Source organism: Xanthobacter sp. AM11 (assembly GCF_047444035.1).
In the GTDB taxonomy this organism is placed as follows: Bacteria; Pseudomonadota; Alphaproteobacteria; order Rhizobiales; family Xanthobacteraceae; genus Xanthobacter.
Map to the genome: position 1 here is coordinate 3488767 of NZ_JBLAOA010000001.1, position 56174 is coordinate 3544940.

A 56174-nucleotide genomic window follows, 5' to 3' on the forward strand; every position below is an offset into this window, starting at 1 on the left:
CAGCGTAAGGTGGACTAGGTGCGCCAACACCGCCCAGGCGAAAATACGCCGGGCTACCACCCTGGGAGGAAAACGTGAGCGAAACTTCGAGCAAGACCGATTCCGCGCGTCCGACCCGTCGCGCCCTTCTCGCCGGCGCCGGTGTGGCGGCTGCGGGTGCCGCCATGGTGGCGGCCCCCGCCGTCCATGCCCAGGCGCCCATCAAGCTGAAGTTCCAGTCCACCTGGCCCAACAAGGACATCTTCCACGAATTTGCCGCCGATTTCGTGCGCTATGTGAATTCCATGACCGGCGGGCGCGTGGAGCTGGAGCTTCTGGCGTCCGGCGCCGTGGTGCCGGCCTTCCAGGTGCTCGACGCGGTATCCAGCGGCATCATCGACGGCGGCCATGGCGTTTCGGCCTATTGGTACGGCAAGAACAAGGCCTTCTCGCTGTTCGGCACCGCCCCCGCCTTCGGCTGGGACGCCGACGAACTCCTGGGCTGGGTGCGGTATGGCGGCGGCCAGCAGCTCTATGACGAGCTGGTGCAGAACGTGCTCAAGCTGAACGTGGTGGGCCTGCTCACCGGCCCCATGCCGGGCCAGCCGCTGGGCTGGTTCAAGGGCGAGATCACCAGCGCCGACCAGCTCAAGGGCCTGAAATACCGCACCGTCGGCCTCGCCGCCGACCTCAACAAGGAGCTGGGCGTCGCCGTCACCATCCTGCCCGGCGGTGAAATCGTGCCGGCCATGGACCGCGGCCTCATCGACGGCGCCGAGTTCAACAATCCCTCCTCCGACACGGTGCTGGGCTTCCCCGACGTCTCCAAGGTCTACATGGTGAAGAGCTATCACCAGGCCCTGGAGAGCTTCGAGGTGCTCTTCAACAAGACCAAGTTCGACGGGCTGCCGAAGGACGTGCAGGCCATCATCCGCGGCGCCGCCGACGCCGCCTCCTCGGACATGATGTGGAAGGCGCAGGACCGCTATTCCAAGGACCTGGAAGCCCTGAAGGCCCGCGGCGTCAAGGTCATCCAGACCCCCGCCGCCGTGCTTCAGGCCCAGCTCAACGCCTGGGACAAGGTGATCGCCAATCTCTCCGCCGACCCCTTCTTCAAGAAGGTGGTGGACAGCCAGATGGCGTGGGCCAAGCGGGTGGTGGGCTTCCGCCTCGAATACGAGCCGGACAGCGCCATGGCCTACAACCACTTCTTCAAGAAGGCCTGAGGCGGCCTAGCCAGCCCCGCGGCGCTGCATGAGGGATGCCCGGCCCTGCGCCGGGCATCCGCGTGCGGTCGCCGGCCGCCGCGCACCCAGGTCCTCCGCACGCGCGATCCGTGGAACGCGCGTGCGGAGGACCTGGATCACACAGAAAAACGCGCCCTTCCCGAGGAAGCCACGTGCATGCAACGGTTCCTTCTGGCCGTGGACACGGTCAACACCTTCATCGGCAAGCTGTTCGCCTGGACCATCGTGGTGCTGACGGCGGCCATCTGCTACGAGGTCTTCTCGCGCTACGTCATGCGCGCGCCCACCTCCTGGGCCTATGACGTCTCCTACATGCTCTATGGCACGCTGTTCATGATGGCGGGGGCCTACACCCTGTCGCGCAACGGCCATGTGCGCGGCGACTTCCTCTATCGCAACTGGCCGGTGAAGCGGCAGGCGGCGGTGGATCTCACGCTCTACTTCCTGTTCTTCTTCCCCGGCATTCTCGCGCTCATCTATTCCGGCTGGGGCTATTTCCGTCTCTCCTGGCTGCTGAACGAGCATTCGTCCTTCTCCCCGGACGGACCCATCATCTGGCCGTTCAAGGGGCTCATCCCCCTCACCGGCGTGCTCATGCTCCTGCAGGGCATCGTCGAGGTCATCCGCTGCACCATCGCCGTTCGGACCGGCGCCTGGCCCGATCGCCTCCACGACGTGGAGGAAATGGAGAAGCTCATTCTGGAAAAGGCGGCCACCGAGGCCGAATCCGAAGCCATCGGCCGGGGTGCACTGTGATGGGGGGGTCTGCAATGTTCCTGTCGGATCCCGCCCTGGGCATCCTGATGCTGGTGTTGTTCCTGGTGTTCCTGATGCTCGGCTTCCCCATCGCCTTCACGCTGATGGCGCTGGGCGTGGGCTTCGGCTACTTCACCCGGGGCGACACCGTGTTCCAGCTGTTCGTGCAGCGCACCTATTCGGTGATGGCGAACGACGTGCTCATCTCCATCCCGCTGTTCCTGTTCATGGGCTATGTGGTGGAGCGGGCCAATATCCTCGACCGGCTGTTCCGCGCCATCCAGCTGGCGGCGGGCTGGGTGCCCGGATCGCTGGCGGTGGCGACGCTGATCACCTGCGCCATGTTCGCCACCGCCACCGGCATCGTCGGCGCGGTGGTGACGCTCATGGGCCTGCTCGCCTTCCCGGCCATGCTGCGCGCCGGCTACGACACCAAGATCGCGGCCGGCGTGGTGTGCGCCGGCGGCTGCCTCGGCATTCTCATTCCGCCGAGCGTGATGCTCATTCTTTATGGCGCCACGGCCGGCGTGTCGGTGGTGAAGCTCTATGCGGCGGCGTTCCTGCCGGGGCTCATGCTCACCACCCTCTACATCGCCTATGTGGTGATCCGGGCCATGCTGAACCCGGCCCTCGCCCCCAAGCTGCCGCCGGAGCAGCGGGCAAGCTCCACCTGGGAAATCGCCTGGGCCCTGGCGTCGTCCTTCTTCCCTTTGGCGGTGCTCATCTCCGGCGTGCTCGGAGCCATCGTGTTCGGCCTTGCCACCCCGTCGGAGGCGGCGGCGGTGGGCGCGGCGGGCGCGGTGATCCTGGCCCTGGTCTACCGCAGCTTCTCCTTCTCCAAGCTGAAGGAGAGCGTGTTCCTCACCGCCCGCGCCTCGGCCATGGTGTGCTGGCTGTTCGTGGGCTCGGCGGTGTTCTCGGCCGTGTTCGCCCTGCTCGGCGGGCAGCAGGTGGTGGAGAATTTCGTTCTCTCCCTCAACCTCGGGCCCATCGGCTTCCTGCTGCTCACCCAGGCCATCATCTTCGTGCTCGGCTGGCCTTTGGAATGGACCGAGATCATCGTCATCTTCCTTCCCATCTTCCTGCCGCTGCTCGACAATTTCGGCGTGGACCCGATCTTCTTCGGGGTGCTGGTGGCGCTGAACCTGCAAACCTCCTTCCTCTCGCCGCCGGTGGCCATGGCGCCGTTCTACCTGAAGGGCGTGGCACCCAAGAACGTCTCCATCGACCAGATCTTCTCGGGAGTGATGCCGTTCCTGTGGATCGTCATTCTCTCCATGGCGCTGCTCTACATCTTCCCCGGCATCGCCCTGTGGCTGCCGAAGGCGCTGTACGGATGACGCGGACGCGCGGCCGGGGCATGATCGCGCCATGACCCCGGCGGCTTCCCTCTTCACCATCGGCTACGAGCAGAGCACCCCGGCCGCCTTCCAGGCCGCGCTGGAGGCGGCGGGGGTGGATCTGGTGGTGGACGTGCGGGCCGTGGCCGCCTCCCGCCGGCCGGGCTTCTCCAAGAGCGCCCTCGCGGCGGGAATTGCCGGGCACGGCATCGGCTATGTCCATCTGCGGGCGCTGGGCACGCCCAAGGAAGGCCGGCTCGCCGCCCGCAGCGGCGACCATGGCGCCCTGATGCGCATCTATGCGGCCCACCTGGCCACCGCGCCGGCCCAGGCCGCACTGGAGGAACTGGCGGGGCTGGCGAAGGGCCGGCGCCTGTGCCTGCTGTGCTACGAGCGGCACGTGGAAGGCTGCCACCGGCTGATGCTGGCGCAATGGATGTGCGAGCGGCTGGATGCCGGCGTCACCCACCTTATGCCGGCGCCGTTCTGACCTCTTCCCCCGCCTGCCCCCCGGCCACCGCCGCCTGCGCCTCGGCAAGCAGGTGGGGCGTGTCCACATCCAGAAAGGCGCCCTCCCCGGTCACCGGCACTTCGGCCACCACCTCCGCATTGGCAGCCAGCAGGTGGCGCGCGCCCACGTCCCCCTCCAAAGCGCACAGATCGGCGAAATAGCGCCGCGACCACAGCACCGGATGCCCCCGCGCCGCGCCCGCCACGGGCACCGCGATGAAGCGTCCGTCCTGCGGCGCATAGGCCGCCATCAGCCGGTCCAGCAGGGCGGGGCTGAGAAGGGGCATGTCGCCCAGCACCACCAGCGCCCCCGCCGCGGTTTCCGGCACCGCGCCGATGCCCGCGCGCAGCGAGGAGGCCATGCCGGTGGCGTGTGCGCCATTATGCACCAGCACCACGTCGAGGCCGGCGAGCGCGGCGGCGATGCGCTCGCTCTCATGGCCGGTGACCACGATCACCGGCTGCGCCCGCGAGGCCAGCGCCGCCTGCGCCACCCGGCGGATGACGGGCACGCCGCCCACCTCGGCGAGCAGCTTGTTGACGCCGCCGCCCATGCGGGCGGAGCGCCCCGCCGCGAGAATCACCGCCGCAAAGGCGCCGGCCTCCCCGCTCTCCGGCTCGGCCCGTGGATGGGGCCGGGCGGCGATGTCGGTGAGCAGGCCGCCGGCGCCGAGCCGCGCGATGTCCCGCGCGGTCACCTCAAGCCCGGCCAAAAGGCGCATGAGAATGAAATCGAAGCCGTTCTCCTTGGGGCTGCGGGCGCAGCCCGGCGCGCCCAGCACCGGCACCGGCCCGAGCCGGCCGAGCATGAGCAGGTTGCCCGGGTCCACCGGCATGCCCAGCCGCACCACCTCGCCGCCGGCGGCCACCAGGGCGGCGGGCACCACGTCGTTGCGGTCGGCGATGGCCGAGGCGCCGAAGACGATGACGAGTTCCGCCCCCTCCGCCACCGCCCGGCGCAGGGCCTGCGCCAGCGGCGCGGTGGCATGGGGCGCGGCGAGGGTGGAGGTGACGGCGGCCCCCGCCGGGGCAAGGCGCGCGCGGGTGACCGCAAGGGTCTTCGCCACCACCTTGTCGGCCAGGCCCGGCAGCAGGGTGGACACCACCGCCACCCGCCTGAGCCGGAACGGCACCACCTGAAGCAGCGCCCGCGCGGCATCTGCCGCTTCCGCCACCATGGCCGCGGGCACGCCATAGGGAATGATCTTCACCGTTCCCACCATGGCGCCTTCGGCCACGGCGGTGAAATCCGGCAGGGTGGCGAGGGTGATGGCCTCGTCCACGCCGTTGAAGGCGTCGAGGGCGTCGCCCGCCACCCGCAGCACGCCGGCAGCGGCGGCCTGCAGGTTGGCGCGCCCGGTGAAGGGCGTGTCGGCCCGCACGTTCGCCCCGGCGACGGCGGCGGCGAGGGCGGCGGCGGCGGCATCCTCGGCCATGTCCCCGGCATCGAGGCGCGCGGCCACCACCTCGCGATGGCCTGCGGCGGCCAGCCGCGCGATCTCGCCCGCGCCCAGCCGCGTGCCCTTGCGGATGGTGCCGTCGTCGAGGCGCACCGAATGGGCGGCGATGGCGCCAAGCGCCGCGTCCAACGGGAGAGAGCCGAACTTCACGCCGCGGCTCCCTTCGCCGGCGCATCGCCGCGGCGCAGGGCGCCGATCACCTGCGCCAGTACCGCCACGGCAATCTCCGCCGGGCTGGCCGCGCCGAGGTCGAGGCCGATGGGGGCGTGGATGCGGGCGATGTCGGTTGGCGAAAGCCCCTGCGCCGCAAGCCGCTCCACCCGCCGGGCATGGGTGCGGCGCGAGCCCAGCGCCCCCACATAGAAGCACCCGGCCTTCAGCCCGGCGGCGATGGCGGGCTCGTCCACCTTGGGGTCGTGGGTCAGCGCCACCAGCGCGGTGAAGGGATCGAGCCCATAGGCGGGCAAGGCCTCCTGCGGCCATTCGGCGATGACGGGCACGTCCGGGAAGCGCTCGGGCGTAGCGAAGGCGGTGCGCGGGTCCACGATGGTCATGTCGAAGCCGGCAATGCGCGCCATGGGCGCCAGCGCCTGGGAGATGTGCACCGCGCCCACCACCAGCATCCGCGGCGGCGGGATCTCCACGCCGATGAAGGCGCGCTGGCCGCCCTCGCCGGCCATGCGGCTGCGCCGTTCGGCCAGCGCCGCACTGATCGCCCCGGCCAGCGGTTCCCCGCCCGGGTCGGCCTTCAGCGCGGGACCGGTGACAAGGCGCTGCGCCCCGCCGTCCAGCGGCGTCACCAGCACGCAGGCCCGGCGGGCGGCGCGCTCGGTGTTCAGGGCGGCGAGCAGATCGAGGCGCATGGCGGTCTTCCTCCCTCCGAATGCGGGCGGCGGGTCCCGGAAACATCATCTTCCCGCGTGACTATAACGCACGCGCGGCGCGGGCCCATGGCGATGGGGCTCAGTCCACCGGCTCCACATAGACCGCGATCCGGCCGCCGCAGGAGAGGCCGACCTTCCAGGCGGCCTCGTCGGCGACGCCGAATTCCAGGAGCCGCGGCCGGCCCGAGGCGATCACCTCCGCCGCCTCGGCCACCACCGCCCCTTCCACGCAGCCGCCGGACACCGAGCCAAGGAAGCTGCCGTCCGCATCGATGACCAGCCGGGAGCCCACCGGCCGAGGCGCCGAGCCCCAGGTTTCCAGCACCGTGGCCAGCGCCACCTGCCGCCCTTCCCGCCGCCAGCGCTCGGCGGCGGCGAGAACGTCGCCCTCGGTCACATCCATGGCCTCTCTCCTCGCGCCGGCCGAATCCGGCTCTGGCCGCGTCCGGCACGTTTCTATATAGGTGCGCATCCGCCGCGGCGCCGCCAGTGGCCCGTGCCGTTCGCACGGTCCTCCGCCGCGCCCCCCGCTGCGCCGCCTGTGGCGCCTTCTGCCTGGCCATGCCCAACCGCCCGATGCCGAACCCGCTGCCCCTGCCCGCCCGCGACACCACGACCCTGCGCACCCCCGACGACCTGGCGCGCGCCGGACTGGTGGATGCGGGCGCGCGGGCGGCGCTGGAGCAGGTGGCGGCGCGCTACGCTGTGGCCGTCACCCCGGCGCTGGTGGCGGCCATGGCACCCGGCGACCCGGATGATCCCATCGCCCGCCAGTTCGTGCCGCAGCCGGCCGAGCTGGACACCAGCCCGCAGGAACTGGCCGACCCCATCGGCGACGACGCCCACAGCCCCGTTCCCGGCATCGTGCACCGCTACCCGGACCGGGCGCTGTTGAAGATCGTCGGCGTCTGCGCCGTCTACTGCCGCTTCTGCTTCCGCCGCGAGATGGTGGGGCCGGGGGCGCAGGCCGCCTTGTCGCCGCAGGAGCTGGAAGCGGCCTATGCCTATCTTGGGGCGCAGCCGCAGATCTGGGAAGTCATCCTCACCGGCGGTGACCCGTTCATGCTCTCCGCCCGGCGCACGGCGGAGGTGGTGGCCCGGCTTGCCGCCATCCCCCATGTGAAGGTGGTGCGCTTCCACACCCGCGTGCCAATCGCCGCCCCGGAGCGGGTGAGCGAGGCCTTCGTCCGCGCCCTTTGCGCCCCCGGCCTCACCACCTATGTGGCGGTGCACGTGAACCATGCGCGCGAGCTGACGCCCGCCGCCCGCGCCGCCCTCGCCCGGCTCGCCGATGCCGGCATTCCGCTCTTGTCCCAGTCGGTGCTGCTGCGCGGCGTGAACGATGAGGCGGACACCCTTGCCGACTTGTTTCGCGCCCTGGTGGAATGCCGGGTGAAGCCCTATTACCTGCACCATCCCGACCTTGCCCCCGGCACCGCCCATTTCCGCCTCGGCGTGGCGCAGGGCCAGGCGCTCATGCGGGCGCTGCGGGGCCGGCTTTCGGGCCTTGCGCTGCCCACCTATGTGCTCGACATTCCCGGCGGCGCCGGCAAAGTGCCCCTGACGCCGGGATATGTGCAGCCGGACGGCGCGCGCCTGCGCATTACCGACAATTGCGGCGGCGTGCATCTCTACCCGCCGGAGGGCTGAACGGGAGGGAGCGGGGACATGGAAGCGTCGCGCCGGGTGGAGCAGCCGGGCCCGGAGGCGCCGGAGCGGCTGGAAAGCGCGGTCGGCCGCCTCGTGCGGCTGGACTTCACCCTTGAGCCGGGCCTCACCCTCAACGCTGCCGTCGCCGGCCCCCTGCTGCGCGCCGGACTGGCGGGGGCGCAGGTGGAGATTTCCGGCGGCGCCCTTTCCCCCTTCACCTATGTGATGCCCGCCGCCGCACCCGACGCCACCCATGCCGCCTGGTACAGCGCCCCCTTCGCCCCCGCCGGCGCGGCGCGCGTGGTCCGCGGCAACGTCACCTTCGGCCACAAGGGCGGCGCCCCCTTCATCCACTGCCATGCCGACTGGATCACCGCCGATGGCCGCCGGGGCGTGGGCCATGTGATGCCCCATGAAACCGTGGTGGCTGCCCCCATCCACGCCAGCGCCTATGGCACCGCGGACGTGGCCCTGACGGCGGATTTCGACCCGGAGACCAATTTCACCCTGTTCACGCCCCACGCCCTCGCCGCGCCCCGGGGCGAGGGGGCGCGCCTCGCCCTGGCCCGGGTGCGGCCCAATGTGGACCTTGCAGCCGCGCTGGCGGCCCTGTGCCGGCGCCACGGCTTTGCCGGCGGCATCCTGCGCGGCGGGGTGGGCAGCCTCGCAGGCGCCCGCTTCGACCCGCTTGCGCCGGGTGGTGTCCTGCCCCAGGTGACGGACTATGCCACCGAGGTCTTCGTGGGTGCCGGCAGCGTGGCGGCGGCCGGCGGAACCCTGGCGGCGGCGCTGGACATCACCCTCGTGGGCATGAGCGGCATCATCGCCGAAGGCCCGCTGGCGCGCGGCGGCAATCCGGTGCTGATCACCTTCGAACTGGCGGTGGAGGAGAGCGGCTGACGCCGGCCGCGAGCGCCGCCGCGAGGGCCTCCAGGCTTTTCAGGTCATGCACCGGGCGGAAATCGTCCACATGGGGCAGCATGGCGGCGACGCCGCGCGCCTTCGGCTCGAACGCGGCGAAGCGCAACAGCGGATTGAGCCAGACGAGGCGGCGGCAGGAGCGGTGGAGCCGGTCCATCTCGGCGGAGAGCTGCGCATCCGCGTCCCGCTCCAGCCCATCGGTGAACAGGAGCACCACCGGGTCCTGCGCCAGCACCCGGCGCGACCACGCCTTGTTGAAAGCATGGAGCGAGGGGCCGATGCGGGTTCCCCCCGCCCAGTCCTGCGCCGCCCCGGCCACCGCCGCCAGCGCCGCATCGGGGTCGCGCCGCTTCAGGGCGCGCGTCACATTGGTGAGGCGCGTGCCGAACAGGAAGGTGGAAACCTGCCGCCGCTCCCCCAGCGCATGGAGGAAGGACAGGATGGGCCGCGAATAATCGGCCATGGAGCCGGAGATATCCACCAGCGCCACCACCGGCGGCGGGCGGTGGACCACGCCGCGCCGCTTCAGGGGCAGGAGATCGCCGCCGGAGGCGAGGCCGGCGCGCAGGGAGGCGCGGAAATCCGCCAGCCGGCCCCGCGGGTCGGGGCGCAGGCGGCGGGTGCGGGCGCGATCGTCGGGCATCCGCAGGGCGGCGATGCGGGCGCAGGCTTGGCGCAGCTCGGCCGCGCTCATCTGGGCGAAATCGCGGGTGCGCAACACATCCTCGGCGGAAGCGGCAAGCCGCGCCTCCACCTCCAGCCGCGCCTTTTCCTGCGGCCGCGGCGTGCCGATGCCGGCGAACAGCGCCTCCTCCACCCGCTTCAGGATGCTCTCGCGCTTTTGCGCGCGCGCGGGCACCGCCACCGGCGAGAGCAGGGCCATGAGCTTTTCCTGATGCGCCCTCCGGCGCCAGAACAGGCGGAAGGCCTGGTCGAACACCGCGCTGTCCTCGTGGCGGGAGACGAAGAGCGCGTGCAGGGTCCAGTAGACATCCGCCCGCCCGCCGATGCCCCCAGCCTCCAGCGCCGCCACCGCATCGAGGATGCGGCCGGGGCCTACCGGCAGGCCGGCAGCACGCAGGGCGCGGCCGAAATAGGCGATGTTCTCGGGGAGATGAGACAACTCAGCTCCCTGAAATGTCACGGCAAATTACTAAAAAGCTCAACAATCCACTCTCCGGCTTCTTTTTTTGCGACTGATTTACCAATGTCCAACGACAAATCTTTCAGTCTTTCACCGAGACTTCGTTTTTCAGACATGGCCGATGGAACTTTTTTTAAGGCCGCAAGAGCACGCTCTGTCAGCACTGCTTCAGCCAAAAACACCTCGTCGCTATATGGAGTCCCAGAACGAATATATTTTTCTTCAATTAGCCAGCTTGCGAGATCGGCAGCGAAAACATTGACCGAGCCAAATGGCGGCCCACCAATTTCATTCTGGATCTCTTCAACAGAAATATCAACTCTTACAGGGAATGATTCGTAAAGTCTTGCAAATGTGAATATAATCCATTTATCTGCTATTTCTGCATTGCTTGGCATCGTTATCACCCCGCCGCCCGCGCCGCCTGCCGCGCCTCCTCGATGAGGCGCTCCACCCGCGGGGCGTCGGTGCGGGCGATGTCGTCCTGATACTTCAGCAGCACTCCCAGCGTGTCGCCCGCCAGCGCCGGGTCCAGCGCCACCGCATCCAGCTCCACCAGCGCCGAGGCCCAGTCCAGCGTCTCGGCCACGCCCGGCACCTTGAACAGGTCTTCCCTGCGCAGGGCCTGCACGAAGGCCACCACCTCGGCGGTGAGGCGCGCCGGGGCGTCGGGCAGCCGCGTGCGCAGGATGGTCAGCTCGCGCGCCGCGTCGGGATAATCCACCCAATGATAGAGGCAGCGCCGCTTCAGCGCGTCGTGGATCTCGCGGGTGCGGTTGGAGGTGAGCAGGATGATGGGCGGGGCCGGCGCCTTCACCGTGCCCAGCTCCGGTATGGTGACCTGGTGGTCTGCCAGCACTTCCAGCAGGAAGGCCTCGAACGCGGCGTCGGTGCGGTCCAGTTCGTCCACCAGCAGCACCGGCGGGCCGTCCGCCTGGGGCTCCAGCGCCTCCAGCAGCGGCCGGCGCAGCAAATAGCGCTCGGAGAACACATCCGCCGCGATGGCCGCCTTGTCGCTCTCCCCCGCCGCCTCGGCGAGGCGGATGGCGATCATCTGGGCCGCATAGTTCCATTCATAGACGGCGGCGGAAAGGTCGAGCCCCTCGTAGCATTGCAGGCGGATGAGGCGCCGCCCCAGCGCCGCCGCCAGCGTCTTGGCCACCTCGGTCTTGCCCACCCCCGCCTCGCCCTCCAGAAGCAGCGGCCGGCCCATGCGCAGGGCGAGGAACACCACCGTCGCCAGCGCGCGGTCGGCCACATAGCCCGAGCGCAGCAGCAAAGCGGCGGTGGCGTCGATGGAAGCGGGAAGCGGCGAAGTCGTCATGGACGAAATAGAGCACTTTCCCCGCCGCCGATCCACGCCGCTCACCCGCGATCGGCATAGCTGCGCGACGGCCAGCCGGGCGTGTGGCTGAGGAGGTTGAGCAGATAGGCCAGCATGGCGTAGCGCGGGGCCACGAAGCTTACCAGCACCGACAAAAGGGCGCTGGCGATGAACAGGGGCATGTGGCCGCCGGCGGCGGCGGCAAGGGAGCGCTTGTCGGCCGGAACGTCCAGGTGGCGCAGGGCGATGGCGCAGGCGGCCAGCGCCGCCATGTTCACCGCATAGACCAGCACGGCGGGGGTGAAATCACCGTAGCGCCCCACCAGCCCCGACGAGAACGGCACCATGGTGACGAAGAACAGGAACAGGAGCGCGATCCGCACCACCCCGCCCGTCACCTCCTCGGCGCTGGGGCGCACCTCGATGCCGCCGCGCCAGAAGGCGCCCAGCACGAAGAAGCTGATGAGATAAGTCAGCGTCTGGTGCGACAGGCTGACGAGATGGGCGGCAAGTTCCGCAGCGGAGGCGATGGCGAGGTCGTCCGGCAGGCGGATGTCCAGCACCAGGAGGGTCATGGCGAAAGCGAACACGCCATCGCTCAGGGCGTCCACCCGGCCTTTTGCATAGCGGCTTGCAGATCGGCTCATGGACAAAGGTTCGAACAGGAGGAGGCGCGGGGCGCCGCCCCGGGTGAGACGGAGCGTTCCATCCCTAGCCCAACCGCCTGCACTGCGCGAGCCGGCGGCAGATCATGGGGACGGCGCGCCGTCCGCGCGTCAGGCCAGGGCCTTCTCCACCGCCCGCTTGGCCATGACCTTCACCAGCTGAGCCCGGTATTCGGCGCTGCCGTGCAGGTCGCTCATGAGGTCGGACGGATCGAGGCTGAGGGCCGCCACCGCCGCCGGGGAGAAATCGGAGGTGAGCACGTCCCCCGCCTCCTCCCACAGGAACACGCCGGATTGCCCCGCCCCGGTCACCGCCACCCGCACTTCCGCTGCCGTCTTGGCCACGAACACGCCGGCCATGGCATAGCGCGAGGCGGGATTGCGGAACTTGGCATAGGCCGCGCGCTCCACCTGCGGGAACAGCACGCGGGTGATGATCTCCCCCTCCGCCAGCGCCGTCTCGAACAGGCCGCGGAAGAAATCCGCGGCCGCGATCCCGCGCCGGTCGGTGACCACAATGGCGTTGAGCGCCAGCACTGCGGCGGGATAATCGGCGGTGGGGTCGTCATTGGCCAGCGACCCGCCCAAGGTGCCGCGGTTGCGCACCGCGACGTCGCCGATCTGGCCGGCGAGGTCGGCCAGCGCCGGGATGGCGGCCCGCACGATCGCCGAGGCCGCCACGTCCGCATGGCGCGCCATGGCGCCGATGGCCACCCCTTCGGCCGTGGCCTCGATGGCGCAAAGCCCCGGGATGCGGGACAGGTCCACCAGCACCGAGGGCTGGGCCAGGCGCTGCTTCAATGTGGGCAGCAGGGTCTGCCCGCCGGCCAGCAGCTTGGCCTCGCTGTCGGCGGCCAAAGCGGCTGCGGCATCGGCAAGGGCGGCGGGGCGCTGATAGTCGAAGGCGTACATGGTGTCCTCCTTCTTCCGGCGCTATTGCGCAGCCTGCCGCGCCGCGCGCGCCTGGGCGATGGCCCAGACCTTCGCCGGCGTGGCGGGCATGGAAACGTCTTCGGTGCCCAGCGCATCGGTGAGCGCATTGATGACGGCGGCCGGCGCCGCGATCGCCCCAGCCTCGCCGCAACCCTTGATGCCGAGCGGGTTGGAGGGGCAGCGCGTCTGCGTCATCCCCACCTGGAAGGAGGGCAGGTCGCCGGCCCGCGGCATGGTGTAATCCATGTAGGAGCCGGTCACGAGCTGGCCGTCCGCGTCGTAGGTGACGCCCTCCAGCAGCGCCTGCCCCACCCCCTGGGCGATGCCGCCATGCACCTGCCCTTCCACGATCATGGGGTTGATGATGACGCCGAAATCATCCACCGCGGTGAATTGCACGATCTGCGTCACCCCCGTTTCCGGGTCCACCTCCACCTCGCAGATGTGGCAGCCGGCGGGGAAGGTGAAGTTGGTGGGGTCGTAGAACGCCCCCTCCTTCAGCCCCGGCTCGATCTCCGACGTTGGGAACTTGTGCGCCACATAGGCGTTCAGGGCCACTTCGGCGAAGGCCAGCGCGCGGTCGGTGCCGGCCACGGTGAACTTGCCGTCCTTGAACTCGATGTCGCCTTCCGAGGCCTCCAGCATGTGGGCGGCGATCTTCTTCGCCTTGGCCTCCACCTTGTCGAGGGCCTTGGAGATGGCCGACATGCCCACCGCCCCGGAGCGCGAGCCGTAGGTCCCCATGCCGAACTGCACCTTGTCGGTGTCGCCATGCACCACGCTCACCTGGTCGATGGGGATACCGAGGCGGGCGGAAACCAGTTGGGCGAAGGTGGTCTCGTGCCCCTGCCCGTGGCTGTGGGAGCCGGTGAGCACCTCCACATTGCCGGTGGGGTTCACCCGCACCTCCGCGCTCTCCCACAGGCCGACCCCGGCCCCGAGCGAGCCCACCGCCGCCGAAGGGGCGATGCCGCAGGCCTCGATATAGGCCGAGAAGCCGATGCCGCGCAGCCGCCCGCGCCGTTCCGCCTCGGCCCGGCGAGCGGGGAAGCCGGCGTAATCGGCAAGGGCCATGGCCTTGTCGAGGGAGGCGCCATAATCGCCGGCGTCATAGCTCATGATCACCGGCGTCTGGTGCGGGAAGGCGGTGATGAAATTGCGCCGGCGGAAGGCGGCCGGGTCTTCCCCCCGCTCCCGCGCCGCCTTCTCCACGATGCGCTCCAGCAGGAAGGTCGCCTCCGGCCGCCCGGCGCCGCGATAGGCGTCCACCGGGGCGGTGTTGGTGTAGACCGCATCCACCTCGCAATAGATGGCGGGGATGGCGTACTGCCCCGACAAGAGGGTGGCGTAGAGATAGGTGGGGATGGCGGAGGCGAAGGTGGAAAGGTAGGCGCCCATGTTGGCCCGGGTGCGGACCCTGAGGGCGATGATCTTTCCCGCTTCGTCCAGGGCCAGCTCGGCATGGCTGATATGGTCCCGGCCGTGGGCGTCGGAGAGGAAGGCCTCGGAGCGGTCCGCCGTCCACTTCACCGGCCGGCCCACCTTCTTCGCCGCCCAGGTGCAGACGGTTTCCTCGGCATAGATGAAGATCTTGGAGCCGAAGCCGCCGCCCACGTCCGGCGCGATGACGCGCAGCTTGTGCTCCGGGGCGATGCCGATGAAGGCGGAGAGGACGAGGCGCGCCACATGCGGGTTCTGGCTGGTGGTCCAGAGCGTATAGGCCTCGTCGCCGGAATCATATTCGCCGATGGCGGCGCGCGGCTCGATGGCGTTGGGGGCGACGCGGTTGTTCACCAGGTCCAGGGAGGTGACGCGGGCGGCGCGGGCGAAGGCGGCCTCGGTGGCGGCCTTGTCGCCCAGTTCCCAGGCGAAGGCGGTGTTGCCCGGGGCGCACTCATGGATCTGCCCGGCGGCCGAGTCCTGCGCGGTGGCAAGGTCGGCGGCGGCGGGCAGAAGCTCATACTCCACCTCCACCGCCATGGCGGCGTCCTTGGCGGCGTGCAGCGTCTCGGCGATCACCACCGCCACCGCGTCGCCCACATAGCGCACCTTCTCCTTCGCCAGCGCCGGGTGGGAGCCCATCTTCATGGGGCTGCCGTCCTTGGAATGGATCATCCAGCCGCAGATGAGGTCGCCGATGCCGTCGGCGGCGAGGTCCGCGCCGGTCAGGATGTCCACCACCCCCGGCAGCTTCCGGGCGGCGGCGACGTCCAGGTGGCGGATGCGGGCGTGGGCATAAGGCGAGCGCAGGAAATAGGCGAAGGCCTGGCCGGGGCGGTCCAGGTCGTCGGTGTAGCGGCCCTTGCCGGTGATGAAGCGGTGGTCTTCCTTGCGGCGCACGGCGGCACCGATGGGCGTGACGGCACTGGAAGCGCTGGCGTTCATGGGCGTCCTCCCACGGGGCGTGGTGAAGTGCGTTTCTGGCGGAACCGTGCGGCCCGGGCGGCGCCGGGCCGGCGGGCGGGCTATTCGGCCGCCCGGGCGCCGGGCTGGGCCGCCATGGCGCGGGCGCCGGCCGCGATGGCCTTGACGATGTTGTGATAGCCCGTGCAGCGGCACAGATTGCCGTCGAGATTCTCGCGGATGGTGCCCTCGTCGAGGTCGGGACCGAAGCGGGACACCAGATCCACCGCGCTCATGATCATGCCCGGCGTGCAGAAGCCGCATTGCAGGCCGTGATGCTCGCGGAACGCCGCCTGCATGGGATGCAGCGCATCGGCGGTGGCGAGGCCCTCGATGGTGGTGACGCTCATGCCGTCCGCCTGGACGGCCAGCACGGTGCACGATTTCACCGCCTCGCCGCCCACATGGACCACGCAGGCGCCGCACTGGCTGGTGTCGCACCCCACATGGGTTCCGGTGAGGTCCAGCGTCTCCCGCAGGAACTGGACGAGGAGCGTGCGCGGGTCGATCTCGGCGGAGACGGACCGCCCGTTCACCGTCATGGCGACGGGAATCCGGGCGGACTTGGTGGCCTCTGTCATGCCTCACCTCCCTGGGGCGCGTCCGCGAACGGCGCGGGGTTCGTCCCCGCGTCCGCCATCCTTGAGGGGGCGCACCCTTTCATTGCTCCAATGTGAGGCTGAGCGCCCGGCCCGGTCAAGCGGACAGGTGGGTTCCGGCCGCCGTTCGCGACAATTGCGGCTCGGCCTCCTCCTCGGCGAGGAGGGAAGGCTCGGTTTCCTCCGCGGCCAGCGCCGCCAGCATGTCCGCCCGCGCCGCGCTGCGCCCGGCGATGACGCCGACGATCACCAGCTGGAGGAAATGGTAGATCATGATCGGCGTGATGATGAGCGACAGCTCGGGCGCCGCGCCGAACATCACATGGGCCATAGGCAGGCCGGTGGCGAGCGACTTCTTGGAGGCGCAGAACACCACCGCGGTGGTGTCCGCCTCGGCAAAGCCGAGCAGGCGGCAGGCCAGTTGCACGATCACATAGACCGCCGCGAACAGCAGCAGCACGCAGGCCACGATCTCAACCAGCAGAAGCGGGCTCTGCCCCTTCCATACGCCGGCGGCGACGCTGTCGCAGAAGGAATTGTAGACGATGGCGAGAATCACCGTGCGGTCGGCCGCCCGCACCAGGCTGCGGTGGCGCTCCACCAAGCGCAGCAGCAGCGGGCGCAGCAGCTGGCCCACGGCCAGCGGCAGGATCACCATCAGCACCAGCTTCAGGATCACGCCCTGCAGGTCCAGCCCGTCGCCGGCGGCGTGCAGATACCAGGCCATGAGCAGCGGCGTGACGAACACGCCGATGATGCTGGAGATGGAGGCGTTGAAGATGGCCACCGGCACGTTGCCCCGCGCCAGCGAGGTCATGGCCACCGAGGACGAGACCGTGGAGGGCAGCGCCGCCAGGAAGAAGAAGCCGATGCACAGCGCTTCCGGCAGCACCCGCCCCAAAAGCGGCATCACCAGCGCGACCACCGCCGGGAACAAGGCGAAGGTGGCCAGTTGCACCACCAGGTGCAGCTTCCAGCGGGTGGCGCTCTCCAGAAGCCGGCGGGCCGAGAGCGACACGCCATAAAGGAAGAAGATGACCGCCACGCCCCAGCTTGCCGCCTTGTCGGCATGCAGCGGCCCGCCGGAGACGCCGGGCGCGGGCCAGGCGAGGGCAAGGATGACGGCGGCGGCGAGGGCAACAAGAAACGGGTCGAGCTTCAGTCGTGACAACATGAGCCGTGCTGTGTGGCGTGCGACATCACACTCCGGCGGCCGTTCCCTCTCCCACCGCCTCGGCGAAGCTCCTGAAGAACTCGTCGGCGAATTTTTTGGCCGTGCCAGCCACCAGCCTTTGGCCGAGCTGCGCAAGCTTGCCGCCGATCTGTGCGTCGGCGGTATAGTCCAACTTGGTCCCGGTTTCCGTTTCGGTCAACCGCACGGTGGCGCCGCCCTTGGCGAAGCCGGCAATTCCGCCCTCCCCCTCCCCGTCGATGCGGTAGCTCTCGGGGGGAATCATATCGCTCAGGGTCACCGTGCCCTTGAACTTGGCCTTCACGGGACCGACCTTGGCCACCACCAGCGCCTTCAGCTCGCTGTCGGAGACCCGCTCCAGCATCTCGCACCCGGGAATGATGCGCTTGAGCACGTCCGGGTCGTTCAGGGCCGCCCACACCTGTTCGCGCGGGGCGGGAATGTCGTAGCTTCCGCTCATTTCAAGGGCCATGGCGCCTCTCCCGGTGCGCCGCCATGCTGCGCCGGAACACCGGCCGGCGGCAAGGCGCAAGGGGGCGGGGGCGGGGGCGGGGGGGGGACATCACCTGTCCCGCCGTCACGACGCGCGCGTGCCCCCGCTTGAAAGCCGGCGGGAAGGCGTTTGGGCACCGCCTTATTTTCAAACTGCGATGCGCCCCTCACGCCGCGTCATTGCCTCACCCCTGCTGTTCTCCTTATGTAGCCGCACTTCCGTCCTTCGGAGAGGTTTGAGATGGCGCGGCCGATTTACATCCATGTGGGAACGCACAAGACCGCCACCACGTCGGTCCAGGGTCTCATGGCGCGTGCCAGCAAGGAAATCCCGCGCCACGGCGTGTTCATCCCCAAGGCCGGCCGCAATTCCAAGGATCTGTGCGGGCATCACAATATTGGCTGGAGCCTGCGCGGCGACCCGCGGGCGCAGGAAAAATGGGGCACGCTGGACGATCTGTGCGCCGAGCTCGCCCGCGCCCGGCACCCGCGCGCGCTCCTGTCCTCGGAGGATTTCGAGTATCTGGTCGAATATCCCGATCTGCTGCGCCGCATGGAACAGAAGCTCGAAGCCGTGGGCTGGAGCCCCATTTACATCCTCTTCCTCCGCGACCCTGCGGACTACACGATATCTCTGTACAATGAACTGGCGAAGGATGGCCTGAAGGAGGACTTCCGGGCTTTCGTGGACACCATCCTCTCCGAGGGCCGGTTCGTGTTCCGCAACGACTGGACCTATTACCTGGATTACAACGCCTTCATCGCCAGATGGACGGCGGCGGCGCGCGGCCCCCTGGCGGTCTATTCCTATGACGACGCGGCCTCGGGGGCCGGCGTGCTCCCCGCCTTCCTGCAGTCCATCGGTGTTCCCGCGACGCAGGACATTCTGGAGGCGCCGCCGCCGCGCCCGCATCTCGAACAGCGAATCCGCTATTTCCTGCGGGGCCGGCCGCTGCCCTCCGCCCCTGCCGACCCCTCGCGCCTCAATGTGAATGCCGCCCGGGTCACGGACGACATGCGCACGGAAGCACGCCGCGTCCGCGCCGCCTTCGCCCTGCCCCGCGCCCTCATGCTGCCCATCGGCGCCCCCGCCATTCCGGCGGCGCAGGCCTGAACCACGCGCGTCAGGCCGCCTCCACCGCCACGACGCCGGGAATGGCCTTGAGCGCCCCGGCGATCTGCGGCGAGACGGGATATTTGCCGGGCAGGCTCACCTCCACCTCGGCGCGGGCATCCTCCATCAGCAGGATGAGGCTGACCTCGCCGGAGCCGCCCTCCCCCGCCTTGCCGTCGGCGAGGCGGCGGGCGATGCCCTCGATGGGCTCGGGCGAGCGCAGGAAGATGCGCAGGCCCTTCTGGTGGCGCGACGTGGCGGGGTCGAGCTTCTCGCAATTCTGGATGCGCACGCGCACATCCTCGCCTTGCAACTCGGCGGCGACCGTGAGCAGCAGCGGCGTGCCGGGCTCCAGCAGGTCGCGCAGCTGGGCGAGGCCCTCGGAGAAGATCACCGCCTCATAATGGCCGGAAGGGTCGGACAGGCCGATGATGCCCATGCGGGTGCCGGACTTGGTGCGCCGCTCCTGCTTCGACACCACGGTGGCGGCGAGGCGGCCGAAGGTGTCGCCGGCCCGCACCCCGCGCGCGAAATCCTGATAGGGCCGCACCCGCATCTTCTTCAGCGCATCGGCATAATCGTCCAGCGGATGGCCGGTGAGGAAGAAGCCGATGGCGTCATATTCCTTCTTCAGCCGCTCGGACGGCAGCCACGGCGCCACATCGGGAATGGGCAAAGCGGCGGCGGCCGGGCCGGAGCCGAACATGTCGTTCTGCCCGGACTGGGCGTTGGCCTCCACCCGCTGCGCCTCGGCGGCGATCACCTCGATGGCGGCGAAGGCGCGGGCGCGGTTCTTCTCCAGGCAGTCGAAGCAGCCTGCCGCCATCAGGCTTTCCAGGGTGCGCTTGTTCACCAGCTTCACCGGCAGGCGGGAGGCGAATTCCGCAAGGCTGCGGAACGGCCGGTCGCCGCGGGCGGCCACCAGGGCCTCCACCGCCGCCGCGCCCACGCCCTTGATGGCGGCCATGGCATAGATGATGCGCCCGTCCCGCACCGCGAATTCCCGCTCCGACAGATTGATGTTGGGCGGCACCACCTCGATGCCGAGGCGCTGCGCCTCCTGGCGGAATTCCGCCAGCTTGTCGGTGTTGCCCATGTCCAGCGTCATGGAGGCGGCGAGGAATTCGGTGGGGTAGTTGGCCTTCAGCCATGCCGTCTGGTAGGCGACGAGGGCGTAGGCGGCGGCGTGGGACTTGTTGAAGCCGTAGTCCGCGAACTTGGCCAGAAGGTCGAAGATGGTGTCGGCCTGCGCCTTCTCCACCCCGCGCTCCTGCGCGCCGGAGACGAAGCGCTCGCGCTGCTTCTCCATCTCGGCGCGAATCTTCTTGCCCATGGCGCGGCGCAGCAGGTCGGCTTCGCCCAGCGAATAGCCCGAAAGGGCCTGGGCGATCTGCATCACCTGCTCCTGGTAGATGATGACGCCGAACGTCTCCTTCAGGTAGGGCTCCAGCTTGGGGTGGATATAGTCCGGCTTCGCCCGCTCGTGCTTGCAGTCGCAATAGACCGGAATATTGGCCATGGGGCCGGGCCGGTACAGCGCCACCAGGGCGATGAGGTCCTCCACCCGGTCGGCCTTCATGTCCACCAGCGCCCGGCGCATGCCCGCGCTTTCCACCTGGAACACGCCCACCGTCTCGCCCCGGGCCAGCATGGCGTAGGTCTTGGGGTCGTCCAGCGGGATCTTGGAGATGTCCAGATCAATGCCGCGCTGGTGCACCAGCTTCACCGCCTTGTCGATGGTGGTCAGCGTCTTCAGGCCGAGGAAGTCGAACTTTACGAGGCCCGCCTGCTCCACCCATTTCATGTTGTACTGGGTGACCGGCATGTCGGACTTGGGGTCGCGATACAGCGGCACCAGTTCGTCGAGCTTGCGGTCGCCGATGACGATACCGGCGGCGTGGGTGGAGGCGTGGCGGTTCAGCCCCTCCAGCTTCACGGCGATGCCGAAAGCGCGCTTGACCACCTCTTCCTGGTCGCGCGCCGCCTGAAGGCGCGGCTCGTCCTCGATGGCCTGCTTCAGGGTGACGGGATTGGCCGGGTTCTGCGGCACCAGCTTGCACAGCTTGTCCACCTGCCCATAGGGCATTTCCAGCACCCGGCCCACGTCGCGCAGCACGCCACGCGCCTGCAGGGTGCCGAAGGTGATGATCTGCGCCACCTGGGCGCGGCCGTAGCGCTCCTGCACATAATGGATCACCTCGTCGCGGCGCTCCTGGCAGAAGTCCACGTCGAAGTCGGGCATGGACACGCGGTCCGGGTTCAGGAACCGCTCGAACAGCAGGCCGAAGCGCAGGGGGTCGAGGTCGGTGATCTTCAGCGAATAGGCCACCAGCGAACCGGCGCCCGAGCCGCGCCCTGGCCCCACCGGAATGGTCTGGCGCTTCGCCCACTTGATGAAGTCCGACACGATGAGGAAGTAGCCGGGAAACTTCATCTTGGTGATGACGGAAATCTCGTAGGCGAGGCGCTCCTCATAGACCGCAACGTCGAGCCCCGGCGCCGGGCCGTGCTTTTCCAGCCGCTCGGCGAGGCCCTCGCGGGCCTGGCGCTCCAGCTCGGCCGCCTCCTCCGCCAGCGGGTCGCCCTGCCCGTCGCCGGAGGTGAAGCGGGGCAGGATGGGCTTGGCGGTGCGCACGCGGAAGGCGCTGCGGCGGGCCGCCTCCACCGTGTTGGCGGTGGCCTCGGGCAGGTCCGCGAACAATTCCAGCATCTCCGCCCGCGTCTTGAAGCGGTGCTCGGCGGTGAGGCGCCGGCGGTCCCCTTCGGACACGAGCCGCCCTTCGGCGATGCACAGCAGCGCGTCGTGGGCCTCATAATCGGCCTGGGTGGCGAAGAAGGGCTCGTTGGTGGCCAGAAGGGGGATTCCCTTGGCGTAGGCGAGATCCAGCAGCACCGGCTCCGCCAGCCGCTCCGCGTCGGCGCCGTGGCGCTGCAGCTCCATGTAGAGCCGGTCGCCGAACAGGCCGGTGAGCACCTCCAGCCGCTCCGCCGCCAGTTCGGGATGCCCGGCGACGATGGCCCGGTCGAGGGGGCCGGCGGGGCCGCCGGTCAGGGCGATGAGGCCGTCGTTGGCCTCCTGCAGCCATGCGGGCAGGATGCGCGGCTCGTCCTCGCTCTCGGTCTCCAGGAAGGCGCGCGAGACCAGGTGCATGAGGTTGCGCCAGCCCCGTTCCTCCTTCGCCAGGAGCACGATGCGCGGCCGCCGGGGCCGGATCGCCCCGCGCGGGCCCGCCGGCTCCGGCAGGTCGAGGGCAAGGGACACACCGGCGATGGGCTGGATGCCGGCGCCGGCCATCTTCTCGGAGAATTCCAGCGCGCCGAAGAGGTTGCCGGTGTCGGTAAGGGCGATGGCCGGCTGCGCGTCGCCCTTGGCGAGGTCCGCCAGCTTGCCGATGGAAAGCGCCCCTTCCAGCAGCGAGAAGGAGGAATGCACGTGCAGGTGGACGAAGCCAGGATCGGACATGGGGCACTTCAGTTCAAAACGGACGACACAAACGGGAGCGTAGGAAAAACTAGAGCGCAATCCGATCAAATTGAATCAATTTGATCGGTGAATCGCCCTCTCACTTGAGGCTAGAGCACGCGCCGATCAGCTTGCGTTGCAGGCTGATCGGCGCGTGCTCTAGCAGGATTCGCACCCTGGCGGCGCCGGCCCTGCGCCGTGTCCCCGCTGTTCTCCCGCGCCGCGCATGATGGCGCCGACCGAGCCTGAAAGCACGCAATGTCCCATTCCTGGTTGTTCTGGGCCCTGCTCTCCGCCGCCTTCGCCGCGCTCACCGCCATCTTCGCCAAGGTGGGGGTGGCGCAGGTGAATTCCGATCTCGCGACGCTGCTGCGCACGATCGTCATCCTGGCCATGGTGGCGGCGATGGTGGCGGCCGGCGGCTCCTGGCAGGCGCCGGGAGAAATTCCCCGGCGCACCTGGATGTTCCTGGTTCTCTCCGGCCTCGCCACCGGGGCGTCGTGGCTGTGCTATTTCCGCGCCCTGAAGCTGGGCGAGGCGGCACGGGTGGCGCCGGTGGACAAGCTTTCCGTGGTGCTGGTGGCGGTGTTCGGGGTGATGTTCCTGGGCGAGCGGCTGTCGGCGGTGGCGACGCTCGGCGTCGTCCTCATTGCGGCCGGGGCGGCGCTGGTGGCGGTGGGCTGAGGCCCGCCGGGCTCAGAAATGGCTGAAGCTGCCGGCGCCGAGGGCCAGCGGGTGGCCGCCGGCATCGGTGACCTCCAGCCCTTCCCCCGCCCGGGTCTCGCCGATGAGCGCCACCGGCACGCCGGCTTCCGCCGCCGCGGCGATGAAGGCCGCCACCGCCCCATGGGGCACGCAGGCCACCACCTCGTAGTCGTCGCCGCCGGTGAGGGCTGTGGCAAGCAGGCTGCCGTCCGCCTTCACCACGGCGGCGGCGGCGGCGGAGAGCGGCACCCGCCGCGCCTCCAGGCGCCCGCCGCAGCCGGAGGCGGCGAGCATCTTCGCCACATCTCCCGCCAGCCCGTCCGACACATCCATGGCCGCCGCCGCATGGGCCCGCAGCGCCGGGGCCAGGGCCAGGCGCGGCTGGGGATGAAGGTAGCGGTCGAGGAGATGGGCGCGCTGCTCCCGGTCGAGGCCGGCGAAGGCGGGCGCCGTCCCGTCGCGCCGCAGGACAAGGCCGAGGGCGGCATCGCCGATGGTGCCCGACACCAGAATGGCCTGCCCCGGCCGCGCGCCGGTGCGCGGCACGAAGCCGCCCCTGGGCACCGCCCCCAGCGCGGTGATGGTGATGGTCACCGGCCCGGGGGTGGACACCGTGTCGCCGCCGAGGATGGGACAGCCATGGGCCGCGGCATCGGCGCCGAGGGCCTGCGCAAACGCCTCCACCCATGCCTCGGGCATGGCCTTCGGCAAGGCGATGGCGAGCAGCGCCCCCAGCGGCGCGGCACCCTTGGCGGCAAGGTCCGAAAGGTTCACCCGCAGCGCCTTGCGCGCCACCGAGGCGGGCGGATCATCGGCGAAGAAATGCACCCCCGCCACCACCGCATCCTTGGTCAGCACCAGGTCGCAGCCCTCGGGCGGGGAAAGCAGGGCGGCGTCGTCCAGCAGGCCGAGGGCGGCCGGGGTGCCGGCGATGGGGCGGAAGAAACGGGCGATGAAGCGATCCTCGCCGGACCCGCCACCCTCCATGTCAGCGGCCCGCGCCGGAGAATTCGGCGGGCCGCACCTCGCGGGCCAGAGCGTCGAGCACCGCATTCACCATGCCGGTTTCGTCGCGGTCGAGGAAGGCGCCGGCCACATTCACATATTCGGCGATGACCACGCGGGCCGGCACGTCCGCCTTGGCCAGAAGCTCGAAGGCGCCGGCGCGCAGCACCGCGCGCAGCACCGCTTCCACCCGGCGCAGGGGCCAGCCGTCGGCGAGCACCTTGTCCACCAGCGGGTCGATGCGCCGCTGATCGGCGATGACGCCCTCCACCACGGCGCGGAACAGGCGGATGTCCGCCTCCGGCATCTCCACGCCCTCCACCTCCTGGCCGAGCCAGTGGCTTTCGAACTCGGCGAAGATGTCGTTCACCGGGGTCTGGGCAAGGTCCATCTGGTAGAGCGCCTGCACTGCGCCGAGGCGGGCCGCGCTCTTCTTCATGGGTTTGGCCGGGGCGTTGGCCTGCAGTTCCTTCATGGCTCCAGCCGCCGCTTGAGGCGCAGCAGGGCGAGAGCCGCCTCGGCCGCGCCGCCGCCCTTGTTGCCCTCGGAGACGCGGGCGCGCTCCCAGGCCTGGGCTTCCGTATCCACGGTGAGAATGCCGTTGCCCACTGGAAGGGCATGGGCCATGCCCAGGTCCATCAGGCCGCGGGCGCTCTCCCCCGCCACGATCTCGAAATGGTAGGTCTCGCCGCGGATGACCACGCCGAGCCCCACCACCGCGTCCACCGCATCGCCGCTCATCTCCGCCGCGTCGATGGCGATCTCGGCGGCGATGGGCACTTCGAGGGCACCGGGAACGGTGATCACCTCGATCTCCACGCCGGCCGCCTCCAGCACCGCGCGGGCGCCGGCCAGAAGTTCGTCGGCGAGCGCCTCGTAATAGCGGCCCTCGATGATGAGCACGCGCACGCCCTCAAGCGGGGCATCGCTCGCGTTCGCGCTTTCCTTGCGCGTCGTGACCATGGGGGCGTCTCCGAAAAATCGAGGGGGAGGCGTACTAGGCCCGGGGGAACTCTGCAAGCCGGGCCGCATAGCGGGCCATCAGGTCCGCCTCGAAATTCACCGTGTCCCCCGCCGCGACACCACCCCAGGTGGTCACCGCCAGTGTATGGGGAATGAGCAGGCAGGAGAAGGTGTTGCCCGCAACCGTATTGACCGTGAGGGAGGTGCCGTCCAGCGCCACCGAGCCCTTGGCCGCGACGAAACGCGCAAGATGCTCCGGCACCTCGAACACGAAGCGCGTGGTGGAGCCCAGATCCTCCCGCAAGACCACGCGGGCGGTGCAGTCCACATGGCCGGACACCATGTGCCCGCCCAGTTCGTCGCCCATCTTCAGCGAGCGCTCCAGATTGATGCGCGCGCCTTCGGCCCAGGTGCCCACCGTGGTCACGGCCAGCGTCTCGGGCGCGGCATCCACCGTATAGAGAGTGCCGCGCGGGCCGCCGGCCACAACGCCGGTCACCGTGAGGCACACGCCCGCGTGGGCGATGGAGGCGCCAATCTCGATGCCGGCGGCTTCAAAGGCGGTGGCGATGGTGAGGGTCTTCACCTCGCCCTTCGTCTCCACCTTCACGAGCTCGCCCATGTCGGTGACGATGCCGGTGAACATCACTTCTCTCCTTCGACGGCGGGACGCTCTGGCTCGGCGCGGCTCCAGCCGAGATCCGACAGCATTTACGAAAGCGGCGGCAGCCAGCCGAGCCTATGCATTTGGGCCGCGGTCAGGAATGCGCTTATGAACACCACAATCGCGACGAGCAATGTGCGCACCGGATATTTGGCCGACGTGGGATCGGTGCGCCGGACGATGGCATCTCCGATCTTGCCGAGGAGCACGTTCAGCGGCATGCCCGTCGGCGCCTATCGCCGCCACAGGCGCACGAGATGGTCGGCGCCCAGCCCGGCGCGTTCCACCTCGGCAAAGCCCACGGGTGCGGTGAGGCGGTCCAGCGGCCGGCCGGCGAGGGCGTCATAGGCGTCCGGACCGAGCACAACGGGGCTGCGGAACACCGCCACCTCGTCCACCAGCCCGGCCTCAAGCAAGGCGGCGGCGGTGTGGGGGCCGCCCTCCACCATCAGCCGCGTCACGCCCAAGAGGCCCAGCAGCTTCAGCACGGCGGGAAGGTTCAGCCGCCCATCGGCGCCGCGCGGCGCGCGCAGCACCTCCACGCCCTTGTCATTGAGGATGGCGGCGCGGTCGGCCGGCGCATCCTCCGCCGCGATGACCCACAGCGGCACGTCGCAGGCGGTGCGCACCAGCGCCGAACCTAAGGGAATGTCCAGGTCGGCGTCGAGCACGAGGCGCACCGGCGAGCGGTCCTCATAGCCGTCCAGCCGGCAGGTGAGCATGGGATCGTCGGCGCGCACCGTGCCGAGGCCGACCAGGATGGCATCCGCATGGGCCCGCATCAGATGCGCCCGCGCCCGCGCCTGCGGACCGGTGACCACCGCCGGCCGGGGGCCGGCCAGCGCCGCCTTGCCATCGGCCGAAACCGCCATCTTCAGCAGCACATGGGGCCGGCCCAGGGTGACGCGGCGGATGTGGCCGGCATGGTCGGCCAGCGCCTGCTCGGCGCCGACCCCCACCGTGACCCAGATGCCGGCGGCGCGCAGGCGGGCCACGCCCCGGCCCTTCACCCGGTGGTCCGGGTCTTCGATGGCGGCCACCACCCGGCTGATCCCGGAGGCGATGACGGCATCGGCGCAGGGCGGGGTGCGGCCGTGGTGGGAGCAGGGTTCGAGCGTCACGTAAAGGGTGGCGCCGCGGGCCAGCTCGCCGGCCTGCGCCAGCGCCAGCGGCTCGGCATGGGGGCGCCCGGTGGGCGCGGTTGCGGCCCGCGCCACGATGCGCGGCGCGCCATCCACATGCTGCACCACCACGGCGCCGACGGATGGATTGGGCCAGGTGCGACCGAGGCCGCTCTGCCCCGCCTTTAGGGCGGCGGCCATGAACTGCTCGTCCTCGTGCGGGGAAACGACACTGGCGACCGCCATGGTCCTTGCCCTCATTCCCCGCCCCTTGCGGGCGGGCGCGGCCCGGCCTTCGGCTTGTCCTTCGCGGCCGCCGGCTCGCCCTCGCTGCGGGCCTCGCCGTCGTGCGAAAGCTCCGCCAGGGCGTTCTCAAAGTCCTTGGCCTCGCGGAAATTGCGGTAGACCGAGGCGAAGCGCACATAGGCCACGTCGTCGATCTGCTTGAGGCCCTCCATCACCATCTCGCCGATGGTTTCGGAGGTGATGTCGGTGTCGCCCATGCTCTCCAGCTGGCGCACGATGCCGGACACCATGCGGTCCACCCGCTCGCGGTCCACCGGGCGCTTGCGCAGGGCCACCTCCACCGAGCGCTCCAGCTTCTCGCGCTCGAACGGCACGCGCCGGCCGGAGCGCTTCACCACCATCAGCTCGCGCAGTTGCACCCGCTCGAAGGTGGTGAAGCGGCCGCCGCAATCGGGACAGATGCGACGGCGGCGGATGGCCGTGTGGTCCTCCGTCGGCCGCGAGTCGCGCACCTGGGTATCCGGGCCGCCGCAGTAGGGACAGCGCATGCTTCACCGCCTCCGGGGCTCATGGGCTTTGATCAGGACGGGGGCCGGTGCGAGCGGGAGCACCGCACCGGCCGGGGCGCCTCAGGGGTAGATGGGGAAGCGGGCGAGCAGCGCCGAGACCTTCTCGCGCACCGCGGCTTCCACCAGCGTGTCCTCGTCCGTGCCCTTCTGGGAGAGCACGTCGAGCACCTCGGCGATGAAATGGCCCACCTCCTGGAATTCGGCCACGCCGAAGCCGCGGGTGGTGCAGGCCGGGGTGCCCAGGCGGATGCCCGAAGTCACGAACGGCTTCTCGGGATCGAACGGAATGCCGTTCTTGTTGGTGGTGATGTGCGCGCGGCCGAGCGCGCCTTCCGAGGTCTTGCCGGTGAGGCGCTTGGGGCGCAGATCCACCAGCATCAGGTGGGTGTCGGTGCCGCCGGAGACGATGTCGAAGCCGTGGCCCTTCAGGGTTTCCGCCAGCGCCTTGGCATTTTCCACGACATTCTTCGCGTAGAGCTTGAACTCCGGGCGCAGCGCCTCGCCGAACGCCACCGCCTTGGCGGCGATGACATGCATCAGCGGCCCGCCCTGGATGCCGGGGAAGATGGCCGAGTTGATCTTCTTGGCGAGGCCCTCGTCATTGGTGAGGATCATGCCGCCGCGCGGCCCGCGCAGGGTCTTGTGGGTGGTGGTGGTCACCACATGGGCATGCGGGAAGGGGCTGGGATGGGCGCCGCCGGCGACCAGCCCCGCAAAGTGGGCCATGTCCACCATCAAAAGCGCGCCCACGCTGTCGGCGATAGCCCGCATCTTGGGAAAGTCGATGATGCGCGGATAGGCGGAGCCGCCGGCCACGATGAGCTTCGGCTTGTGCTGGTCGGCCAGCCTGGCCACCTCGTCATAGTCGATGCGCTGGTCGTCCTGGCGCACCGTGTAGGGCACCGGGTTGAACCACTTGCCCGACATGTTGACCGGCGAGCCGTGGGTCAGGTGACCGCCGGCGGCGAGGTTGAGGCCGAGATAGGTATCGCCCGGCTGCATTGTGGCGAAGAACACGCCCTGATTGGCCTGGCTGCCGGAATTGGGCTGCACGTTCGCGAAATCGCAGGCGAACAGCTTCTTGGCGCGCTCGATGGCGAGGTTTTCCGCCACGTCCACGAACTGGCAGCCGCCATAATAGCGCTTGCCGGGATAACCCTCGGCATACTTGTTGGTCAGCACGGAGCCCTGGGCTTCGAGCACGGCGCGCGAGACGATGTTCTCGGACGCGATCAGCTCGATCTCGTCACGCTGGCGACCGAGCTCCGCCTTCACCGTGCCGGCGATCTCGGGGTCGGTCTCCGCGAGAGAGGCGGTGAAGAAGCGGTTCATTTCCTCCGTGACGGAGGATCGGTTCGCGTCCTGCGAGGCCATGGCAGGTCTCCGGTGATGTCGGGGCGCCCCGTCGGGATGCCGGATGAAGCGGCCTGCCAGGGCGGAGGAAGCGCTTATCACAGGGCGAAGGTGAAGTCCAAAGCCGGCGGCCGCGGCGCCAACGCACCAGCCCTGCGCCCGCCGCAGGCCGGGCCGGCGCCGGCAGTGCCCGCGGGCGGCGAATCGCCCGCAAACGTATCGAATTCAGACGGCGTGGCTGCCCGGACGACGCCGCACGGCGACCCCGCCCGGGCATGTCCCACTCAATTCAGTAAGTTAGAGGGCGATTCACCGCTCAATGGAGCCGCGGCTCGGCTCCATGGAGCGGATCGCGCTCTAGCCGCCGCGGGTGGTGAAGTTCACCGGCAGCGGCGTCACATTCTTCGGCCTGCCATCCGGCGGCGCCGGGAAGGGCGAGGCCCGGTGCACCATGGCCATGGCTTCCGCATCCAGCGCCGAATCCCCCGACGAACTGGTCACGCGCACCGAATTGACGCTGCCCGAGCCGGACAGGCCCACGAACAGGACCACACGGCCCACCCGGTCGCGGAGCGGCCGCTTGAAGCGCACCAGATGGGAATAGACCCGCGAGCGCCAGTCGGCGATGGCCGCCGAGGTCACCGCAGCGGCGCCGGGCGAAGGCGCCGCGGTTGCCCGCTCCACCGGTGCATCGGAGCGCGGCGCGGCCATGGTGGCCGGCGCCTGGCGCTTGCGCGTGGGCTTGGCGTCCTTCTTGGGGCGCTCCACCTTCTTCTTCGGCGGCTCCTTCACCTCCTGCTTTTCGGGCTCGGGCTTGGGCAGCACCACTTCGGCCTCGACCGGCGTGGGGTCGATCTCCGGCAGTTTCTCCACCACCTGTTCCACCACCGGCTCGGGGGGTGGGGCGGCGTCCTCCGGCAGGTCGGGGGCGTCGGGCACGGTTTCGGGCGCATAGGACATCTGCGGCCCGGGTGCCGCCTCGTCCACCTGGGATTCCTCGCTCACCGCCATGGGCGCAAGTTCCACCATCACCGCCGCCGGCGGCGCCGCCTCGCCCGCCTCCACCTTGCGCCAGAACAGCGCCGCATAGACCGCCACCGCATGGACCAGGACGATGAAGAGCCCCGCCGCCACGAACCGCAGCACCGTCGCGCCCAGGTGGCTGCGGTCGAAATCGTGCCAGTGGTGATGGTGCGGATGAACGGCGCTCACCGGGGCCCTCCCGGCACGGCGGGAGCGGCAGGGGCCGGGACGGCGGCGGCGGCCGCCGCCGGGCCCTGCGGCGGGATGGCCGCCTCCCCTTCCAGTCCCACCAGCGCCACCTTGAGGTAGCCGGCACCGCGCAGGAGGTTCATCACCTCCATCACGTCGCCATAGGGCACCGCCTTGTCGGCCCGCACGAACACCCGCTGCTGGCGGTCGGAGCCGGTCAGGCTGTCCAGCGCCGGACCGATGCCCGGCCGGGCCACCGGTTCATCGCCGAGGGCGAGGGACAGGTCCTTCTTCACGCTCAGGAACAGCGGCTTCTCCGGGCGCGGCTGCGGCTGGGCGTTGGAGGCGGGCAGGTCCACCTTGACGTCCACGGTGGCGAGCGGTGCCGCCACCATGAAGATGATGAGCAGAACCAGCATCACGTCGATGAACGGCGTGACGTTGATTTCGTGATTCTCCGCGAGGTCGTCCCCGCCCTGGTCGAGCTTGGCTGCCACCGGGCCTACTCCGCCGCGGCCCGCAGCGTGCGCACCTCCACGCCGCAGGCGGCGCGGTCGAGATCACGGGACAGATGGCGCATGACCTCGGCCGAGGTGTCGGACAGGCTCGCCTTGTAGGCCGCGATGGCACGCGCGAACACGTTGTAGATCACCACCGCGGGGATGGCGGCGACGAGGCCGATGGCGGTGGCGAGCAGCGCCTCGGCGATGCCGGGCGCCACCACGGCCAGGTTGGTGGTCTGCGCCTTCGAGATGCCGATGAAGGCATTCATGATGCCCCAGACAGTGCCGAACAGGCCTACGAACGGGGCCGTCGCGCCGATGGTGGCGAGCACGCCGGTGCCGCCCATCATGCGCCGTCCCGCCTTCGCCTCGATCCGGCTGAGGGCGATGGCGACCCGCTCCTTGATGCCCTCGGCGGGCAATTGCTCGGACACGCGCCATTCCCCGAGGGCGGCGCGCACCGTTCCCGGAGCCGCGCCGTTGCCGCGGGGAATCAGCGCCGCCGCCGCGGCGAGGGTTGGCGCGGCGCGCAGGGCCGCCAGCGTCCGCGACACGGTGCGGCGCGCCAGCAGAAGCTCGATGGACTTGGCGAACCAGACGGTCCAGGTGAGCAGGGACGCGAAGGCAAGGCCGATCATCACCGCCTTCACCACCACGTCCGCCGCCATGAACATGCCCCAGGGGCTGAGATCATGGGGCAGCCGCCCGTCCACGCCGACGGCGGGAGCCGGTGCGGCCTGGTCGGCGGCGGCGGGCGCCAGCGCCGGGTGGTGCGCGGCGGGGTGACCTTCCGCCGGTGCGGCGGCCTCGGCAGCCGGAGCCGCCGCTTCAGCCGGCGAAACCCCGGGTGTTGCGGCAGGGGCCGAATCTGGAGCGGCGGGCGCTGCAGCCGCTGGAACAGGGGCCGCGACAGGTGTTGCGGTCGGAGCGGGTCCGGCGGCCGGCGCCGGCTCGGCGGAGGGCTGGGCGTGCGCGGCCGGGATCTGGCTCAGGGAGAAGGAACAGAACATCGCGCCACAAAGCGCCATTGCGAAGAAAGCACGCCACCGCGGCGTGCACGAATGAATACGTGCGGGCATCGCGCATCACCGATCAGAAAAAATGCTGGAATGGCGGGCGGTCCCGCCCGTGGGACAAGCACGGGTACGGGAGTGGCTGGCTTTGTCTTTATAGCCCTATTTGCAGCGCACGCTAACCCCCCTCTCCCCCGTGGCCGGAAAAGCGGCGGCATGTCGCATGCTTTTCGCCTTCTCAAGGCGCCTTCAACGGATTTAGGCTGCCTCTGGGGTATGCTGTCCGCGGCGACCCTCAATCGATCATGCACCTTTCGGGCGCCCTCTGCGCAGCCGGCCGGCCTCCATCGCCGGGCGCCGCGGAACCACCGCCACGATGCGTGCGACAGGGGCGAAGGTGAGGGCAACGGGCACCAGGGCTCGAATGACGCGGGGGCGGCGGGGGCCGGCCCGTGCGGCGGCGCGCCTGCTGCTCACCTGGGCCGCCTGTTATTTCATTCTGCTGCAATCCGTTGCCGGCGCCCTTGCCTTCGGCACCATGGCCGGCGGGCGCGGCAGCGCGCCATTGCTGTGCACTGCGGGAAATGCCGCGCCGGCCGATGGCGTGCCCCACGACGGCATCGTGCGCGGCCTGCATTGCCTCTTGTGCCCGGCCGCCGGCGCCATTCCGGTGCTGGCCGGCCCGCCGGCGCTCCCCCTTCCCTTCCTCCGCATGGAAGGCGCTTCCGCGCCCGGACCGGCTGGCATCGCGCCGGGCGTGGCGTCCATATGCGAGAACGCCCGGTCCAGGGCACCCCCCGCCCGCGGCTGAGCCCGGCCCCGGGGCCCTTCCTTCATCGCAATCCTTGAAACACCCGACCTCACCGGGCGCCGCCGTGCGCCGGTGACAGCGGAGCTGTCATGCCCTTTCCCCCACACAGCGCGTGCCTTGCGGCGCGCCGCCGGCGCTTGCTTGCCGCCACTGCCTGCCTCACCGGCGGCGTTCTTTTCCCGGCCCTCGGCCAGGCCCAGGAGGCCGTCGCCCTGCCCACGGTGACGGTGGCCTCCCAGGAGCCGGCGCAGGACCCCGTCTCCCTCACCGTGGCGTCGGAAGCCGAGGCCCGCGCCGCCATCGAGCGCACCCCCGGCGGCGCCGAGGTGGTGGCGAACACCCAGTGGCGCGACGGGCTCTCGCTCACCATCAAGGACATGCTGGACTTCGTTCCCGGCGTGTTCGTGCAGACCAAGTGGGGCGAGGATTCGCGCCTCTCCATCCGCGGCTCCGGCCTCTCGCGCAACAACCATTTGCGTGGCGTGCAGCTGTTCCAGGACGGCATCATCCCGCTCAACGGCGCCGATGGCGGCGGCGACTTCCAGGAGATCGACCCCACCGCCTTCCGCTATGTCGAGGTATTCAAGGGCGCGAACGGCTACCAGTTCGGCGCCAACGCCCTCGGCGGCGCCATCAATTTCGTCACCCCCACCGGCCACGACGCCAAGGGCATCGAGGTGCGCCTGGACGCCGGCAGCTTCGATTTCTTCCGCCTGCAGGCCAGCGCCGGCGGGGTGAACGGCGCCGCGGACGGCTTCATCACCGCCTCGGCCCTCACCGCCGGCGGCTTCCGCGAGCATTCTGCGGGCGATTCGGTGCGGGTCTCCGGCAATTTCGGCTGGCGCCCGTCGGAGACGTTCGAAACGCGCTTCTTTTTCAATGCCAACGATATCGAGCAGCAGATCCCCGGCGCCGTCACCAAGACCGCGGCGCTCACCGATCCGCAGGCCGCCAACCCCACCAACCTGAAACTCGATTACCAGCGCAACGTCCAGTCGGCGCGCATCGCCAACAAGACCGCCTGGGTCGCCAGCGAGAACACCAAGATCGAATTCGGCGGCTTTGCCTCGGACAAGGAGCTAAACCACCCCATCTTCCAGGTCCTCAACTATGATTACCTGAACTTCGGCGGCTTCGCCCGCATGGTGGACGAGCGGCAAGTTGCCGGCTTCGCAAATCGCCTCACCGCCGGCATCAATACCATTGTCGGCTCCACCGACGCCAAGCGCTATGCCAGCCTCTACGGCGAGCCGGTGGCCCTCACCTTCGCCGCCGACGAGGACGCCTCCACCACCACCTATTATGCCGAAGACAATTTCTACCTGACGAAAAGCTTCGCTCTGGTGGGCGCGTTCCAATACCTAACCGCGACGCGCGAGCGCGAGGGCATCTACAAGGCCGCGACGGGCGCGCAGGACTATGACCTCTTCCTGCCCAAGGGCGGCTTCGTCTGGGATATCGGCCCGGGCGCGCAAGTGTTCGCGAACATTTCCAATTCGGGGGAGGTGCCGACCTTTTCCGAACTCACCAATTTCGCCAGCCCGATCCTGTCGGACCTGAAGGCGCAGACCGCCACCACCTATGAAATCGGCAGCCGCGGCCGCAGCGAGGACTTCAGCTGGGATGTCTCGCTCTACCGCTCCAACGTCAAGAACGAGCTGCAATGCACCGCAACCCAGGTGTCCGGCGTGTGTACCGTGGTGAACCTGGGCTACACGGTGCACCAGGGCGCGGAAGCCGGGTTCGGCGGCACGCTCCTGAAGGGGCTGTGGGACAAGGGCCCCAACCCGGACAGACTGTGGTTCAATATCGCCTACACCTATTCCGACTTCTTCTTCGACAACGACCCGGTGTGGGGCAACAACCAGCTTCCCGGCATTCCGCGCCACTACATCCGCGCCGAGCTGCTCTACAAGCATCCGGGCGGATTTTATGCCGGGCCGAATGTGGAATGGGTGCCCATCCCCTATTATGTGGACGACGCCAACACGCTGAATACGGCGGCCTATGCTTTGCTCAACTTCCGCATCGGCTATGATAACGGCGGGCCGTTCTCGGCCTATGTGGACGCGCGCAACCTGTTCAACACTGCCTACATCGCCACCACCAACGTGGTGGCCCGGGCCTCGGAGAACTCGGCCGTGTTCGAGCCGGGCACCGGCCGGGCGGTCTATGCGGGCATGCGCTATACCTTCTGAGGTCGGCCAGACGCCTTCCCCCTCCCCCGCCGGCGGGGGAGGGAAACGGCCCGCCCCTCAGGCGGTCTTGTCGAACAGCTGCCGGCCGATGAGCATGCGGCGGATCTCGCTGGTGCCGGCGCCGATCTCGTAGAGCTTGGCGTCGCGCAGCAGGCGCCCCGTGGGGTAGTCGTTGATATAGCCGTTGCCGCCCAGGGTCTGGATCGCCTCCAGCGCCATCCAGGTGGCCTTTTCCGCCGCATAGAGGATGGCGCCGGCGGCATCCTCGCGGGTGGTGGCGCCGCGGTCGCAGGCCTTGGCCACGGCGTACACATAGGCCTTGGTGGCGTTCATGGTCACATACATGTCGGCGATCTTGCCCTGCATCAGCTGGAAGGTGCCGATGGGCTGGCCGAACTGCTTGCGCTCGTGGACATAGGGCAGCACCACGTCCATGCACGCCTGCATGATGCCGGTGGGGCCGCCGGCGAGAACCGCGCGCTCATAGTCGAGCCCGCTCATGAGCACGTTGACGCCCTTGCCGACGGCACCGAGGACGTTCTCCTCCGGCACCTCGCAATCCTGAAACACCAGCTCGCCGGTGTCGGAGCCGCGCATGCCCAGCTTGTCCAGCTTCTGGGCGGTGGAGAAGCCCTTGAAGCCCTTCTCCACCAGGAAGGCGGTCATGCCCTTGGGGCCGGCGGCAGGGTCGGTCTTGGCATAGACCACCAGCGTCTCGGCGATGGGACCGTTGGTGATCCACATCTTGTTGCCGTTGAGGATGTAGCGGTCGCCCTTCTTCTCTGCCCGCGTGCGCATGGAGACCACATCGGAGCCCGCCCCCGGCTCGGACATGGCCAGCGCCCCCACATGCTCGCCGGAAATGAGCTTGGGCAGGTACTTTGCCTTCTGTGCGGCGTTGCCGTTGCGGCTGATCTGGTTGACGCAGAGGTTGGAGTGGGCGCCATAGGAAAGCCCCACCGAGGCGGAGGCGCGGGAAATCTCCTCCATGGCGATGACGTGTTCCAGATAGCCGAGGCCCGAGCCGCCATATTCCTCTTCCGCCGTGATGCCGAGCAGCCCCAGCGCGCCGAGCTTGGGCCACAGGTCACGGGGAAACTGGTTGGTCTTGTCGATCTCGTCGGCGCGCGGGGCGATCTCGGCCTGCGAGAAATCGCGCACGGTGTCGCGCAGCATCCCGGCGGTCTCGCCGAGGTCGAAATCGAAGCCGGCGGCGCTGTTGGGCAGCATCTCTTATCCCTCCCTCGCTTCCCGCATCTTGTCCGTCGCGGGCACGAGCCTGCCGGGGGGAAGCGGCGCTAGAATAAAACGGTTGTCCGTTTATTCAATGGGGTTGGACGTGGGCAGCGAAGCGGCATTTTCGTTCCCCGGACAAGCGACGGCGCAGCCTTAGGTCCGATCCGGGGCATACCCGCCCTTTCGCTTGCCCCTACCCCGCCAAGACCGGAATATCCCCCCGCGCCCAGCCGTCCTTCACCTCGGCCACATAATCCCCATAGCGGCCCGCCGCGATGGCGGCCCGCGCGCCGGCCATAAGCTGCTGGTAATAATGGACATTGGCCCAGGTAAGCAGCATGGAGCCCAGCATCTCCTCGCAGCGCACGAGGTGGTGCAGATAGGCGCGGGAATAGTCGCGCAAAGCCGGGCAGTCGCTGGTTTCGTCCAGCGGGCGCGGGTCCTCGGCGTGGCGGGCGTTCTTCAGATTGATGCGGCCGAAGCGGGTGAAGGCCAGCGCGTGCCGGCCGGAGCGGGTGGGCATCACGCAGTCGAACATGTCGATGCCGCGGGCCACGCTCTCCAGAAGGTCGTCCGGCGTGCCCACGCCCATGAGGTAGCGCGGCTTCATCGCCGGCAGATGCGGCTCCACCGTCTCGATCATGGCCAGCATGACCTCCTGCGGCTCGCCCACCGCCAGCCCGCCGATGGAATAGCCGGGGAAGTCCATGTCCGCGAGCGCGCGGGCCGATTCCACCCGCAGCGCCGGCACTGCCCCGCCCTGCACGATGCCGAACAGGGCGCGGCCCTTGGGCTGGGATTCAAAGGCGCGCTTCGAGCGCTCGGCCCAGCGCAGGGACAGCTGCATGGCGCGCGCGGCCTCGTCATCCGTGCAGGGCAGGCGCACGCATTCGTCCAGCTGCATCTGGATGTCGGCGCCCAGCAGGCCCTGGATCTCCACCGAGCGCTCCGGGCTCATCTCGAAATAGGCGCCGTCCACATGGGAGCGAAAGGTGACGCCGTTTTCGCTCATCTTGCGCAGGCTCGACAGGCTCATGACCTGGAAGCCGCCGGAATCGGTGAGGATCGGCCCGTCCCAGCGCATGAAGGTATGCAGGCCACCCAGCTTGGCGATGCGCTCCGCGCCGGGGCGCAGCATGAGGTGGTAGGTGTTGGCGAGCACGATGTCCGCGCCCGTCGCCTTCACCTGGTCGAAATACATCCCCTTCACCGTCGCCGCCGTGCCCACCGGCATGAAGGCCGGCGTGCGGATGACGCCGCGCGGGGTGGAGACGAAGCCGGTGCGGGCGGCGCCATCCGTGGCGGAAAGGGTGAAGGAGAAGGTGTCGGCGCAAGGCGTGGCGATGGTCATGCGGCGCCTTCTGGCAGAAGCAGGCAGGCATCGCCATAGGAATAGAAGCGGTAGCCCTGCGCGATGGCATAAGCATAGGCGCGCTGCTGCGCCTCATGGCCGATGAAGGCCGCCACCAGCATCACCAGCGTGGAGCGCGGGAGATGGAAATTGGTGAGCATGGCGTCCACCGCCCGGAAGCGGTAGCCGGGGGTGATGAAGATGTCCGTCTCCCCCACGAAGGGGCGGATGCGGCCATCCTCTCCCGCCGCGCTCTCGATGAGGCGGGTGGAGGTGGAGCCCACCGTGATGATGCGTCCGCCGGCCGCCTTCACGGCATTGAGGGCATCGGCGGTCTCGCGCGTCACCTCGCCCCATTCGGCATGCATCCGGTGGCCGGATGTGTCGTCCGCCTTCACCGGCAGGAAGGTGCCGGCACCCACATGGAGCGTCACCTGATGGCGGGCGGCGCCGGTGGCGGATATGCGGGCCAGCAGTTCCGGGGTGAAATGCAGGCTGGCGGTGGGCGCCGCCACCGAGCCGGAGACGCGGGCGAACAGGGTCTGGTAGTCGGCGCGGTCGCGCGCGTCCTCGGGCCGGCGCGCGGCGATATAGGGCGGGATGGGCATGTGGCCCACTGCCGCCACCGCCTCGTCCAGCGCCGCGCCGGCAAGATCGAAGGCGAGGACCACCGAGCCATCGTCGTCCTTGGCCGCGATTGCCGCGTCCAGCACGCCGAGAAGGCAGGCTGCGCCCTCGCCGCCGAACCGCACCCGGTCCCCCACCTGCAGGCGCTTGCCCGGCTTGGCGAAGGCCTGCCAGCGCGCGGCATCGAGCCGCTTGATCAGATTGGCCTCGATCCGCACGCCCGAGCCCCCCTCGCGCGTGCGCACGCCTTCGAGGGCCGCGGGGATGACGCGGGTGTCGTTCACCACGAGGGCGTCGCAGGGCCGGATGAAATCGGGCAGGTCGCGCACCCGCGCATCCTGGAGCCGGGCGGTCGCGCCGGGGCGCACCACCAGCATCCGCGCCATGTCGCGCGGCTCCGCGGGGCGCAGGGCGATTCTCTCCTCGGGGAGATGGAAGTCGAAGGCATCGACGCGCATGGCAGGGAACGGGCCGCTCAGAAGATGGCGATGGCGCCCTGGTAGATGGCCCAGCTCATCAGCGCTGTCACCAGCAGGCCGAGCACGGTGGCGCCGAAACCGCCGAGGATGACGAGCCCGTCCCGCTCCACCAGGCCGAGGCCGAAGATGCACACGGCAAATCCCGGCGGCAGGTTGCCGAGGAAGGGAATGGGCAGAAGCAGGATGAAGCCCAGCAGCACCACCGTCGCCCCGACGATGCGCCGCGACGTGGGGCCGGCGAACTGCTCGTAGCGCGGGCGGGAAATCTTCTCGAACCGCTCGATCCACGGCCGCGAGCGGGTGACGATGGATTCGAGCATGGAGCGGGAGAAGGTGCGCCGGGCAATCTTCTCCGGCAGCCACAATTCCTGGCGGCCCATGGCCATCTGCAGGCCGATGAGGCCAAGGATGATGCCGCAGATGACCGGCACGCCGGGCGGCATGGGAATGCAGTTGGGAATGCCGAAGATGAGGAAGAGAATGCCGAAGGCGCGATTGCGCAAAGCGTTCACGAGATCGCCGATCGCCACCTGGTCCTGCTCCTGGGCGGAGAGGACGGCGGCAAGCAGTTCGGACGTTCGGGGCGTGCGGTGATCCAAGGGGACCTCGTGTGATGACCGCCCACTCATAACACCGGGAAAGCGGCAGTGTCAGGGCACACGAGTTGCCGCAACGGCACTTGAAGCGGCACCTGAATTGTGCGTAACGCGCCGCCGGCCCTTGCGCGTGCCCTCATGGCATCCGCCCCTGCGCCGAAGGCAGGACTGCGACATGCGCGCCCCACCCCCGCGGGAGCGCGCATGCCGTCGCCGCCCATCATCTACCTTACCGCATCTTCCCCCATGCGGAAACCCGTCACCCAAAAGGGATACGCTCCGGCGTGATCTTCAGTTGAGCAGGAACAATCCGTCCACCGCCCGCAGTTCCGCCGGCTTGATGAGGCCGCAATGGGACACGCGCACCGAATGCAGCGGCCCCTCCAGCTCCCGCTGCCAGAAATCCAGGAACTTGTTCAGCTCGGGAAAGCGGGGGCAGAGGTCGTAGTCCTGCCAGAGGAAGGTCTGGAGCAGGGCCGGATGGTCAGGCAGACGGTAGAGGATTTCTGCCGTCGCCAAGCCATAGCCTTCCATCTGCCTGACGAAGTCGCGCGACACCTTGGACGTTTGGGACACCATGGGTGACACCTCCATCTTGCGCCCCGCATGGCCTGCAACCCTCGCCGCAGACGCCGGGACCAGACAATGCATTGTCGGCTCCAGAGTTTCGCTGCACCAAGGCTAAATTTTCATTTCCGTATGCAAAAACAACGTGCTAGCAGCCTATGGGGCGAACTGCTGACAAGCTGCCGCCCCGGCCCGGCCGCCCCCACGCGGCGCCCTCCGCAAGCTATAACAATTTGTATTTGAAGGATATTTTCGCAGTTTGGCACTCCATTGCCGAGAGTGCCAAATTTTTTCCCCGGCCCCCTTGCGGGACGAAAACCGCGCCCTTAGATCGCCCATGGGCCGGGCGCGTGAATGTCCGGCGCCTTGAAAAGAAGCATCGAACCGGAGGTTTCCCGATGGGTTTCCGTCCTCTGCACGACCGCGTGGTTGTGAAGCGCATCGACGCCGAAGCGAAGTCCGCCGGCGGCATCATCATCCCCGACACCGCCAAGGAGAAGCCCCAGCAGGGCGAGGTGATCGCGGTGGGTCCCGGCGCCCGCAACGAGAAGGGCGAGCTCGTCGCCCTCGACGTGAAGGCCGGCGACATCGTGCTGTTCGGCAAGTGGTCCGGCACCGAGGTGAAGATCGACGGCCAGGATCTGCTCATCATGAAGGAGAGCGACATCCTCGGCATTCTCGACGCCAGCGCCGACGCCCGCAAGGCCGCCTGACTCCAGGCCGCCGAACTGTGCATTTCTTGATTTCCGTCCCAATCTGAAGGAGCAGGCCACATGGCTGCCAAGGACGTAAAATTCTCCGTTGACGCGCGCGACAAGGTGCTGCGCGGCGTCGATATCCTCGCCAATGCGGTGAAGGTCACCCTCGGCCCCAAGGGCCGCAACGTCGTGATCGAGAAGAGCTTCGGCGCCCCCCGCATCACCAAGGACGGTGTGTCGGTGGCCAAGGAGATCGAGCTTGAGGACAAGTTCGAGAATCTCGGCGCCCAGCTGGTGCGCGAGGTTGCCTCCAAGACCAACGACCTGGCCGGCGACGGCACCACCACCGCCACCGTGCTGGCCCAGGCCATCGTCCGCGAGGGCGCCAAGGCCGTTGCCGCCGGCATGAACCCGATGGACCTGAAGCGCGGCATCGACCTGGCCGTTGACGCCATCGTCAAGGACCTGGCCGCCAATTCCAAGAAGGTGACCTCCAACGAGGAGATCGCCCAGGTCGGCACCATTTCCGCCAACGGCGACGCCGAGGTCGGCAAGTTCCTCGCCGAGGCCATGAGGAAGGTCGGCAACGAGGGTGTCATCACCGTCGAGGAAGCCAAGTCCTTCGAGACCGAGCTGGATGTCGTGGAAGGCATGCAGTTCGACCGCGGCTATCTCTCGCCCTACTTCGTGACCAATGCGGAGAAGATGCGCGTCGAGTTCGAGGAGCCCTACATCCTCATCAACGAGAAGAAGCTCTCCGGCCTGCAGGAACTTCTGCCGGTGCTGGAAGCCGTGGTGCAGTCGGCCCGTCCGCTGCTGATCATTGCCGAGGACGTGGAAGGCGAGGCGCTGGCCACCCTGGTGGTGAACAAGCTGCGCGGCGGCCTCAAGGTCGCGGCCGTGAAGGCCCCCGGCTTCGGCGATCGCCGCAAGGCCATGCTGCAGGATATCGCGATCCTGACCGGCGGCACGGTGATTTCCGACGATCTCGGCATCAAGCTCGACAGCGTGAACCTCTCCATGCTCGGCCGCGCCAAGAAGGTGGTGATCGAGAAGGAGAACACCACCATCGTGGACGGTGCCGGCGAGAAGTCCGAGATCGAGGCCCGCATCTCCCAGATCCGCGCCCAGATCGAGTCCACCACCTCCGACTACGACCGTGAGAAGGCGCAGGAGCGCCTCGCCAAGCTCGCCGGCGGCGTCGCCGTGGTGCGCGTGGGCGGCTCCACGGAAGTGGAAGTCAAGGAGAAGAAGGACCGCGTGGACGACGCTTTGCACGCCACCCGCGCCGCGGTGGAAGAAGGCATCGTGCCCGGCGGCGGCGTGGCCCTGCTGCGCTCCATCAAGGCGCTGGAAGGCCTGGCCGTGGACAATGCCGACCAGAAGACCGGCATCGAGATCGTCCGCCGCGCCATCCAGGCTCCGGCCCGCCAGATCGTGCAGAACGCCGGCGATGACGGCTCCGTGGTGGTGGGCAAGATCCTCGAGTCCGCCGACTACGCCTTCGGCTACAACGCCCAGACCGGCGAATATGTGGACATGGTGAAGTCCGGCATCATCGACCCCACCAAGGTCGTGCGCACCGCCCTGCAGGATGCCGCCTCCATCTCCGGCCTGCTCATCACCACCGAGGCGCTCATCGCCGAGCTGCCGAAGAAGTCCGGCCCCGCGGCCCCGGCCATGCCGGGCGGCGGCATGGACTTCTGAGCCAGAACACGCCTCCGACGCCGCCCGGCCTCTTTCGCGAGGGACGCAAACCGGCAGCGGCGGAAGTAAGACGACGGACGGCCGGGCTTTCGCCCGGCCGTTTTCTTTTGTCCCGACCCTTCAACTCCCGCTGATCCCTCCCCTGGCACCATGGCGGGTACCGCTCCGGCAGGCTATGGTCCTGCCGGGACAGCAGACCGGAATGCCCCTCAAGGTCGCGCACCCGGCCGGCACGGTTCATCCGCGCGGCCATAGGGAAGTGTCGAGCACGAAAGGATCAGCCATGAAGACGACCATTTTTGCCGCAGCCATTCTGCTGGCGCTGGCCCCCACCGCGGTATCGGCGCAGGGCGTGGTGAAGGGCGCCGAGCAGGGCGCCAACAAGGGCGCTGAAGTGGGCGACAAGGCGGCCGGCCCGGTCGGCACCGCCGTGGGCGGCACGGTGGGCGGCGTGGGCGGTGCTGTCACGGGCGGCGTGGCCGGCGGCGTCAAGGGCACCGGCGAAGGTGCCAAGGAAGGCGCCAAGGCCGGCGAGAAGGCCGCGGGCCCGGTGGGCGCCGTGGTGGGCGGCACCGTCGGCGCCGTGGGCGGCGCGGTCGGCGGCGTGCTGGGCATCGACGGCAAGAAGTAGGCACGGCCGCGGGCTTGGCTCCCCCACGGCGGGTGGAGCCCGCCAGCCCTTGCGTGGTGAAGACCTTGCAGGGTGAAGGCCTTGCAGGGTGAAGGCCCGGACCCTGTTCCGGGCCTTTTGCCGGGGTCCAGCCGCAACCGCCCCCTCGCGAGGAGCGGTGCCCGTCAGGCGGGCTCGGGGTCGGCGACGGCGGGAGAAAGAGCCGCCAGCAGCATCTCAAGCTCGATGGGGCGGGAGAAAAGGAAGCCCTGGGCAAAGCGGATGCCGCACCGCCGAACCCGGTCCAACTGCCGCTCGCTCTCGATTCCCTCGGCGATGATCACCACGCCGAGGTCCCGCAGCAGCGGAACCATCGCCTCCAGCATGTGCGGGTCGGCCCACGCCTCCTCACGCAGGAAGGAGCGGTCGATCTTCACGTAGTCCACGTCGATCATGCCCAGCAGCGTGAGGTTCGAGAAGCCGACGCCGAAGTCGTCCACCGCGATCTGCGCCCCGCGCCGGCGCAATTCCTCCATCACATAGCGCAGACCCGGCGCGTCATAGTCCAGCATCTGGCGTTCGGTCAGTTCGAACACCACCTGGCACAGGGCGAGGGGCCTGGAGCCGAAGGCTTCATCCGCCGCCGCCACGAGCCGGGGGTCGATGAACTGGTTGGGCGGCACGTTGACCGCAATAGAGAAGTCCGGCACGCGCTGAGACATGTGGTTGAGGTCTTGCGCCGCCTGGATCATCACCCAGCGCGTGGTGTCGTGGATCAGCGGGCTGGTCTCGATCCAGGGAATGAAGGCATTGGGCATCAGTACGCCGTGGTGCTTGTGGCGCCAGCGCAGGAGTGCCTCCGCCCCCACCCAGCTTTTCGACGCCAGGTCCACGGTGGGCAGATAGGCGAGGAAGAAATCCCCCCGCCGCAGCGCCGTGCGCACCTGCCCTTCCACCGAGAGGCGCCGCCGCACCACCGACATGGGGCCGAACCACAAGGCAAGGCCCAGGCCCGAGATGAGGCAGAGCTGCAACGGCAGCGAGGCGGCCCATTGCTGGACGAGGGTCGATCCGGGCGCGCTGATCACGACGCTCACCGGCCATTTCCCTGATCCCGCCTGCAGCCGCATGGGCGAGACGACGACGGACCAGATGCCGTCGTCGTCCCCGTCCACGCTCTCGTCTGGAGGATTGGAAAGCAGCCGGTGGCTGATTCCGTTCTCGGCATCCATCGGCACGATGGCGCCGAACAGGCAGTTGCCAAAAAGATCGAGCAGCACACGCCGCCCGCCGCCCAGATCCAGGGGAATCCGCACCAGATCGCCCCCCGGCACCCCGGCGCACAGCCGCTCCAGCGCGTTCCCCTGCTGCCATGCACAGCTGGTGGCGGTTTCGTCGCGCACTTCCATGCGCACCACGGGAATGGTGCCGAACTGCCGGACCAAGCCGCCCATCCCCTCGGGGCTGCACAGGCCGTTGGGGCCGCGCGCGGCGTCGCGCACCATGCCGGCGAGGTGGTCGAGGGTCCGGTCGGTCCAATGGGCGAGGCTGAGCGTCTGGCCCCGGTAGCGATCAGCAAGGCTCGACCGCATCCGGTGGAAATCGAGCACGAGATAGACGGCGGAAACGAATGCGATCGCGGCCACGAATGCGACCGGCACCATCACTTCGATGTGTCGCGGCCAGATCCGCCGGCGCCATGAACGCACGTCACCCATGCCGAGAATCCGTCCGTCCCCCCGCCGGAAACCTCTTCCAGCCCCGCTGTGCGTGCCCATTTTACCACCGGGCTGTAACACTGCACCTAAAGCTACGCCATTTGCTTGCGCCTCGAAAGGTCTGCGAGTTTTTTAAGTATCCCGAGCGTGCCCTTCAACCTTGCGTCGGCGCTCGGCCAGTCGCGCAGGAACACCACCTTGAAGTCGGGGCGCACCTTGGCCTGGCTGCCCTCGTTGGCGATCAGCTTCACGAGGCCCGACGGGTCGGAGAACTCATTGTCGCGGAAGGCCAGCACCACGCCCTTGGGGCCGGCGTCCACCTTCTCCACATTGGCCTTGCGGGCCAAGGCCTTGATCTGGGTGAGCTTGAGCAGCTGGCCCACCTCCTCCGGCGCCGGGCCGAAGCGGTCCACCAGTTCCGCCCCGAAGGAATCGATCTCGCCGTCGTCCTGGATGTCCGCGAGCCGCCGGTAGAGGGCGAGGCGCACATGCAAATCGCCCACATAATCCTCGGGAATCAGCACCGGCATGCCGATGGTGATGTTGGGCGACCACTTGTCGTCCACATAGTCGGTGATGCCGGCCTTGATGTGGGCGATCGCCTCCTGGAGCATCTCCTGGTACAGTTCGTAGCCCACTTCCTTGATGTGGCCGGACTGCTCGTCGCCCAAGAGGTTGCCGGCGCCGCGGATGTCGAGGTCGTGGCTCGCCAGCTGGAAGCCGGCGCCCAGAGTCTCCAGCGATTGCAGCACCTTGAGCCGGCGCTCCGCCTGCACCGTCACGGCCTTGGTGGCCGGCACGGTGAAGATGGCATAGGCGCGCGCCTTGGCCCGGCCCACGCGCCCGCGCAGCTGGTAGAGCTGGGCGAGGCCGAACATGTCGGCCCGGTGCACGATGAGCGTATTGGCGTTGGGCACGTCGAGGCCGCTCTCCACGATGGTGGTGGAGAGCAGCACGTCATACTGGCCGTCGTAGAAGGCGGTCATGATGTCTTCCAGCGCCCCGGCGGCGAGCTGGCCGTGGGCCACCGCCACCTTCACCTCGGGCACGGAGGCGGCGAGGAACTCGCGCACCTCGGCGAGATCCTCGATGCGGGGCACCACATAGAAGCTCTGGCCGCCGCGATAGCGCTCGCGCAGCAGCGCTTCGCGCACCACCAGCGGATCAAACGGCGTCACGAAGGTGCGCACCGCAAGGCGGTCCACCGGCGGCGTGGCGATGATGGAGAGTTCGCGCACCCCGGTCATGGCCAGCTGCAGCGTGCGGGGAATGGGGGTAGCGGTGAGGGTGAGCACATGCACTTCCGCGCGCAGCTGCTTCAGCCGCTCCTTGTGGGCGACGCCGAAATGCTGCTCCTCGTCCACGATGACAAGGCCGAGGTCCTTGAAGGCGATGCCCTTTCCCAACAGCGCATGGGTGCCCACCACGATGTCGAGGGTGCCGTCGGAGATGCCCTTCTTCACCGCGGTCAGGTCCTTGCCCGTCACCATGCGGGAGGCCTGGGCGATGTGCACGGGCAGGCCCTTGAAGCGCTCGGAGAAGGTCTTGAAATGCTGGCGGGCGAGCAGCGTGGTGGGCACCACCACCGCCACCTGCTTGCCGGAAAGCGCCACGGCGAAGGCGGCGCGCAGCGCCACTTCCGTCTTGCCGAAGCCCACGTCGCCGCACACCAGCCGGTCCATGGGGTGGCCGGAGGCGAGGTCGTCCAGCACCGAGTCGATGGCGGCTTCCTGGTCGTCCGTCTCCTCATAGGGGAAGCGGGCGCGGAACTCGTCATAAAGGCCCATGGCCGGCACCAGCTTGGGCGCCTCGCCCAGCTGGCGCTGGGCGGCGATCTTGATGAGCCCGGCCGCCATCTCGCGGATGCGCTTCTTCATCCGCGACTTGCGCGCCTGCCAGGCGCCGCCGCCCAGCTTGTCCAGCTGCGCTTCCGTATCCTCCGAGCCGTAGCGGCTCAGAAGCTCCAGGTTTTCCACCGGCAGGAACAATTTGTCCCCGCCGGCATAATGCAGCTCCAGGCAATCGTGGGGGGCGCCCATGGCCTCCACGGTCTTCAGGCCGATGAAGCGGCCGATGCCGTGGTCCACATGCACCACCAGATCGCCGGCGGTGAGCGCGGTCAATTCGGTGAGCACGTCCTGCGGCCGGCGCGCCTTGCGCTTGGGACGCACCAGGCGGTCGCCCAGAATGTCCTGCTCGCCGATGACGGCGAAGTCGGGCGTCTCGAACCCCGCTTCCACCCCGAACACGGCCAGCGCCGCCTGCGTCTTCGGCAAAGCGGCGAGGCTGTCGAAGCGGGTGATGGCGGCGGCGCCCTTCAGCCCGTGGTCGGCCAGCACCGTGCCGAGCCGCTCGCGCGAGCCCTCGGACCAGCCGGCGAGGATCACCTTCTTGCTCTTCTGCAGGTCGCGCACATGGGCCACGGCCGCATCGAAGACATTGCCCTCCGGGTCCGCCCGCTCGGCGGCGAACGAGCGGCCCTGCACGCCGCCAAGGTCGATCACCCGCCCCTCCTTGCCCTCCGGCGCGGCGAAGGGGCTGAGGCGGGCGAGCCGCATTCCGGCAATGCGCCGGTTCCATTCCGGGCCGGGCAGATAGAGCCGGTCCGGCGGCAGGGGATTGTAGAGCGACCCACCCCCCTGCTCCTGCGCGCCCTTGCGGGCGTCGTAATAATCGGCGATCTGGGCGATGCGCTCCCCGGCGACCTCCTCGATCATGGGATCGAGCAGCAGCGTGCCGCCTTCGAGATAGTCGAACAGCGTGTCCATGCCCTCGTGGAACAGGGGCAGCCAGTGTTCCATGCCCGCATGGCGGCGGCCTTCGCTCACCGCCTCATAGAGCGTGTCGCCCTTCTGGGCCGCGCCGAACGCCGCCACATAGGCCATACGAAAGCGCCGCATGGTGTCGGTGGTCAGCTGGAACTCGGCCATGGGCACCAGTTCGAGGCCGCGCAATTGGCCGGTGGTGCGCTGGGTCTCGGGATCGAAGGCGCGGATGCTCTCCAGCGTCTCGCCGAAGAAGTCGAGGCGTATGGGGGCATCGAGGCCCGGCGGGAACAGGTCGATGAGGCCGCCGCGCACCGCATATTCGCCGGTGTCGCGCACGGTGGGGGTGCGCAGGAAGCCGTTCTGCTCCGCCCATCGGGTGATGCCTTCGAGGGCAATGGCATTGCCCGGCGCGGCCACCAGGGATTGCGCCGCCACCAGTTCGCGGGTCGGCACCCGCTGCACCGTGGCGTTGACGGTGGTGAGCAGGACGCAGGCCGCGCCCCCCTTCACCCGGGCCAGGCGGGCCAGCGCCGCCATGCGCCGCGCCACGATGGACGCATTGGGCGAGGCGCGGTCATAGGGCAGGCAATCCCAGGAGGGGAAGGCCACCACCTCCAGTTCCGGTGCGAAGAAGGCAAGGCCCCGCTCCAAGGCCGCCATGCGCTGCCCGTCCCGGCAGACCACGGTGAGGCTGGGCCAGGGCGCGTTCTTCTGCGCGGCGATGGACCGCGCGAGGTCCGCCACCACCATGCCCTCCATGCCGTCCGCCACGCGGGAGAGGGTCAGCGGCCGGCCTTCGGCCAGCGCATCGGCGAGGGGCAAGGGACGCTTCACGGGGGAACTCCGGGGAGGGATCGGGCGCGCTGCTCAGGCGGGCAGGCCGCGCCCGGAAAAATGGAAATCGCGCACCTTGCGGAACAGCGGCGTGTCGAATTCGGCGGGAACCGGCTCGGTGCCGCTGACCCAGGAGAACACCTTCTGGTCGTCCGGCTCCAGCAGCGCCTCGAAGTCCGCCAGCTCCCCATCGCAGAGGGCGGCGATCTCGGCATCGGCGAAGCCGCCCAGGATGAGGTCCATCTCCCGCATGCCGCGGTGCCGGGCGCGAAACAGAATGCGGCGGCGGCGCTCGTCCAGCCCGCCGCTGGACCGTGATGGGCCGGACATGATGGCAAAGCCTCCAAAGCAAAGCAGCGGCCGGGCCGAAAGGCGCGTCCGTCCGGCGCATATAGGAGCATCCCGGCCGGTTTGGCCAGTGGGCGGGGCCGCGTCGTTACAGCCCGCGCACCCTCACATGGGATGCACGCGGCGGGTGCCGAAGCGGCGGGCCACGAGGCCGGCCCGGTCGGGCGGAATGCGCAGCGCCACATGCACCGCGCCATCGGGCCCGGTGGAGCGCTCCAGCACTTCCCCGTGCCGGTAGAGCCAGCCCAGCCCCTCCCCGTCCTCCGCCGCCAGCGTCACCTCCACCGTCACCCGGCCGGCGGTGATGCGCCGCTCCACCAGGGCGAGCAGATCGGGCGTGCCTTCGCCGGTGAGGGCCGAGACCGGCACCGGGCCGTCCGCGCCATCGGCGCGGCGGGCCATGTTCTCCACCCGCTCGCGTTCCTCCGGCGAGAGGCGGTCGATCTTGTTCCACACCTCGATGACGCGCCCGCCGGGCAGAACCTCGACGCCGAGGTCCTCCAGCACGTCGTCCACGTCCGCCGCCTGGGCGTCGGTGTCGGGGTGGGAGATGTCACGCACGTGGAGGATGACATCCGCCTCCAGCACCTCTTCCAGGGTGGCGCGGAAGGCGGCCACCAGCTGGGTCGGCAGTTCGGAGATGAAGCCCACCGTGTCGGAGAGGATGATGCGCGTTCCATGCGGCAGGTCCACGGCGCGCAGGGTCGGGTCCAGAGTGGCGAACAGCAGGTCCTTCGCCATCACCTCGGCCTGGGTCAGGCGATTGAACAGGGTGGATTTGCCCGCATTGGTATAGCCCACCAGCGCCACGATGGGATAAGGCACGCGCTTGCGGCTTGCCCGGTGCAGGCCGCGGGTGCGCTTCACCTGCTCCAGTTCCTTTTCGATGCGGACGATGCGTTCGCCGATGAGCCGGCGGTCGGCCTCGATCTGCGTCTCGCCGGGGCCGCCGAGGAAGCCGAAGCCACCGCGCTGGCGCTCCAGATGGGTCCAGGAGCGCACCAGCCGCGAGCGCTGGTAATTGAGATGGGCCAGTTCCACCTGGAGCGCGCCTTCCTTGGTGCGCGCCCGCATGCCGAAGATTTCGAGAATCAGCGCGGTGCGGTCCACCACCTTGGCGGCCCAGGCCTTTTCCAGGTTGCGCTGCTGCACGGGAGACAAGGCCGCGTCGAAGAACACGAGGTCCACGGCCTCGGCCTTCACCACGCCGGCGATCTCCTCCACCTTGCCGGTGCCAAGGAAGGTGGCGGGGCGGATTTCGGAGAGGGGAACGAGGCCGGAGAACACCACCTCAAGGTCGATGGCACCGGCAAGGCCCACCGCTTCCTCCAGCCGCGCCTCCGGCCGGCGGCGCTCGGCGGCGCCGCGGGTGGCGCGCTTGGAAAGAACCGGCGTAATCACCGCGCAGCGTGTCGGCGGTGCACGCCGATCCACCCCGCTGCGGCCGCTCTCCCGCGGGCCCGGCGCATCGTCCGGCGGCGTCGCGGTGATCTTCTCCCCAGACTTGACCTGCTTTTTCAACGTGCTTCCAGACCTCCTGGCGGTGCCGCACGGCGCGGCGCCTACTTTTCAAGCATAGCACCTGGAATGGCTTCCGGCTGCACCTTCGCGCCAGAAGCGCAGCAAGCCCCGGGCGGAACGGCACGTTCGACGCGCTTCGCCCGGGGCAGGCCTGATGGTGTCCATCCCGCGGGGAGCAGGATCGGTGAACGCGGGTTCCCCGAACCGGCGCTAGGCCTTCTCCGGCGCCTCGTCGGTGGGATCGAACAGCTGAACCGGATGGCCCGGCATGATGGTGGAAATGGCGTGCTTGTAAACCAGCTGGGAATGGCCGTCGCGGCGCAGCAGCACGCAGAAATTATCAAACCAAGTGACTACGCCTTGCAGCTTCACCCCGTTCACCAGGAATATCGTGAGGGGAGTCTTGTTCTTGCGGACGTGGTTGAGAAAGGTGTCCTGAAGATTTTGTGTTCGTTCCGCCGCCATTTTCGTATCCGTTTGTTTCGGCGTTGAGCCCACGGCAAATGCACGCGAACGTTGTGCATCTACGATGAGAGTTGGACCGCTAGAATGGCACAGCCCTGCGGCGGCGCAATAATATTTTGCCGCGCAGCACCGTGCGATCGGGCAAAGCTCATGCGATTTCAGCGAAATCGTGGAACTTGAGCCGCAGCGCAACGGCCACGGGACCCGGCTTGCCATCGCCCACCGGCCGGCCGTCCAGCACCACCACGGGCATCACCACGGTAGTCGCGGCGGTGATGAAGGCCTCCTGCGCCGCCGCCGCTTCCGCCACGGTGAAGGGCCGCTCCTCCACCTCAAGGCCAAGCGCGCGCGCCACCTCCATCACCACGGTCCGGGTGATGCCGCGCAGAATGCCCAGCTCCGCCGGCCGGGTGACGATGCGCCCCGCGCGGGTGACGATCCAGGCATTGGTGGAACCGCCTTCGGTGACGAAGCCCTGCGCATCCACGAACCAGGCCTCCCGCGCTCCCGCCTCCTTGGCCTGCTGCTTGGCCAGAACGTTGGGCAGCAGCGAGATCGACTTGATGTCCACCCGCGGCCAGCGGTTCTCCGGCACGGTGATGACGGCCACGCCCTGCTGCGCCACCTTCTCCTGAGCCGCGCGGTCGGCCCGGCGGGCGGTCACCACCAGGGACGGCGCGGTGCCGAGCGGGGGGAAGACGTGATCGCGCCGCGCCACACCGCGGGTCACCTGAAGGTAGACGAGCCCGTCCCTCACCCCGTTGCGCCGCACCACCTCGCGCAGCACCAGGCTGAGCGCCGCCCGGCCCATGGGCTCGGCGATCCGCAGCTCCCGCAGGGAGCGTTCCAGCCGGTCCAGGTGGCGCCGCTCGTCCACCAGATGGCCGTTCCACACCTCGCAGACCTCATAAACGCCATCGGCGAACTGGTAGCCCCGGTCCTCCACATGCACGCTGGCGTCGTGGTGGGGCAGGTAGCGGCCGTTGACATAAGCGATGCGCGACATGGACGTTCAGCTTCTCAGGTGCGCCAGATGGCGAGGTGGATCACGACGAGGAGGCCGATGATCTCAAGCCGCCCCGCCACCATGCCGAGGGCCGCCACCAGGACGGACCCGGCCGGAAGGCTGGAAATGGCTGGCCAGCCGAAGCCGGCGGCGTCATAGACCGGCCCGGTATTGCTCACCACCGCCGCCGCCGCGGCGAGCGCCGCCTCAAGCCCCGGCAGGCCCGGGCTGAGGGCGAGGACGCACGCCGCATAGACCACGAACAGGCTGGCAGCCCCCGCCCACACGCCGCGCATGCCGGAGCCCACCCCGCCCTCCAGCGCCGCGGACTGCACCAGGTGGGGATAGACCAGGCGCATGAGATCGCCCCGGGTGCGCAAAAGGATCGCCCGCAGGCGCAGGATCTTCAGCCCGCCCGCCACCGAGAGGGCACCGCCGCCCAGCAGCACCACCAGGATGACGAGGCCCAGGGGCAGGCTGCCATAGCTGCCGTCATTGGGGCCGATGCCGCTGGTGGAGATGAGGGAGGCGGCAGAGAACAGGCCGTCGCGCACCGCCTCCAGGCTCGGCACGTCGGCCCCGCGATAGAGGATGGCCCCCAGCACGATGCCGAGCACCGCCCACCAGGCGATGAGCACCAGGCTTTCCATCTGCTCCGGCGCGGCATGGATGCGCCGGGTCAGCAGCGCCCGGTGCCAGCGCACGCTGGTGGCGCTGAAGATGAGGAAGGGCAGGAGCAGCCATTTCGGCGCCCCGTCCAGGGTCAAGGCAAGCTGCGCCTCCGGCGGCAGGTGCGCCCCGGCGGACACCACGGCGGTGGCCAGGGTGAAGGCGACGTAAAGGCTCTCCCCGCTCGCCAGCAGCACCACCATCGCGAGCAGGGTCGCGCCGGCATAAGCCGGGGCGGTTTCCGTCAGCACCGCCTCGATGTCCACCGCGTCCAGGGCGGCGCCGCCGCGCGGGGTGCGGTCGGGCAGGCCGCCGAGGCCGGAGGGCGCCAGCACCGCCACCGCCGAGACCACGGTGAGGAAGCCCCCGCTCCATTGCAGCAGGCCGAGCCACACATAAAGGCTGGCCTGGCCCTGATGCAGCGCGGTAAGGCCGGTGGCGGTGAAGGCCGAGACGGCCTCGAACCACGCCGCCAGCGGGGCGAGGCCGGAGGTGATGGCGATGGCCGGCGTGGCGGCCAGGGGCAGCACCATCCACAGGGCGAACAGCAGCACGATGCCGCCGGCGCGGGTGAGGCGCACCACATGGCCCTGGGTGGTGAAGCGCAGGGCCCCCGCCAGAAAGATGCAGAAGGCGCAGGTGGCGAGGAAGATGGGCGCATGCCCGCTGCCGGTCCGCGCCGCCACGCCCGCCGGCAGGAGGGCGAGGAGGCCGATGGCGGCAAGGGCCACCGCGAGCGGGCGGGCTGCGTTGATCATCGCGCGGCGCGGATCAGAAGAATTCGAGCGCGACGCGGAACAATTGCTCCACGCGCTTGATGCGCTCGGCGAGGGCGAACAGCACCACCCGGTCGTGGGCGCGCACCACGAAGTCACCGCGCGGCAGCAGCACCTGGGAGCCGCGCACGATGGCGCCGATGCGCAGGCCCTCCAGCAGGTCGAGGCTGCGCAGCGGCTTGCCCACCAGAGGCGAGGTCTCCAGCGCCTCCGCCTCGATCATCTCGCCGGAGCCGTCCAGCAGCGCGTGGACGCCGCGGATGCGGCCGCGCCGCACGTGCTGGAGCACCTTGGAGACGGTGATCTGGCGCGGATTGACATGGGCGTCGATGCCGAGGCCGCGGGCAAATCCCGCATAGCCCTGCTCATTGACCAGCGCCAGGATGCGGCGGGCGCCGATCTGCTTGGCCAGAAGGCAGGAGAGGATGTTGATGCGGTCGTCATTGGTGACGGCGATCATGGTGTCCGCCTCGCCCACCCCCGCCTCGTCGAGGATGGCGCGCTCCAGCGCGTCGCCGTTCAGCACCACGGTGCGCGTCAGCACCTCGGCGATGGCCTGGGCCCGCTCCCGCGAGGATTCGATGAGCTTGATGCGCGCGGCGGCGTTGCGCTTCTCCAGCTCGCTCGCCACATAGGTGCCGATATTGCCGCCGCCGGCCACCACGATGCGCTGGCCCGGCACCTCGTCGTGCCCGAACAGGGAGAGGCCGCGCTGCACCTGGTCGGCCTGGGCGACGAAATAGACGATGTCGCCCACCAGGAGCTGGTCGTTGGAGCGGGGCACCAGCGTGCGGCCATTGCGGCTCACCGCGACGATGGTGGCCGGCATGTCCGGGAACAGCTGGGTCAGCTGGCTCAGGGGCGTGTCCACCACCGGGCAGTCCTCGCCGCAGGCGACGCCCACCACCACCACCGCCCCGTCGGCGAAGCTCACCGTGTCCACCGCCCCCGGCAGGGCGAGGCGGCGCAGCACCATCTCGCCCACCTCCACCTCGGGGGAGATGATGACGTCGATGGGCAGTTGGTCGCGGGAGAACAGGTCGCGCCATTCGGGCGCGAGGTAGGTCTGGGCGCGGATGCGGGCGACCTTGGTGGGCACGTTGAACAGGGCGTGGCCCACCTGGCAGGCCACCATGTTCACTTCGTCGTGCAGGGTGACCGCGATCAGCATGTCCGCCTGCTCGATGCCCGCCCGCGCCAGCACGTCCGGGTGGGAGCCCTGTCCCACCACGCCGCGCACGTCGAGCTGCTCGGTCACCGCCTGGATGCGCCGCGGGCTCGTGTCGATGATGGACACGTCGTTCTGCTCACCGGCGAGGCGCTCGGCAATGCCGAACCCCACCTGGCCCGCGCCGCAGATCACGACCTTCATGCCCCCTCCCCCCGAAGCCGACGCGGCGCTACGCCCGGCCGGCGTCCCCTCGCCCTGAAGCAGCCCTCATTCCGGGCATCACGTCAATACGCGCGTCATCCTACGCCGAGAGCCTTTAGCTTTCGATGAAGGGCTGAGCGCTCCATGCCTACGAATTCGGCAGTCCGCGAGATGTTGCCGCCGAAACGGTTGATCTGGGCGGCGAGATATTCCCGCTCGAACACCTCGCGTGCCTCGCGCAGCGGCAGGCCCATGAGATGCTCGCCGCCATTGCCGTTGGGCAGGTTGGGCACCAGCGCGCCCACGTCCGGGGGCAGCATGGCGGCGGTGATGGCGGCTTCCGGGTCGCCGCCGGCGAGGATCAGCAGGCGCTCCACATTGTTGCGCAGCTGGCGCACGTTGCCCGGCCAGTCGTGGGACTGCAGCACCGCCATGGCGTCCTCGCCGATGGGCCGGCGCGGCAGGCCGGTGGTCTGGGAGATGGAATCGAGGAAGAAGTCCACCAGGTCGGGAATGTCCTCGCGCCGCTCCGCCAGCGGCGGCACCCTTATGGGGACCACGGACAGGCGATGGTAAAGGTCCTCGCGGAAGCGGCCCTTGTTGATCTCCTCCTCGATGTTGCGGCCGGTGGAGGAGATGATGCGCACGTCCACGCTCACCTTGTCGGCGGAGCCGATGCGGGTGAAGGTCTGCTCCACCAGCACGCGCAGCACGCGGTTCTGCGTCTCGCGCGGCATGTCGGCGATCTCGTCCAGGAACAAGGTGCCGCCGTGGGCATCGTCCAGCGCCCCGCGCTTGGCCTCCCGCCCCTCCCCCTCGGCCACGCCGAACAGCTCGAATTCCAGCCGCTCCGGGGTGATGGCCGCGGCGTTCAGCACCACGAACGGGCCCTGCGCCCGGCCGGATGTGGAGTGGATGAGGCGGGCCGTCAGCTCCTTGCCGGAGCCGGAGGGGCCGACGATGAGGATGCGGCTGTTGGTGGGGCCGACCCGCTCGATGGTGGCCTTCAGCTGCTGGATGGCGCTGGAGCGGCCCACCAGCACCCGGCCGTGGGGCGTGATGAGCTTCAGTTCCTTCAGCTCGCGCTTCAGGCGCAGCGTTTCCAGCGCCCGTTCGGCCACCATCACCAGGCGGTCGGCATTGAACGGCTTCTCGATGAAATCGTAGGCGCCGCGCTTGATGGCGGCCACCGCGGTCTCGATGTTGCCGTGGCCGGAAATCATCACCACCGGCAGGTCGGGGTGCTGGGCCTTGATCTCGTTCAGAAGGTCGAGCCCGTCGAGCCGGCTGCCCTGGAGCCAGATGTCGAGGAACACCAGGTTGGGCCGGCGCGCGGCGATGGCCGCGAGCGCGCTGTCGGCGTCGCGCGCCGTGCGCGCGCCGTAGCCCTCGTCTTCCAGGATGCCGGCCACCAGTTCGCCGATGTCGGCTTCGTCGTCCACGATGAGAATGTCCATGGCCATCGGATCAGGCCCTCCCTGTCTCAGGGACCGGTTGCGCCCCGCCCGCGCCGGCCGGTGGTTGCCCGTCCGCCCGCATGCGCAGGCGGATCCAGGCCCCGCGGCCTTCGGGCGAATCATTGAGTTCTATGCCGCCGCCGTGCTCCTCCATGATCTTTCCCACGATGGCGAGGCCGAGGCCCGTGCCCTTCTCGCGGGTGGTCACGTAGGGCTCCAGCAGCCGGCTGCGTTTCTCGCGCGGTAGGCCGGCGCCGTTGTCGATGACGTCGATGACGAGATCCTCCCCGATCCGCTCCGCGGAAACGCGGATGCAGCCCTTGCCCCGTTCGGCATCGGGGACGCCCTCGATGGCCTCGGCTGCGTTCTTCAGGATGTTGGTGAGCGCCTGGGAAATGAGCCGGCGGTCGAAGCGCGCCGGCAGCGAGGGCGGAAGCACCGCCTCGAACGTGACGTCAGGATGGCCGACGCGCATCAGGAACACGGCCTGGCGCACGGTCTCGGACAGGTCCTGCGCGTCCACCACCGGCTTGGGCATGCGGGCGAAGGAGGAAAACTCGTCCACCATCCGCCCGATGTCGCCCACCTGGCGGATGATGGTATCGGTGCACTGGTCGAACACGTCGCGATCCTGGGTGATGTGGCGGCCGTACTTGCGCTTCAGCCGCTCGGCGGAAAGCTGGATGGGGGTGAGCGGGTTCTTGATCTCGTGGGCGATGCGCCGCGCCACGTCGGCCCAGGCGGAAGTGCGCTGGGCGGTGATGAGGGCGGTGATGTCGTCCAGGGTCACCACCCAGCCGCCATGGGCTTCGGCGCCCGGCCCTGCCTTGCCCTCATGGGCCGACTGTTCGGTGGTGACGCGCATGGCGAAGATGCGCTCGCGCCCCTCGCGCTGGATGGTGATGTTGCCCTGAACGATCTTCTGCCGCG

General features: G+C 69.2%; 52 protein-coding genes (1 of these 52 running past the window's edge). 13 read left to right on the plus strand and 39 right to left on the minus strand.

Annotation, left to right across the window (positions count from 1 at the left end):
* Positions 1 to 74 precede the first annotated feature (74 nt).
* The 4 genes from ACI7BZ_RS16010 to ACI7BZ_RS16025 all read left to right on the plus strand — a co-directional run bounded on the left by ACI7BZ_RS16010 (position 75) and on the right by ACI7BZ_RS16025 (position 3812).
* Positions 75 to 1205 (plus strand): TRAP transporter substrate-binding protein, encoded by a 1131-nt coding sequence (locus ACI7BZ_RS16010; RefSeq protein WP_414118154.1) that lies wholly within the window; start codon positions 75 to 77, stop codon positions 1203 to 1205.
* Positions 1206 to 1382: 177 nt separating this feature from the next.
* Positions 1383 to 1982 (plus strand): TRAP transporter small permease subunit, encoded by a 600-nt coding sequence (locus ACI7BZ_RS16015; protein WP_414118155.1) that lies wholly within the window; start codon positions 1383 to 1385, stop codon positions 1980 to 1982.
* Positions 1983 to 1996: 14 nt separating this feature from the next.
* Positions 1997 to 3322, plus strand: a complete 1326-nt coding sequence (locus ACI7BZ_RS16020; RefSeq protein WP_414118156.1) for a TRAP transporter large permease — start codon at positions 1997 to 1999, stop codon at positions 3320 to 3322.
* A gap of 31 nt (positions 3323 to 3353) precedes the next feature.
* A complete protein-coding gene (locus tag ACI7BZ_RS16025; RefSeq protein ID WP_414118157.1) occupies positions 3354 to 3812 on the plus strand; it encodes a DUF488 domain-containing protein in 459 nt (152 codons plus the stop codon).
* Here the strand turns inward: ACI7BZ_RS16025 and ACI7BZ_RS16030 are convergent.
* The 3 genes from ACI7BZ_RS16030 to ACI7BZ_RS16040 all read right to left on the minus strand — a co-directional run bounded on the left by ACI7BZ_RS16030 (position 3793) and on the right by ACI7BZ_RS16040 (position 6579).
* Positions 3793 to 5442, minus strand: coding sequence for an NTP transferase domain-containing protein (locus ACI7BZ_RS16030; RefSeq protein ID WP_414118158.1), 1650 nt, complete (start codon positions 5440 to 5442; stop codon positions 3793 to 3795). The two genes, ACI7BZ_RS16025 and ACI7BZ_RS16030, sit on opposite strands and share 20 nt — an antisense overlap.
* Positions 5439 to 6155, minus strand: coding sequence for an XdhC family protein (locus ACI7BZ_RS16035; RefSeq protein WP_414118159.1), 717 nt, complete (start codon positions 6153 to 6155; stop codon positions 5439 to 5441). The genes ACI7BZ_RS16030 and ACI7BZ_RS16035 overlap by 4 nt, the downstream gene beginning before the upstream one ends.
* A 100-nt stretch (positions 6156 to 6255) precedes the next feature.
* Positions 6256 to 6579 carry an XdhC family protein gene (locus ACI7BZ_RS16040; RefSeq protein ID WP_414118160.1) on the minus strand — a complete coding sequence of 108 codons (324 nt, stop codon included), beginning with the start codon at positions 6577 to 6579 and terminating at the stop codon, positions 6256 to 6258.
* Between the two features lie 158 nt (positions 6580 to 6737).
* On the opposite strand from ACI7BZ_RS16040, the gene ACI7BZ_RS16045 reads away from it, so the two are divergent.
* Together ACI7BZ_RS16045 and ACI7BZ_RS16050 are read left to right on the plus strand one after the other, a co-directional pair.
* Positions 6738 to 7826: a lysine-2,3-aminomutase-like protein gene (locus tag ACI7BZ_RS16045; protein WP_414118161.1), complete on the plus strand. Its 1089-nt coding sequence runs from the start codon at positions 6738 to 6740 to the stop codon at positions 7824 to 7826.
* Positions 7827 to 7844: 18 nt separating this feature from the next.
* Positions 7845 to 8726: a PPC domain-containing DNA-binding protein gene (locus tag ACI7BZ_RS16050; RefSeq protein WP_414118162.1), complete on the plus strand. Its 882-nt coding sequence runs from the start codon at positions 7845 to 7847 to the stop codon at positions 8724 to 8726.
* On the opposite strand, the gene ACI7BZ_RS16055 is transcribed toward ACI7BZ_RS16050, so the two are convergent.
* The 9 genes from ACI7BZ_RS16055 to ACI7BZ_RS16095 form a co-directional block, all read right to left on the minus strand.
* A complete protein-coding gene (locus ACI7BZ_RS16055; RefSeq protein WP_414118163.1) occupies positions 8692 to 9870 on the minus strand; it encodes a vWA domain-containing protein in 1179 nt (392 codons plus the stop codon). The two genes, ACI7BZ_RS16050 and ACI7BZ_RS16055, sit on opposite strands and share 35 nt — an antisense overlap.
* 17 nt (positions 9871 to 9887) lie before the next feature.
* A complete protein-coding gene (locus tag ACI7BZ_RS16060) occupies positions 9888 to 10289 on the minus strand; it encodes a hypothetical protein (RefSeq protein ID WP_414118164.1) in 402 nt (133 codons plus the stop codon).
* A gap of 5 nt (positions 10290 to 10294) precedes the next feature.
* On the minus strand, positions 10295 to 11215 hold the full coding sequence (locus tag ACI7BZ_RS16065) for an AAA family ATPase (protein WP_414118165.1): 921 nt from the start codon (positions 11213 to 11215) through the stop codon (positions 10295 to 10297).
* Between the two features lie 41 nt (positions 11216 to 11256).
* Complete coding sequence (locus ACI7BZ_RS16070; RefSeq protein WP_414118166.1) at positions 11257 to 11862, minus strand: TMEM175 family protein; 606 nt, start codon at positions 11860 to 11862, stop codon at positions 11257 to 11259.
* A 129-nt stretch (positions 11863 to 11991) separates the two neighbouring features.
* Positions 11992 to 12792: an FAD binding domain-containing protein gene (locus tag ACI7BZ_RS16075; RefSeq protein ID WP_414118167.1), complete on the minus strand. Its 801-nt coding sequence runs from the start codon at positions 12790 to 12792 to the stop codon at positions 11992 to 11994.
* A 21-nt stretch (positions 12793 to 12813) separates the two neighbouring features.
* Entirely contained in the window at positions 12814 to 15198 is a 2385-nt protein-coding gene (locus tag ACI7BZ_RS16080; protein WP_414118168.1) for a xanthine dehydrogenase family protein molybdopterin-binding subunit, read from the minus strand.
* Between the two features lie 80 nt (positions 15199 to 15278).
* Positions 15279 to 15797, minus strand: coding sequence for a (2Fe-2S)-binding protein (locus ACI7BZ_RS16085; RefSeq protein WP_414118169.1), 519 nt, complete (start codon positions 15795 to 15797; stop codon positions 15279 to 15281).
* Between the two features lie 115 nt (positions 15798 to 15912).
* Positions 15913 to 16989: a bile acid:sodium symporter family protein gene (locus ACI7BZ_RS16090; RefSeq protein WP_414118170.1), complete on the minus strand. Its 1077-nt coding sequence runs from the start codon at positions 16987 to 16989 to the stop codon at positions 15913 to 15915.
* A gap of 25 nt (positions 16990 to 17014) precedes the next feature.
* Positions 17015 to 17479, minus strand: a complete 465-nt coding sequence (locus ACI7BZ_RS16095) for an SRPBCC family protein (protein WP_414118171.1) — start codon at positions 17477 to 17479, stop codon at positions 17015 to 17017.
* Between the two features lie 261 nt (positions 17480 to 17740).
* On the opposite strand from ACI7BZ_RS16095, the gene ACI7BZ_RS16100 reads away from it, so the two are divergent.
* Positions 17741 to 18613, plus strand: a complete 873-nt coding sequence (locus tag ACI7BZ_RS16100; RefSeq protein ID WP_414118172.1) for a hypothetical protein — start codon at positions 17741 to 17743, stop codon at positions 18611 to 18613.
* Between the two features lie 10 nt (positions 18614 to 18623).
* Here the strand turns inward: ACI7BZ_RS16100 and dnaE are convergent, their stop codons facing one another.
* On the minus strand, positions 18624 to 22076 hold the full coding sequence (gene dnaE, locus ACI7BZ_RS16105; RefSeq protein WP_414118173.1) for a DNA polymerase III subunit alpha: 3453 nt from the start codon (positions 22074 to 22076) through the stop codon (positions 18624 to 18626).
* Positions 22077 to 22334: 258 nt separating this feature from the next.
* Here dnaE and ACI7BZ_RS16110 point away from each other — a divergent pair, with 258 nt between their 5' ends.
* Positions 22335 to 22760, plus strand: a complete 426-nt coding sequence (locus tag ACI7BZ_RS16110; protein WP_414118174.1) for an EamA family transporter — start codon at positions 22335 to 22337, stop codon at positions 22758 to 22760.
* Positions 22761 to 22772: 12 nt separating this feature from the next.
* Here ACI7BZ_RS16110 and thiL read toward each other — a convergent pair whose 3' ends face one another.
* The 11 genes from thiL to exbB all read right to left on the minus strand — a co-directional run bounded on the left by thiL (position 22773) and on the right by exbB (position 31496).
* On the minus strand, positions 22773 to 23768 hold the full coding sequence (thiL, locus tag ACI7BZ_RS16115) for a thiamine-phosphate kinase (protein WP_414118175.1): 996 nt from the start codon (positions 23766 to 23768) through the stop codon (positions 22773 to 22775).
* Between the two features lies 1 nt (position 23769).
* On the minus strand, positions 23770 to 24261 hold the full coding sequence (gene nusB, locus ACI7BZ_RS16120) for a transcription antitermination factor NusB (RefSeq protein ID WP_414118176.1): 492 nt from the start codon (positions 24259 to 24261) through the stop codon (positions 23770 to 23772).
* Positions 24258 to 24749, minus strand: coding sequence for a 6,7-dimethyl-8-ribityllumazine synthase (ribH, locus tag ACI7BZ_RS16125; protein ID WP_414118177.1), 492 nt, complete (start codon positions 24747 to 24749; stop codon positions 24258 to 24260). The genes nusB and ribH overlap by 4 nt, the downstream gene beginning before the upstream one ends.
* A gap of 34 nt (positions 24750 to 24783) precedes the next feature.
* Positions 24784 to 25395: a riboflavin synthase gene (locus ACI7BZ_RS16130; protein WP_414118178.1), complete on the minus strand. Its 612-nt coding sequence runs from the start codon at positions 25393 to 25395 to the stop codon at positions 24784 to 24786.
* A 65-nt stretch (positions 25396 to 25460) separates the two neighbouring features.
* Positions 25461 to 25634, minus strand: a complete 174-nt coding sequence (locus ACI7BZ_RS16135) for a hypothetical protein (RefSeq protein WP_414118179.1) — start codon at positions 25632 to 25634, stop codon at positions 25461 to 25463.
* 12 nt (positions 25635 to 25646) lie between these two features.
* A complete protein-coding gene (ribD, locus tag ACI7BZ_RS16140; RefSeq protein WP_414118180.1) occupies positions 25647 to 26780 on the minus strand; it encodes a bifunctional diaminohydroxyphosphoribosylaminopyrimidine deaminase/5-amino-6-(5-phosphoribosylamino)uracil reductase RibD in 1134 nt (377 codons plus the stop codon).
* 11 nt (positions 26781 to 26791) lie between these two features.
* Entirely contained in the window at positions 26792 to 27328 is a 537-nt protein-coding gene (nrdR, locus tag ACI7BZ_RS16145; RefSeq protein WP_414118181.1) for a transcriptional regulator NrdR, read from the minus strand.
* A gap of 81 nt (positions 27329 to 27409) precedes the next feature.
* Positions 27410 to 28723 carry a serine hydroxymethyltransferase gene (gene glyA / locus ACI7BZ_RS16150; protein ID WP_414118182.1) on the minus strand — a complete coding sequence of 438 codons (1314 nt, stop codon included), beginning with the start codon at positions 28721 to 28723 and terminating at the stop codon, positions 27410 to 27412.
* Positions 28724 to 29059: 336 nt separating this feature from the next.
* On the minus strand, positions 29060 to 29914 hold the full coding sequence (locus ACI7BZ_RS16155) for a cell envelope integrity TolA family protein (RefSeq protein ID WP_414118183.1): 855 nt from the start codon (positions 29912 to 29914) through the stop codon (positions 29060 to 29062).
* Positions 29911 to 30411 carry a TonB system transport protein ExbD gene (gene exbD, locus ACI7BZ_RS16160; RefSeq protein ID WP_414118184.1) on the minus strand — a complete coding sequence of 167 codons (501 nt, stop codon included), beginning with the start codon at positions 30409 to 30411 and terminating at the stop codon, positions 29911 to 29913. The genes ACI7BZ_RS16155 and exbD overlap by 4 nt, the downstream gene beginning before the upstream one ends.
* 5 nt (positions 30412 to 30416) lie before the next feature.
* Entirely contained in the window at positions 30417 to 31496 is a 1080-nt protein-coding gene (gene exbB / locus ACI7BZ_RS16165; RefSeq protein ID WP_414118185.1) for a tonB-system energizer ExbB, read from the minus strand.
* A gap of 358 nt (positions 31497 to 31854) precedes the next feature.
* On the opposite strand from exbB, the gene ACI7BZ_RS16170 reads away from it, so the two are divergent.
* Complete coding sequence (locus ACI7BZ_RS16170; RefSeq protein WP_414118186.1) at positions 31855 to 32241, plus strand: hypothetical protein; 387 nt, start codon at positions 31855 to 31857, stop codon at positions 32239 to 32241.
* Positions 32242 to 32330: 89 nt separating this feature from the next.
* On the plus strand, positions 32331 to 34439 hold the full coding sequence (locus tag ACI7BZ_RS16175; protein WP_414118187.1) for a TonB-dependent receptor family protein: 2109 nt from the start codon (positions 32331 to 32333) through the stop codon (positions 34437 to 34439).
* Positions 34440 to 34496: 57 nt separating this feature from the next.
* On the opposite strand, the gene ACI7BZ_RS16180 is transcribed toward ACI7BZ_RS16175, so the two are convergent.
* The 5 genes from ACI7BZ_RS16180 to ACI7BZ_RS16200 form a co-directional block, all read right to left on the minus strand.
* On the minus strand, positions 34497 to 35669 hold the full coding sequence (locus tag ACI7BZ_RS16180; protein WP_414118188.1) for an isovaleryl-CoA dehydrogenase: 1173 nt from the start codon (positions 35667 to 35669) through the stop codon (positions 34497 to 34499).
* 199 nt (positions 35670 to 35868) lie between these two features.
* Positions 35869 to 37026, minus strand: a complete 1158-nt coding sequence (tgt, locus tag ACI7BZ_RS16185) for a tRNA guanosine(34) transglycosylase Tgt (RefSeq protein ID WP_414118189.1) — start codon at positions 37024 to 37026, stop codon at positions 35869 to 35871.
* Positions 37023 to 38111 carry a tRNA preQ1(34) S-adenosylmethionine ribosyltransferase-isomerase QueA gene (queA, locus tag ACI7BZ_RS16190; RefSeq protein WP_414118190.1) on the minus strand — a complete coding sequence of 363 codons (1089 nt, stop codon included), beginning with the start codon at positions 38109 to 38111 and terminating at the stop codon, positions 37023 to 37025. Before queA ends, tgt begins: the two co-directional genes overlap by 4 nt.
* 17 nt (positions 38112 to 38128) lie before the next feature.
* On the minus strand, positions 38129 to 38731 hold the full coding sequence (locus tag ACI7BZ_RS16195; RefSeq protein ID WP_414118191.1) for an exopolysaccharide biosynthesis protein: 603 nt from the start codon (positions 38729 to 38731) through the stop codon (positions 38129 to 38131).
* A gap of 288 nt (positions 38732 to 39019) precedes the next feature.
* The gene (locus tag ACI7BZ_RS16200; protein WP_414118192.1) at positions 39020 to 39307 is read right to left on the minus strand and encodes an usg protein; all 288 of its coding nucleotides are present in this window, start codon (positions 39305 to 39307) and stop codon (positions 39020 to 39022) included.
* 386 nt (positions 39308 to 39693) lie between these two features.
* Here ACI7BZ_RS16200 and groES point away from each other — a divergent pair, with 386 nt between their 5' ends.
* The 3 genes from groES to ACI7BZ_RS16215 all read left to right on the plus strand — a co-directional run bounded on the left by groES (position 39694) and on the right by ACI7BZ_RS16215 (position 42331).
* A complete protein-coding gene (groES, locus tag ACI7BZ_RS16205) occupies positions 39694 to 40008 on the plus strand; it encodes a co-chaperone GroES (protein WP_414118193.1) in 315 nt (104 codons plus the stop codon).
* Between the two features lie 60 nt (positions 40009 to 40068).
* Positions 40069 to 41700 (plus strand): chaperonin GroEL, encoded by a 1632-nt coding sequence (gene groL / locus ACI7BZ_RS16210; RefSeq protein WP_414118194.1) that lies wholly within the window; start codon positions 40069 to 40071, stop codon positions 41698 to 41700.
* A 283-nt stretch (positions 41701 to 41983) separates the two neighbouring features.
* Entirely contained in the window at positions 41984 to 42331 is a 348-nt protein-coding gene (locus ACI7BZ_RS16215) for a hypothetical protein (protein ID WP_414118195.1), read from the plus strand.
* A 164-nt stretch (positions 42332 to 42495) separates the two neighbouring features.
* On the opposite strand, the gene ACI7BZ_RS16220 is transcribed toward ACI7BZ_RS16215, so the two are convergent.
* From ACI7BZ_RS16220 to ACI7BZ_RS16265, 10 genes are all read right to left on the minus strand, one after another.
* The gene (locus ACI7BZ_RS16220; RefSeq protein ID WP_414118196.1) at positions 42496 to 43956 is read right to left on the minus strand and encodes an EAL domain-containing protein; all 1461 of its coding nucleotides are present in this window, start codon (positions 43954 to 43956) and stop codon (positions 42496 to 42498) included.
* 164 nt (positions 43957 to 44120) lie between these two features.
* A complete protein-coding gene (gene mfd / locus ACI7BZ_RS16225; protein ID WP_414118197.1) occupies positions 44121 to 47630 on the minus strand; it encodes a transcription-repair coupling factor in 3510 nt (1169 codons plus the stop codon).
* 33 nt (positions 47631 to 47663) lie between these two features.
* Entirely contained in the window at positions 47664 to 47960 is a 297-nt protein-coding gene (locus tag ACI7BZ_RS16230; protein ID WP_414118198.1) for an FAD assembly factor SdhE, read from the minus strand.
* Between the two features lie 123 nt (positions 47961 to 48083).
* Positions 48084 to 49412, minus strand: coding sequence for a GTPase HflX (gene hflX, locus ACI7BZ_RS16235; RefSeq protein ID WP_414119188.1), 1329 nt, complete (start codon positions 49410 to 49412; stop codon positions 48084 to 48086).
* A 297-nt stretch (positions 49413 to 49709) separates the two neighbouring features.
* Complete coding sequence (gene hfq, locus ACI7BZ_RS16240) at positions 49710 to 49964, minus strand: RNA chaperone Hfq (protein WP_414118199.1); 255 nt, start codon at positions 49962 to 49964, stop codon at positions 49710 to 49712.
* A 148-nt stretch (positions 49965 to 50112) separates the two neighbouring features.
* Positions 50113 to 50970, minus strand: a complete 858-nt coding sequence (locus ACI7BZ_RS16245; protein WP_414118200.1) for a D-amino-acid transaminase — start codon at positions 50968 to 50970, stop codon at positions 50113 to 50115.
* A gap of 14 nt (positions 50971 to 50984) precedes the next feature.
* Positions 50985 to 52397 carry a hypothetical protein gene (locus ACI7BZ_RS16250; protein ID WP_414118201.1) on the minus strand — a complete coding sequence of 471 codons (1413 nt, stop codon included), beginning with the start codon at positions 52395 to 52397 and terminating at the stop codon, positions 50985 to 50987.
* Positions 52398 to 52410: 13 nt separating this feature from the next.
* Positions 52411 to 53787 (minus strand): Trk system potassium transporter TrkA, encoded by a 1377-nt coding sequence (trkA, locus tag ACI7BZ_RS16255; RefSeq protein ID WP_414118202.1) that lies wholly within the window; start codon positions 53785 to 53787, stop codon positions 52411 to 52413.
* Positions 53788 to 53882: 95 nt separating this feature from the next.
* Entirely contained in the window at positions 53883 to 55250 is a 1368-nt protein-coding gene (ntrX, locus tag ACI7BZ_RS16260) for a nitrogen assimilation response regulator NtrX (protein WP_414118203.1), read from the minus strand.
* Positions 55251 to 55254: 4 nt separating this feature from the next.
* Positions 55255 to 56174: the end of a sensor histidine kinase NtrY-like gene (locus ACI7BZ_RS16265; RefSeq protein WP_414118204.1), read on the minus strand. Its footprint extends 1339 nt past the window's final position; 920 of the gene's 2259 nt are visible here — the last part of the coding sequence; the start codon falls outside the window, past its right edge — the gene reads right to left on this strand; it ends in the stop codon at positions 55255 to 55257.

What these genes read in the sequence shown, in the direction of transcription:
- ACI7BZ_RS16015 (WP_414118155.1), top strand. Translation starts at nt 1,383, where the DNA reads ATGCAACGGTTCCTTCTGGCCGTGGACACGGTCAACACCTTCATCGGC.
- ACI7BZ_RS16020 (WP_414118156.1), top strand. Translation starts at nt 1,997, where the DNA reads ATGTTCCTGTCGGATCCCGCCCTGGGCATCCTGATGCTGGTGTTGTTC.
- ACI7BZ_RS16025 (WP_414118157.1), top strand. Translation starts at nt 3,354, where the DNA reads ATGACCCCGGCGGCTTCCCTCTTCACCATCGGCTACGAGCAGAGCACC.
- ACI7BZ_RS16035 (WP_414118159.1), bottom strand. Translation starts at nt 6,155, where the DNA reads ATGCGCCTCGATCTGCTCGCCGCCCTGAACACCGAGCGCGCCGCCCGC.
- ACI7BZ_RS16040 (WP_414118160.1), bottom strand. Translation starts at nt 6,579, where the DNA reads ATGGATGTGACCGAGGGCGACGTTCTCGCCGCCGCCGAGCGCTGGCGG.
- ACI7BZ_RS16045 (WP_414118161.1), top strand. Translation starts at nt 6,738, where the DNA reads ATGCCCAACCGCCCGATGCCGAACCCGCTGCCCCTGCCCGCCCGCGAC.
- ACI7BZ_RS16050 (WP_414118162.1), top strand. Translation starts at nt 7,845, where the DNA reads ATGGAAGCGTCGCGCCGGGTGGAGCAGCCGGGCCCGGAGGCGCCGGAG.
- ACI7BZ_RS16060 (WP_414118164.1), bottom strand. Translation starts at nt 10,289, where the DNA reads ATGCCAAGCAATGCAGAAATAGCAGATAAATGGATTATATTCACATTT.
- ACI7BZ_RS16065 (WP_414118165.1), bottom strand. Translation starts at nt 11,215, where the DNA reads ATGACGACTTCGCCGCTTCCCGCTTCCATCGACGCCACCGCCGCTTTG.
- ACI7BZ_RS16070 (WP_414118166.1), bottom strand. Translation starts at nt 11,862, where the DNA reads ATGAGCCGATCTGCAAGCCGCTATGCAAAAGGCCGGGTGGACGCCCTG.
- ACI7BZ_RS16075 (WP_414118167.1), bottom strand. Translation starts at nt 12,792, where the DNA reads ATGTACGCCTTCGACTATCAGCGCCCCGCCGCCCTTGCCGATGCCGCA.
- ACI7BZ_RS16080 (WP_414118168.1), bottom strand. Translation starts at nt 15,198, where the DNA reads ATGAACGCCAGCGCTTCCAGTGCCGTCACGCCCATCGGTGCCGCCGTG.
- ACI7BZ_RS16085 (WP_414118169.1), bottom strand. Translation starts at nt 15,797, where the DNA reads ATGACAGAGGCCACCAAGTCCGCCCGGATTCCCGTCGCCATGACGGTG.
- ACI7BZ_RS16090 (WP_414118170.1), bottom strand. Translation starts at nt 16,989, where the DNA reads ATGTTGTCACGACTGAAGCTCGACCCGTTTCTTGTTGCCCTCGCCGCC.
- ACI7BZ_RS16095 (WP_414118171.1), bottom strand. Translation starts at nt 17,479, where the DNA reads ATGGCCCTTGAAATGAGCGGAAGCTACGACATTCCCGCCCCGCGCGAA.
- ACI7BZ_RS16100 (WP_414118172.1), top strand. Translation starts at nt 17,741, where the DNA reads ATGGCGCGGCCGATTTACATCCATGTGGGAACGCACAAGACCGCCACC.
- dnaE (WP_414118173.1), bottom strand. Translation starts at nt 22,076, where the DNA reads ATGTCCGATCCTGGCTTCGTCCACCTGCACGTGCATTCCTCCTTCTCG.
- ACI7BZ_RS16110 (WP_414118174.1), top strand. Translation starts at nt 22,335, where the DNA reads ATGTCCCATTCCTGGTTGTTCTGGGCCCTGCTCTCCGCCGCCTTCGCC.
- thiL (WP_414118175.1), bottom strand. Translation starts at nt 23,768, where the DNA reads ATGGAGGGTGGCGGGTCCGGCGAGGATCGCTTCATCGCCCGTTTCTTC.
- nusB (WP_414118176.1), bottom strand. Translation starts at nt 24,261, where the DNA reads ATGAAGGAACTGCAGGCCAACGCCCCGGCCAAACCCATGAAGAAGAGC.
- ribH (WP_414118177.1), bottom strand. Translation starts at nt 24,749, where the DNA reads ATGGTCACGACGCGCAAGGAAAGCGCGAACGCGAGCGATGCCCCGCTT.
- ACI7BZ_RS16130 (WP_414118178.1), bottom strand. Translation starts at nt 25,395, where the DNA reads ATGTTCACCGGCATCGTCACCGACATGGGCGAGCTCGTGAAGGTGGAG.
- ACI7BZ_RS16135 (WP_414118179.1), bottom strand. Translation starts at nt 25,634, where the DNA reads ATGCCGCTGAACGTGCTCCTCGGCAAGATCGGAGATGCCATCGTCCGG.
- ribD (WP_414118180.1), bottom strand. Translation starts at nt 26,780, where the DNA reads ATGGCGGTCGCCAGTGTCGTTTCCCCGCACGAGGACGAGCAGTTCATG.
- nrdR (WP_414118181.1), bottom strand. Translation starts at nt 27,328, where the DNA reads ATGCGCTGTCCCTACTGCGGCGGCCCGGATACCCAGGTGCGCGACTCG.
- glyA (WP_414118182.1), bottom strand. Translation starts at nt 28,723, where the DNA reads ATGGCCTCGCAGGACGCGAACCGATCCTCCGTCACGGAGGAAATGAAC.
- exbB (WP_414118185.1), bottom strand. Translation starts at nt 31,496, where the DNA reads ATGCCCGCACGTATTCATTCGTGCACGCCGCGGTGGCGTGCTTTCTTC.
- ACI7BZ_RS16170 (WP_414118186.1), top strand. Translation starts at nt 31,855, where the DNA reads ATGACGCGGGGGCGGCGGGGGCCGGCCCGTGCGGCGGCGCGCCTGCTG.
- ACI7BZ_RS16175 (WP_414118187.1), top strand. Translation starts at nt 32,331, where the DNA reads ATGCCCTTTCCCCCACACAGCGCGTGCCTTGCGGCGCGCCGCCGGCGC.
- ACI7BZ_RS16180 (WP_414118188.1), bottom strand. Translation starts at nt 35,669, where the DNA reads ATGCTGCCCAACAGCGCCGCCGGCTTCGATTTCGACCTCGGCGAGACC.
- tgt (WP_414118189.1), bottom strand. Translation starts at nt 37,026, where the DNA reads ATGACCATCGCCACGCCTTGCGCCGACACCTTCTCCTTCACCCTTTCC.
- queA (WP_414118190.1), bottom strand. Translation starts at nt 38,111, where the DNA reads ATGCGCGTCGATGCCTTCGACTTCCATCTCCCCGAGGAGAGAATCGCC.
- ACI7BZ_RS16200 (WP_414118192.1), bottom strand. Translation starts at nt 39,307, where the DNA reads ATGGTGTCCCAAACGTCCAAGGTGTCGCGCGACTTCGTCAGGCAGATG.
- groES (WP_414118193.1), top strand. Translation starts at nt 39,694, where the DNA reads ATGGGTTTCCGTCCTCTGCACGACCGCGTGGTTGTGAAGCGCATCGAC.
- groL (WP_414118194.1), top strand. Translation starts at nt 40,069, where the DNA reads ATGGCTGCCAAGGACGTAAAATTCTCCGTTGACGCGCGCGACAAGGTG.
- ACI7BZ_RS16215 (WP_414118195.1), top strand. Translation starts at nt 41,984, where the DNA reads ATGAAGACGACCATTTTTGCCGCAGCCATTCTGCTGGCGCTGGCCCCC.
- ACI7BZ_RS16230 (WP_414118198.1), bottom strand. Translation starts at nt 47,960, where the DNA reads ATGTCCGGCCCATCACGGTCCAGCGGCGGGCTGGACGAGCGCCGCCGC.
- hfq (WP_414118199.1), bottom strand. Translation starts at nt 49,964, where the DNA reads ATGGCGGCGGAACGAACACAAAATCTTCAGGACACCTTTCTCAACCAC.
- ACI7BZ_RS16245 (WP_414118200.1), bottom strand. Translation starts at nt 50,970, where the DNA reads ATGTCGCGCATCGCTTATGTCAACGGCCGCTACCTGCCCCACCACGAC.
- ACI7BZ_RS16250 (WP_414118201.1), bottom strand. Translation starts at nt 52,397, where the DNA reads ATGATCAACGCAGCCCGCCCGCTCGCGGTGGCCCTTGCCGCCATCGGC.
- trkA (WP_414118202.1), bottom strand. Translation starts at nt 53,787, where the DNA reads ATGAAGGTCGTGATCTGCGGCGCGGGCCAGGTGGGGTTCGGCATTGCC.
- ntrX (WP_414118203.1), bottom strand. Translation starts at nt 55,250, where the DNA reads ATGGCCATGGACATTCTCATCGTGGACGACGAAGCCGACATCGGCGAA.